The sequence below is a fragment of the Streptomyces sp. NPDC033180 genome, assembly GCF_055577645.1.
The window spans coordinates 278689-334090 of the sequence record NZ_JBVIPU010000001.1 but is presented as its reverse complement, the minus strand read 5'-3'; the positions used below and the strand labels follow the sequence as shown (position 1 = coordinate 334090).

Below are 55402 nucleotides of genomic sequence, written 5' to 3'. Positions count from 1 at the left end.
CGCCGCCGGGATCCTCCCCTCCACGAAGGGCGCGCTGTAAAGCCATGACCGGTCTCAACACCATCCTCATCGTCGTGGGTCTCTTCCTGATCGGCGGCATCATCTCCTTCGTCAAGCAGGGGATGCCCAAGAGCCTGATCACGCTGCTCTCCATCGGCGCGGCCATGTGCATCGTCGCGGGTGTCATGCGGCTCGACTACTGGAACTGAGGGGAGCTGATCCACGTATGACCGCTCCCAAGAAGGTCGTCGTCTTCGACTACGGCTTCGGGAACGTCCGTTCCGCCGAGCGTGCACTCGCGCGCGCGGGCGCGGACGTCGAGATAACCCGTGACTACGACACGGCCATGAACGCCGATGGTCTCCTCGTCCCCGGTGTGGGCGCCTTCGCCGCCTGCATGCAGGGGCTCAAGGAGGCGCGCGGCGACTGGATCGTGGGCCGCAGGCTCGCGGGCGGCCGTCCCGTGATGGGCATCTGCGTCGGCATGCAGATCCTCTTCGCGCGCGGCATCGAGCACGACGTGGAGGCCGAGGGCCTCGACGAGTGGCCCGGCACCGTCGAGCCGCTCAAGGCCGACATCGTCCCGCACATGGGCTGGAACACGGTTGATGCGCCCGAGGGCTCCCAGCTGTTCGCGGGCCTGGACGCCGAGGCCCGCTACTACTTCGTGCACTCGTACGCCGTGCACCACTGGGACTTCGAGGCGGGCAACCCCGCCTTCCGGGCGCCCAAGGTCGCCTGGACCACGCACGGCGAGCCGTTCGTGGCCGCTGTCGAGAACGGCGCGCTGTGGGCCACGCAGTTCCACCCCGAGAAGTCCGGCGACGCCGGCGCCCAGCTCCTCACCAACTGGATCGGAACCCTCTAGGAATGTCAGGGACCTCTGTGAGCAAGCTCGAACTCCTCCCCGCCGTCGACGTCCGCGACGGCCAGGCCGTACGCCTCGTCCACGGCGAGTCCGGCTCGGAGACCTCCTACGGCTCCCCCCTCGAGGCCGCCCTGTCCTGGCAGCGGTCGGGCGCCGAGTGGCTGCACCTGGTCGACCTGGACGCCGCGTTCGGCACCGGCGACAACCGCGCGCTCATCGCCGAGGTCGCGGGCGCCATGGACATCAAGGTCGAGCTGTCCGGCGGCATCCGCGACGACGCGTCCCTGGAGGCCGCGCTCGCCACCGGCTGCAGGCGCGTGAACCTCGGTACGGCCGCCCTGGAGACCCCGGAGTGGGTCGCCAAGGTCATCGCGTCGCACGGCGACAAGATCGCGGTGGGCCTCGACGTACGCGGCACGACCCTGCGCGGCCGCGGCTGGACCCGCGACGGCGGCGACCTCTACGAGACCCTGGAGCGCCTCGACTCCGAGGGCTGCGCCCGCTATGTCGTCACCGACATCGCCAAGGACGGCACGCTGCAGGGCCCGAACCTGGAGCTCCTGCGCAACGTCTGCGCGGCGACGGACCGCCCGGTGGTCGCGTCGGGCGGCGTCTCGTCCCTGGACGACCTGCGCGCGATCGCCGAACTGGTCCCGCTGGGCGTCGAGGGCTCGATCGTCGGCAAGGCGCTGTACGCGAAGGCCTTCACGCTCGAAGAGGCCCTCGCGGCGGTGGCGTCGTGAGTGACATCGTCCGCAGGGTGAGCTCGGGCGGTCCGTGGGAGGAGGCCATCGGCTACTCCCGCGCGGTCGAGCTGCCCAACGGGCTCGTCCTGGTGTCGGGCTGCACCTCGGTGGTGAACGGCGCCATAGAAGCCGGTACCCCCTACGAGCAGGCGGCCAACGCCTTCCACGTCGCCGTCGAGTCCCTGAAGCAGCTGGGCCTCGGCCGGGAGCACGTCGTACGGACCCGCATGTATCTGACCCACGCACGGGACGTGGAGGAGGTCGGCCGGGCCCACAAGGAGCTCTTCGACGACGTCCGCCCCGCCGCGTCGATGATCATCGTCTCCGGTTTCGTCGACCCGAGTCTGGTCGTCGAGGTCGAGGTGGAGGCCTACCGGCCCGCGGCAGGTGCGGAATGACGCTCTCCGTGCGAGTCATCCCTTGCCTGGACGTGGACAACGGCCGGGTCGTCAAGGGCGTCAACTTCCAGAACCTGCGCGACGCGGGCGACCCCGTCGAGATGGCCAAGGTCTACGACGCCGAAGGCGCCGACGAACTGACGTTCCTGGACATCACGGCGTCGTCGGGCAACCGCGAGACGACGTACGACGTGGTCCGCCGCACCGCCGAGCAGGTCTTCATCCCCCTCACGGTGGGCGGCGGCGTCCGTACCGCCGAGGACGTCGACAAGCTTCTGCGGGCCGGCGCGGACAAGGTGGGCGTGAACACGGCCGCCATCGCACGCCCGGAGCTGATCCGCGAGATCGCGGAGCGGTTCGGGCGGCAGGTGCTCGTCCTGTCGGTGGACGCGAGGCGGACCGCCTCCGGGAGCTTCGAGGTGACGACCCACGGCGGCCGCAGGTCCGCCGGGATCGACGCCGTCGAGTGGGCGCACCGGGCGGCGGAGCTCGGCGCGGGGGAGATCCTCCTCAACTCGATGGACGCGGACGGCACCAAGGACGGCTACGACATCGAGATGATCGCGGCGGTACGGCGCCACGTCACCGTCCCGGTCATCGCGTCCGGCGGCGCGGGCCGCCTGGACCACTTCCCGCCGGCGATCGAGGCGGGCGCGGACGCGGTGCTCGCCGCGTCGGTCTTCCACTTCGGGGATCTGCGGATCGGCGAGGTGAAGGACACGCTGCGGGGGGCGGGGCAGCCGGTTCGCTGAGGGGTTCCTTCGTGCGTTGAGCCCCGGTCACCTGGTGGCCGGGGCTTCTCGCCGCCCAGATGGGAAGGAAAAATTGCGCAGTTTATATTGCGCAACTTTTCTTTCGTACCTACGGTCGAGGCATGGACGACCAGCAGAAGTCAGACGACCAGCAGAAGTCGGGCGACCATCAGCAGTCAGGCGAGACCCGCCGGATCACCGACCTCGGCACGCTCAAGGCCCTGGGGCATCCGTTGCGCCTGAGGGTCTACGGCGCTCTGCGGGTGTCGGGCCCCTCGACGGCATCCCAGCTCGCCTCCCAGGTCGACGAGGCGGTCTCGCTGGTCAGCTACCACCTGCGCAAGCTCGCCGAGCACGGCCTCATCCAGGAGGCCGACGTGCAGAGCGAGGACGCGCGGGAGCGGTGGTGGCAGGCGGCGCAGGCGACCCTGAGCTTCCGGCACGAGGACTTCAAGGACTCACCGGAGGGGGCAGCCACGCATGCGGCCGTCGTGCGGAGCCTGATCTCGTATCGCCGGGAGCAGTACGAGACCTACCTCGCCCAACAGGCCGCGTGGGGCGCCGAGTGGCGCATGGCCGCGGACCAGTCGGACTTCCTCGCCCGCCTGAACCCCGCCGAACTCACCCGCCTCAACGCCCAGATCCACGCCCTGGTCAAGACGTACGAGAAGCAGGGCAAGGCCGCGGAGGCGGCGGGCGACACCGAGGGGCGCGAGAACGTCGCCGTGCACCTGGCCAGCTTTCCTTTCCGGCTCTGAGAGGCCTGCTCCCATGACCACCACCGGCATACGTACGGCTCCGGCTCCCACCTCCGAGAAGCCCGCGCACCGGGACGGCAACGTCCTGCGCTGGCTCGGTGCGTACAGCGCGTCCGCGGTCGGCGACAACGTCTACTTCCTCGCCCTGTCCTGGGCCGCCGTCCGGGCCGGGGGCCCCGCGCAGGCAGGCCTGGTGATGGCCGTGAGCGCGGTGCCGCGCGCGCTTCTGATGCTGGGCGGGGGAGTCGTCGCCGACCGCTTCGGCCCGCGCAGGGTGGTCATCGGCGGCGACGCGGTGCGGTGCGCGGCGGTGTTCGCGGTGGCGGGGCTGCTGGTCGTGATGAGCCCCGGGGTGTGGCTGCTCGCCGTGCTCGGGCTGGTCTTCGGGACGGTCGACGCGCTGTTCATGCCTGCCGTCGGCGCGCTGCCCGCCCGCATCACGGGCCGCGGTCAGCTGGCGAGGGTGCAGGGGATGCGGGGTCTGGTGGTCCGGCTCGCCAACGTCGTGGGTGCCCCGCTGGGGGGTCTTGGGGTCGCGCTCGGCGGCTCCGCGGCCGCCTTCGGCATCGCGGGGGCGCTGTTCGCGGTGTCGCTGCCGCTGCTGATCTCCCTGCGGGTGAGGGAGCTGCCGGCCGACGACACCGCGGGCGGGCGGACCGCGTGGGGCGACCTCGGCGACGGGCTGCGCTACATCCGCGGGCACCGCGTGCTCGCGCCCCTGACGCTGGTCGTCGCTCTGGCGGACCTGGGATTCGTCGGGCCCCTCAACATCGGGCTCACCATGCTGGCCGACGAGCGGGGGTGGGGCGCGTCGGGGGTGGGCCTGGTGCTTGCCGGGTTCGGGACGGGCGCCGGGGTGTCGGCGCTGTTCCTGACGGTGCGGGGGCGGGTGCCGAGGGCCGGCCTCGTGCTGTCGGTGACGTGCCTCGTCGGAGCGGTGGGCGTGGGCGCCATCGCGTACGTGCCCGGCCTCTGGGCCGCCATGGGGGTGGCGTTACTGGTGGGGTTGCTGATCGGCCTGACGGGAGCGCTGACTGCGGCGCTGGCACAGACGGAGGCCGCCCCGGCGTACGTGGGCCGGGTGACCTCGGCGTTCAGCGTCTTCAGCCTGGGTGTGGCCCCGCTGACGTATCCGCTGACGGGCGTGGCGGTGGGGGCGTGGGGGACGGCACCGGTGTTCACCGCAAGCGCGACGACATGCGCCCTGGCCGGCGCCTACGGCCTCAGCTCCCGCGGACTCCGAGCAGCGGAACTACCCCACTGACCCGCCCGCACCCGACTGGCGGGACCCTGGACCCCAGCTCCCGCGCCCGCCCGGAGGGAGGTCGCCGCTAGTTCGCGGACGCGTCCTGCATCAGCTGGACCAGATTCCCCACCGTGTCGTCCAGCACCGCGGTGATCACCGGCCCCTGCTTCTCAGGGCCGTGGGCGAACCGAACTCCCAGGGCGAGGAGCCGCTCGTGCTCTGCTCGGATGTCGTCCACCCCGAGCACGATGCACGGGATGCCCGCCTCGTGCAGGGCCTTGTGATAGGGCTCCGCGATGGGGCCCTCGCCCGGTTCGAGGAGCAGCTCCACGTCTCCGTGACCGCCCGCCGCCCCGACCGTGACGAAGGGCGTCCCGCCGGTCGGCACCACGTGATGCCGGGTCTCGAAGCCCAGTACGTCCGTGTAGAAGGCGTGTGCCTTGGCCACATCGTCCACGTACACCCCGGTCATCGAGACCCTGATCATCAGATGCCCAGTTGCTTCGTCTCGTGCAGTCGGGCGATCGCGTCCTTGTCACCGTCCAGTTCGACGTTGGCCGCGTCCTGCCGGCCGTGCGCGAACATCACCAGTTCGGACGGCTCTCCGGTCACCGTCACCACGGGCGTGCCGCGATGGGCGACCGCCGTCTGGCCGTCCGGGCGGCGCAGGACCACGCCCACCGGAGCCTTGCGGCCCACCAGGCGGGCCATCCGCTCCAGGCGCGACCACAGGGTGTCCGAGAAGACCGGGTCGAGCTCGCGCGGCGTCCAGTCGGGCCGGGCACGGCGCACGTCCTCGGTGTGGACGTAGAACTCGACGGCGTTCGACGCCTCGTCGATCTGCTTGAGGGAGAAGGGGGAGAAGCGCGGCGGACCGGTCCTGATCAGCTGGATCAGTTCCTCGTACGGCTTCGCGGCGAACTCGGCCTGCACACGCTCCAGGCGCGAGGCCAGCTGCTTGATCAGCAGCCCGCCCGCGGCGTCCGCCCGGCGCTCGCGGACCACCACATGGGCCGCGAGATCACGGGTGTTCCAGCCCTCGCAGAGAGTGGGGGCGTCAGGGCCCTCCGCCTCCAACAGATCGGCGAGGAGAAGTCGTTCACGCTTGGCATGGGTCGACATGCCACCCAGCCTACGACTCGGTACGGAGTCCGCCCAGTGGACGCGGCCCGCCGAGGCTCCGGAGCGCGGCACAATGGCCCCATGACCGCCACGCCCCCGCCCAGCAGCCTGGACCCCGACATCGCCGCCCGCCTCAAGCGCGGCGCGGACGGCCTCGTCCCCGCGATCGCCCAGCAGTACGACACCGGCGAGGTGCTGATGATGGGCTGGATGGACGACGAGGCCCTGCACCGCACGCTCACCACGGGGCGCTGCACGTACTGGTCGCGCAGCCGTCAGGAGTACTGGGTCAAGGGCGACACGTCAGGCCACTTCCAGTACGTGAAGTCCGTGGCACTCGACTGCGACGCGGACACCGTCCTGGTCCAGGTCGACCAGATCGGCGCCGCCTGTCACACCGGCACCCGCACGTGCTTCGACTCCGACTCGCTCCCGGTCACCTTCACCGGCACCGAAGCGTGATCGTCTCGCCGTCCCGCAGCACGATGCGGGTCGGATCGGCCCAGCGTCGCCCGGCCACGTCGGCGTCGCACTTCTCCCGTACGCCGCTCACACCCCACTCGGTCATGAACTGACCCAGGGTGAAGTCCCGCCACTCCTCCGACTCCACATGCAGGGTGCCGGTGGTGTCGTGGGTGTGCAGCGGGCTGTAGCGGGGCTTCGGACCCGAGCGGTCGATGCCGATGTCCGCCGGGACCGTGACGGGGCTGCCCCCGGAAGTCACCTTCAGGGTGGTGTGGATGTGCATGTCCATCGCCTCGGAGTCGAGCATCTCCAGGCCCGCGGCCCGGACCCGCTCGGGCACGTCCTTGGGCGCGGGCCACACGACGGGCTCGGGGGCGGCCGCCGCGAACGCGGTCGAAGCGAGGAGGAGGGCGAAGGCGGGCAGCATACGGCGGTTGGTCATCCTCCCGTTCTAGCCGCAGAGGTTCCCGCTGCCGTCCCGCGACACCGTCCGCCACCCGCACGGCCGTAAGCTCCTCCCATGGATCTCGAGACCTTCCGCAAGCTCGCGAGCGACCGCCGAGTGATCCCCGTCAGCCGCAGGCTCCTCGCGGACGGCGACACTCCCGTCGGGCTCTACCGCAAGCTCGCCGCAGAGCGGCCCGGCACGTTCCTCCTGGAGTCCGCGGAGAACGGCCGCTCCTGGTCTCGCTACTCCTTCGTGGGCGTCCGCAGCGCAGGCACCCTCACCACCCGCGACGGCGAGGCCCACTGGCTGGGCACCCCGCCCGTCGGCGTCCCCACGTCCGGTGACCCGCTCGCAGCACTGCGCGCCACGGTCGAGGCCCTGCACACCCCGCGCGACCTCGCCTCCGGGATGCCGCCCTTCACCGGCGGCATGGTCGGATACCTCGGCTACGACATCGTGCGGCGCCTGGAGAAGATCGGCCCCGGCGAGCGGGACGACCTCAAGCTGCCCGAGCTGACCATGCTGCTCACCAGCGACCTCGCCGTCCTCGATCACTGGGACGGTTCCGTGCTGCTCATCGCCAACGCGATCAATCACAACGACCTTGAGACGGGCGTGGACGAGGCGTACGCCGACGCGGTCGCCCGGCTCGACGCCATGGAGGCCGACCTGTCGCGGGCCGTCTCCCAGCCCCCGGCCGCCCTCCCGCCGTCCGAGCTGCCCGAGTACACCGCGCTGTGGGGCGGCGAGCAGTACCAGGAAGCCGTCGAGGACATCAAGGAGCGCATCCGCGCGGGCGAGGCCTTCCAGGTCGTCCCCTCGCAGCGCTTCGAAACCCCGTGTGAAGCAAGCGCGTTGGACGTCTACCGCGTCCTGCGGGCCACCAACCCGTCGCCGTACATGTACCTCTTCCGCTTCGACGGCTTCGACGTGGTCGGCTCGTCCCCCGAAGCCCTCGTCAAGGTCGAGGACGGGCGTGCCATGGTGCACCCCATCGCGGGCACCCGGCCGCGCGGCGCCACCCCGCAGGAGGACCAGGCGCTCGCCGACGAGCTGCTCGCCGACCCCAAGGAGCGGGCCGAGCACCTGATGCTCGTCGACCTGGGCCGCAACGACCTGGGACGGGTCTGCGAGCCCGGCTCGGTCGAGGTCGTCGACTTCATGTCCATCGAGCGCTACTCCCACGTCATGCACATCGTGTCGACGGTCACCGGACAGGTCGCCGACGGCCGCACCGCCTACGACGTCCTCACCGCCTGCTTCCCCGCGGGCACCCTCTCCGGCGCCCCCAAGCCCCGCGCGATGCAGATCATCGACGAGCTCGAGCCCTCCCGGCGCGGCCTGTACGGCGGATGTGTCGGATATCTCGACTTCGCGGGCGACTCCGACACCGCCATCGCCATCCGCACCGCGCTGCTGCGCGAGGGCACGGCATACGTCCAGGCCGGAGCGGGGGTCGTCGCCGACTCCGATCCGGTGGCCGAGGACACCGAGTGCCGCAACAAGGCGGCGGCGGTCCTGCGGGCCATCCACACGGCGAACCGGCTGCGGGGCCCCGATGGACGTGAGGGATAGTGGAGGGGTGACTTCTGCCGTACCTCCGCCCCGCACCCAGGCCGCCGACGCCGCCGATGCCGACGCCGAGCCCGAGACCCGGGCCCAGCGCAGCGGCCGGCGCAGCATCGCCGTCGCTCTGCTGTTCGGCGCGGTCGGCGCGGCCCTCGCGCTGCTCGCCTCCCGCCAGACCTGGGCGAAGGGCACTGCTTCGGTGGCGGGCGGCGAACTGCCGCTCAGCGCCACGGGCAGCGATGTCACGGGCGTGCCCGCGGCCCTGGCGATAGTGGGGCTCGCCGCGCTCGTCGCCGTCTTCGCCGTCCGCAGGGCCGGGCGGATGCTCGTCTCGCTGCTGCTCGCGCTGAGCGGCGCGGGCACGGTGGCCTCCGCCCTCCTCGCCGCGAACGACAGCGGCGCCCTCGACGAGAAGGCCGCAGAGGCCTCCGGCGACACCGCCGCCACAATCGGTGATCTCAGCCACACGGCCTGGCCGTACGCCGCGGCGGCCGCGGGCGCGCTGATCCTGATCGCCGGTCTTCTCGCCCTGACGTACGGCAGGTCCTGGCCCGCGATGTCGGGACGCTACGAACGCGACGGCGCCCCGCGCCCGCGCAAGGCGCCGCCCAAGGTCGACCCGGACCGGCCCGAAGACCTCTGGAAGGCCCTCGACCGCGGCGAGGACCCGACGCGCGAGGCATGACCCCGCGCTCAGGGCACCCGCCCGCGTACGGGACAATGGAGCGGTGAGCGTTCGGCTCACCCCACGCATCACCACCACGCATACAGCAACGAGGAGCAAGTCATGGCGGGCAGCAGCCACGGACACACCCCGGCCGCCTGGACCGGTGTCACCATCGCCTTCATCGGTTTCTGCGTATCGGGTGCCTTCATGGTGTTGGCCAACCCGCTGGGCTTCTGGGCCGGCATGGTCATCATCGCCGTCGGCGGCGTCGTGGGCATGGCCATGCGTGCCGCGGGTCTCGGCGCGAAGCCCCGGCAGTCGCAGCCGCAGGGCCGGCTCGCGCACTCCGAGGGCTGAGCCTCACCGACGTACGTGGGAGGCGGTCCCGGCAGGTGCCGGGGCGGCCTCCTTTCGCGTTTCCCTGCCGGGCACGGGCCGCCGCCGAAGGGCAGAATGCATCGGGTGAACGCTGAATCCGAGAGCGCGGAACCGGCCGTCGGCCCCGCACTGCGGCGCCTGGCCGTGCCCGTCGGCGTACTCGCCTCGGTGATCGCCGCCTTCGCCTACGTGGGGACGGTCGACCCGAACGAGCCCGGCCACTACCCCGCCTGTCCGCTGCTGCAGCTCACCGGCGTGTTCTGCCCCGGCTGCGGCGGACTGCGCAGCGCCCACGCCGTCGTCCACGGCGACTTCACGACGGCACTCGGCGCCAACGCCCTCGCCGTCGTCGGGTTCGGTGTCTTCGCGCTCCTGTGGACCCTCTGGGCGGTCCGCGCGGCTCGCGGACGACGGCTGCGGATCGAGTTGGGACCCGCACAGCTGTACGGGACCGGGGTGCTGATCGCGGTTTTCACCCTCGTACGCAATCTGCCGTTCGGGGCATGGCTGCATCCCTGAATGCCGAGAAAGCCCAGGCAGCGGGCCCACAGGGTGTCCAGGTCGTGGGACTGGCGTCAACCGGATGCGGGGCCTTCGCCCTCCTGCGGATACCATCGCAGTGACCATCGGAAATGCCTGATGAGGCAGCCGAACAGCTTGAGGTTCAAACAGCAGCTTCACCGTCAGGGAAGGGGGCCGCTCGCGTGAGTGTGCTCGACGAGATCATCGACGGAGTCCGTGCCGACCTCGCGGAACGGCAGGCGCGCGTCAGCCTCGACGAGCTCAAGGAGCGCGCGGCGAAGGCTCCTGCGGCCAAGGACGGGGTCGCCGCGCTGCGTGGCGACGGCGTCAAGGTCATCTGCGAGGTCAAGCGCTCAAGCCCGTCCAAGGGCGCGCTCGCCGCGATCGCCGACCCGGCCGGGCTCGCCGCCGACTACGAGGCGGGCGGCGCGGCCGTCATCTCCGTGCTCACCGAGGAGCGCCGCTTCGGCGGTTCGCTCGCCGACCTGGAGGCCGTCCGGGCCAAGGTCGACATCCCGGTGCTCCGCAAGGACTTCATCGTCACCTCGTACCAGCTGTGGGAGGCCAGGGCGTACGGCGCCGACCTCGTCCTGCTGATCGTGGCCGCCCTGGAGCAGCCCGCCCTGGAATCACTCATCGAGCGCGCCCATTCGATCGGCCTCACGCCGATCGTCGAGGTGCACGACGAGGACGAGGCCGAGCGGGCCGTGGACGCGGGCGCGCGGGTCATCGGCGTCAACAACCGCGACCTCAAGACCCTGAAGGTCGACCGCTCCACCTTCGAGCGCGTCGCGCCCGAGCTGCCGGACAGCGTCGTCAAGATCGCCGAGTCCGGAGTGCGCGGGCCGCACGACCTCATCGCGTTCGCCAACGCCGGCGCCGACGCGGTGCTCGTGGGCGAGTCCCTGGTGACCGGCCGCGACCCGAAGGGCGCGGTCTCCGACCTGGTCGCCGCGGGCGCGCACCCCGCCCTCCGCCACGGGCGGAGCTGACCCCTCCCGATGACCGCCTTCGCCCGCCTCGCACCCGGCTGCCGCCCCCGCGGCTGCCGGGCGCCTGCGCGGCGTGTGCGGGGTCGCCGAGTGCGGTACCACATCGGGGCGGAGCCGGGGCAGATCCCTGGGATGCGATGGCAGGGCGGCGCCTGAGCGCCGCCGAGCTGAGAGGTGCCCCGTAAGGGGCGCGGGGAACTGCGCGATCAGCCCAGGACGGGCCGCAGTCGCGACGGAACCTGACCAGCAACGGCGCTACGCGTACTCATGTCCAACGCCAACGCCAGCCATAGCGAGGTATCGCCATGCCCAGCCAGTTCTTCATCCCCGACCCGGAGGGTCAAGTCCCCAGCGCCGAAGGCTACTTCGGCGCCTTCGGCGGCAAATTCATCCCGGAGGCCCTCGTCGCCGCCGTCGACGAGGTCGCCGTCGAGTACGACAAGGCCAAGAACGACCCCGAGTTCGCCCGCGAGCTCGACGACCTCCTGGTCAACTACACCGGCCGCCCCAGCAGCCTCACCGAAGTGCCACGGTTCGCCGAACACGCCGGTGGCGCGCGCGTCTTCCTCAAGCGCGAGGACCTGAACCACACCGGCTCGCACAAGATCAACAACGTGCTCGGCCAGGCCCTGCTCACCAAGCGCATGGGCAAGACCCGTGTCATCGCGGAGACCGGCGCCGGACAGCACGGCGTCGCCACCGCCACCGCCTGCGCGCTCTTCGGCCTCGAATGCACCATCTACATGGGCGAGATCGACACCGAGCGCCAGGCCCTGAACGTGGCCCGCATGCGCATGCTCGGCGCCGAGGTCATCGCCGTGAAGTCCGGCAGCAGGACCCTGAAGGACGCCATCAACGAGGCGTTCCGCGACTGGGTCGCCAACGTCGACCGCACGCACTACCTCTTCGGGACCGTGGCGGGCCCGCACCCCTTCCCCGCCATGGTGCGCGACTTCCACCGCGTCATCGGGGTGGAGGCACGGCGCCAGATCATCGAGCGCGCGGGACGGCTGCCCGACGCCGCCGTCGCGTGCGTGGGCGGCGGCTCGAACGCCATCGGCCTCTTCCACGCCTTCATCCCGGACGCCGGGGTCCGGCTCATCGGGTGCGAGCCCGCGGGCCACGGCGTCGAGACCGGCGAGCACGCGGCCACGCTGACCGCCGGGGAGCCGGGCATCCTGCACGGCTCGCGGTCGTACGTCCTCCAGGACGAGGAAGGGCAGATCACCGAGCCCTACTCGATCTCCGCCGGACTCGACTACCCGGGCATCGGCCCCGAGCACGCCTACCTCAAGGACAGCGGTCGCGGCGAGTACCGCGCCGTCACCGACGACGCGGCCATGCAGGCCCTGCGCCTCCTGTCGCGCACCGAGGGCATCATCCCGGCCATCGAGAGCGCCCACGCGCTCGCCGGGGCCCTCGAGATCGGCAAGGAGCTGGGCAAGGACGGGCTGTTGATCATCAACCTGTCCGGCCGCGGCGACAAGGACATGGACACGGCCGCCCGCTACTTCGGCCTGTACGACACGGACGCCGCCGTCGCGGCGGACGCGGCCGGCGACGCCGCGGAGATCGAGGGGGACGCCAAGTGAGCGGCAACATCAGTCTGCTGGACGACACCCTCGCGGCCGCCAGGGCCGAGGGACGCTCAGCCCTCATCGCCTACCTCCCGGCCGGGTTCCCGACCGTCGACGGCGGCATCGCCGCCATCAAGGCCGTCTTCGACGGCGGCGCCGACGTCGTGGAGGTCGGCCTTCCGCACAGTGACCCGGTCCTCGACGGCCCCGTCATCCAGACCGCCGACGACATCGCGCTCAAGGCGGGCCTGAAGATCGCCGACGTGATGCGCACGGTCCGCGAGGCCCACGCGGCCACGGGCAAGCCGGTGCTCGTCATGACGTACTGGAACCCCATCGACCGCTACGGCGTCGAGCGTTTCACCGCCGAGCTCGCCGAGGCGGGCGGCGCAGGCTGCATCCTGCCCGACCTGCCCGTCCAGGAGTCGGGCCTGTGGAGGGAGCACGCCGAGAAGCACGGCCTCGCGACGGTCTTCGTCGTCGCGCCGAGCAGCAAGGACGAGCGGCTCGCCACCATCACGGCGGCCGGTTCCGGCTTCGTGTACGCGGCGTCCCTGATGGGCGTCACGGGCACCCGGGAGTCCGTGGGCGAGCAGGCGCAGGAGCTGGTGCGGCGCACCAAGGCCACCACCGACCTGCCGGTCTGCGTCGGCCTCGGCGTCTCCAACGCCCGCCAGGCCGCCGAGGTCGCCGGCTTCGCCGACGGCGTGATCGTCGGCTCGGCGTTCGTGCAGCGGATGCTGGACGCCGAGGACGAGGCGGCAGGACTGGACGCCGTACGCACGCTCGCGAGTGATCTCGCCCAGGGAGTTCGCGGCAACGCGTAACTCGTACGGGTGGACCTGGGACCGGGGAGGCATGCTCGTGCCTCCCCGGTTCGTTGGCGGGGTGTGAGCGAGAAGAACCGTGAGGGAAAGCGCGCGGCCCGCGACCGGCTGGCGGAAGAGCGAGAGCGGCAGAAGGGGCGGGACAAGCGGCGCAGGGTGTTGATCGTGAGCGCCGCCGTCGTGGGCGTGCTCGCGCTCGCCGCCGTGGCCGGTCTGGTCGCCGCCAACTCGGGTGACGACAAGGACACTTCGGGTCCCCTGTCCGCCCCCAAGGGGGCGACCGGCGAGGACCAGCTCGCCATCCCCGTCGGCAAGGACAGCGCCAAGTCCACCCTCACGATCTGGGAGGACTTCCGCTGCCCCGCCTGCAAGCAGTTCGAGGACATGTACCGCAAGACGATCCATGAGCTCACCGGCAAGGGCCAGCTCAAGGTCGAGTATCACCTGGCGACGATCATCGACGGGAACATGGGCGGCAGCGGCTCCCTGCGCGCGGCCAACGCCGCGGCCTGCGCCCAGGATGCCGGGAAGTTCACGCCGTACCACGACGTGCTGTTCATGAACCAGCCCGCGGAGGAGGACGACGCGTTCAGCAAGAACAGCAAGCTCATCGAGCTCGCCGGCAAGGTGGACGGGCTCGTCAACGGCTCCTTCAAGAAGTGCGTGGACGACGGCAAGCACGACAGCTGGGCCCAGAAGTCGAACAAGGCCTTCCAGGACGCGGGTCTGCGGGGGACACCGAGCGTGCTGCTCGACGGCAAGAACATCTTCGGCGACGAGAAGAACCCGCTGACCCCGGCGAAGCTGAAAGCGAAGGTCGAGGAAGCCGCCAGGGGCTAGCGAGGGGCGCCCGCGTCTCGGAGCGGGGCTCTAGCCGGGCCCCGCTCACACGGCCCTGTTATGGAGACGTAGCCGGGCTGGTTGCCCTGGGCACCACCCGGCACGGTAGCGTCGGACCTGCCATGGACCTTGCCTTCATTCCCAGCCCGTCGCGCGGTGTGGTCGAACTCGGACCCATTCCGCTGCGCGGCTACGCGTTCTGCATCATCATCGGCGTCTTCGTCGCCGTCTGGCTCGGCAACAAGCGGTGGATCGCTCGCGGAGGCCGCCCAGGCACCGTGGCCGACATCTCCGTCTGGGCCGTGCCGTTCGGCCTCGTCGGCGGGCGTCTCTACCACGTGATCACGGACTACCAGCTGTACTTCAGCGATGGCCGTGACTGGGTGGACGCCTTCAAGATCTGGGAAGGCGGCCTCGGTATCTGGGGCGCGATCGCGTTCGGCGCGGTCGGTGCCTGGATCGGCTGCCGCCGGCGCGGCATCCCGCTGCCGGCCTGGGCCGACGCCCTCGCTCCCGGCATCGCCTTCGCCCAGGCGATCGGCCGCTGGGGCAACTGGTTCAACCAGGAGCTGTACGGCAAGGCCACGGATCTGCCGTGGGCGCTGAAGATCACCTCGGCGGAGGACGGCCGGGTACCCGGCACGTACCACCCGACGTTCCTCTACGAGTCCCTCTGGTGCATCGGCGTCGGCTTCCTGGTCATCTGGGCCGACCGCCGCTTCAAGCTGGGCCACGGCCGGGCGTTCGCCCTGTACGTCGCTTCGTACTGCGCCGGGCGCGGCTGGATCGAGTACATGCGGGTCGACGACGCGCACCACGTGCTCGGACTGCGCCTCAACGTCTGGACCGCCATCGCGGTGTTCGTGCTCGCTGTCGTGTACTTCGTGCTCTCCGCGAAGAAGCGCCCCGGGCGCGAGGAGATCGTCGAGCCCGCGCCGGACGGCGAGGATGACTCGCCGGGCGAGTCGCCCAAGGACGAGGACAAGGCGAAGGCCGACCTGTCCAAGGACGCTGACACGGTCACGGACACGGGCAGGGACGAAGACGGCGACAAGGGCAAGGACGGAGCCGGAGCCGAGTCCGCCAAGAAGGGCTGACGCGCTCTCTGCTGTTTCGTACGTCGATGGGGCCACCGGATCACCGATCGGGTGGCCCCATCGCTATGGGCGCCGCCGCGCCAGGTCGAGCACCCGCCGCGCGCCCTCCACCACGGCCTTGTCCACGAAGGTGCCGTCCGGGAGAGCCAGGGCACCCTCCTCCGTCGTGGACGCCTTGACGATCTGCTCGGCGCGGTCGATCTCCTCCGGGGTGGGGAGGTAGGCGCGTTCGATGGCCGGGAGCTGGCGGGGGTGGATCGCCGCGCGGCCGAGGAAGCCCAGGGAACGGCCGTGCGCGCAGGACGCCGTCAGGCCCTCGATGTCACGGATGTCGGCGTACACCGACTGCGCGGGCGGTGCCAGGCCCGCGGCTCGGGCGGCCACCACCACGCGCGCACGGGACCAGTCGAGGCCCGCGTCGTCACGTACGCCCAGGTCCGCCCGGAGGTCCGCCTCGCCGATGGAGACGCCGCGCAGGGCCGGGTGCGCGGTGGCGATGGCGAAGGCGTGCTCCAGGCCGACGGCCGACTCGATCAGGGCGTGCAGGGCGGGGGCGCCGCCGTCCGCGGGAGCGGAGCGCTCCGCGACGCGTACGACGTCGGCGGGGCAGGTCACCTTGGGCAGGCGAAGTCCGGAGACCCCGGGGAGGTGCGCGATCGCCCCGAGGTCGGCCTCGGCCAGCGGGCTGTCCAGGGCGTTCACACGGACATGGACCGGGACGGCGGGGGCGTCGGTGAGCAACTCGGCGGTCGCCGCGCGCGCGTACGCCTTGCGGTCGGGCCCGACCGCGTCCTCCAGGTCGACGATGACGGCGTCGGCGCCCGCGAGCAGCGCCTTCGCCACGACGGACGGCCGGTCTCCGGGCGCGTACAGCCAGGTCAGAGGCGTCTCCTTCACAGGGCGCCCTCCTTGCGCAGCCCCGCGATCTCCCCTTCCGTCAGGCCGAGTCCGGTCAGGACCTCCTCCGTGTCCGCTCCATGAGGGCGTCCCGCCCAGCCGATCGAACCCGGTGTCTCGGAGAGGCGGAAAAGGACGTTCTGCATGCGCAGCGGGCCCAGCTCCGGGTCGTCGACCGTGGTGACGGTGTCCAGCGCCGCGTACTGGGGATCGGTCATCACATCGCGTACGTCCTGGATGGGAGCGACCGCCGCCTCCGCCTTCTCGAAGGCCTCGATCACCTCGGCGCGGGTGTGCAGGGCGATCCAGGCGCCGACCGCCCCGTCGAGCTCGTCCGCGTGGGCCGCGCGGTCCGCGCCCGTCGCGAACCAGGGCTCGGAGATCAGCTCCGGGCGGCCCACCAGACGCATCACGCGCTCCGCGATCGACTGGGCCGATGTGGAGACCGCAACCCAACTGCCGTCCGCCGTACGGTAGGTGTTGCGGGGCGCGTTGTTGGTGGAGCGGTTGCCGGTGCGGGGCTGGACGTGGCCCAGTTGGTCGTACCAGAGCGGCTGCGGGCCGAGGACCGTGAGGATCGGCTCGATGATCGCCATGTCCACCACCTGGCCCCTGCCCGTCCGGTCGCGCGCCGCGAGCGCCGTCATCACCGCGTACGCCGTCGCAAGTCCCGCGATCGAGTCGGCGAGCCCGAAGGGCGGCAGGGTCGGCGGCCCGTCCGGCTCGCCGGTGATCGCGGCGAAACCGCTCATGGCCTCCGCGAGGGTGCCGAAGCCGGGGCGGCGGGAGTACGGGCCGAACTGGCCGAAGCCCGTGACACGGGTCAGGACGAGGCGGGGGTTGGCCGCGCTCAGCTCCTCCCAGCCCAGGTCCCACTTCTCCAGGGTTCCCGGACGGAAGTTCTCGACGATCACGTCCGCGGTGGCGGCCAGGCGCAGGAGGGTCGCGCGACCGCCGGGTGTGGAGAGATCGAGGGTCATCGTGCGCTTGTTGCGGCCCAGGATCTTCCACCACAGGCCGACGCCGTCCTTCGAGGGGCCGTGCCCGCGGGACGGGTCGGGCTTTCGCGGATGCTCGACCTTGATGACCTCCGCGCCGAAGTCGCCGAGCATCGTGGCGGCGAGCGGGCCCGCGAAGAGCGTCGCCAGATCGAGGACGCGCAGACCGGTGAGGGGGGCCGGTGCGCCGGTGCGGGGTTCCGTCATGACGCGCCGCCGTTCGCCTGGGTGTCGATCTCGGAGCGGAACGGCATGGACGCCGACGCCCCCGGACGCTGGACGGAGAGTGCGGCGGCGGACGACGCCCACGCGAGGGCGTCCGGCACGGGTCCGCCTTCGGCCAGCGCCACCGCGAGGGTGCCGACGAAAGTGTCGCCCGCGCCGGTCGTGTCCACGGCGGTCACCTGCGGGGCCGCCACCATGACGGGCTCGGCGCCCCTGGTCGCGTACAGGCTGCCGCGCGAGCCGAGCGTGATGACGACCTCGGGGACCTGGGAGAGGAGCGACCTGGCGGCGTCGTGCGCGTCGGTCAGGCCGGTGAGGGTGGCCGCCTCGTGCTCGTTCGGCACCAACAGGTCGATGGAGGAGAGGAGTTCGGGCGGCAGGGGCTGGGCGGGAGCCGGAGTGAGGATGGTGCGCACGCCGTGCCTGCGGGCGGCCCGCGCGGCGGCGATGACCCCGTCGACGGGGATCTCCAGCTGGAGCAGGAGGGTGTCGGCGGAGGTGATCAGGCCCTCGTCGCCGGGGGCGAGGGCGGTGAGGGTCCCGTTGGCGCCGGGGATGACGACGATCGCGTTGCCGCCCTCGTCGTCGACCACGATGTGCGCGGTGCCGGTGGCCGCGGTGTCGACGGTGCGCAGCAGGTCGGTGTCGACACCGGAGTGTTCGAGCGCGGCGCGCAGCTGGGTGCCGAAGGCGTCGGCGCCGACCGCGCCGATCATCGAGACGGCGTCGGCGCCCGCGCGGGCCGCGGCGACGGCCTGGTTCGCGCCTTTGCCGCCGGGGAGCGTACGGAACTCGCGCCCGGTGACGGTCTCCCCGCGCTGCGGTGCCTTGGCGACGTACGCGACGAGGTCCATGTTCGTGCTGCCGAGCACGGCGATGTGGGTCATGGGCGGGGTCTCTCCTGGGCGGGTTCGGTGAGGGCGGGGAGTTCGGCGAGGTCGGTGGTGAGGTCCGCGAGGGTGTCGAAGCCGGTGCCGTCGAAGCCCGGGACGGAGCTGGCGAGGCGGTTCTTGAGCGGCGAGGTCCAGCGGTCGGGCAGCGCGTCGGGGTGGCCCGCGAGCAGGCCCGCGATCGAGCCCGCGGTCGCGCCGTTCGAGTCGGTGTCCCAGCCGCCGGAGACCGCGCGCGTGATGGAGCCGGTGAAGTCGCCGTCGGCGTGGGTGAGGGCGGCGGACAGGAGGGCGGCGTTGGGGATGACGTGTACCCAGTGGTGGTGGCCGTAGGCGGCGTGCAGGTCGTCCACGATGTGGTCGAAGTCCGCCTGTTCGTGGGCGAGTTGAATGCCGTGGCGGATCGCGTGGGCCAGGCGTGAGTCCTGCGGTACGACGGTCAGGCCCGCGCGTAGGCAGTGGTGGACGTCTGTGGTGCCTGCCGCCGCCTCGGCGATGGTGGCCGCCGCGAACATCGCGCCGTACACGCCGTTGGCGGTGTGGCTGAGGCTCGCGTCGCGGCGGGCCTGGTCGGCGGCGGCCGCGGGTGCGCCCGGGTTCGTCCAGCCGTGGACGTCGGCGCGGATCAGTGCGCCGATCCATTCGCGGAACGGGTTGTGGTGGGTGGCGGTGTGCGGGGGCTCGATGCCGGCGAGGAGGTTGCGGTAGGCGATGCGTTCGGCGGTGAAGGTGCGGGCCGCGGGGAGCTCGTCCAGCCAGAGCCTTGCCACGTCCGTGGTGGTGAAGTTCCTGCCGTGGCGTTGGAGGAGGCGGAGGTTCAGGAGGGGGTAGTTGAGGTCGTCGTCCTCCGGCATGCCGTCGATGTTCTCGGCGAGGGAGGTCTGCGCGGAGCGTTTGTTCCAGGGGTGGGCCTCCCGGAGCTCCGGGGGGAGTCCCTTTTCCGTGAACCAGGTGGTGAGGGGCCAGTTGCCTGTTGCCTGGGCGAGGCTGCGGATGGCTTCCAGGGGGAGTTTCTCCACTGGCTTGCCCAGTAGGCAGCCTGCTGCTCTGCCCAGCCAGGCGGCGTGCAGGCGGTGACGTAGGGCGTTCTTTTCCCCTGGCCCGCCCCTTCCCGAAACCGCCTGCAGCGGGGCCTTGTTCTTGGGTGCGGGGCGGTGGGTGGTGTTTCGAGCGGGGGGACCCCCATCGCCCTGCGGAACGCCTGCCCACAACGGCGCGGCCAGTTCGTCTATGAGCTGCACAGCCATGGCTCGTAGCTGGGGGGAAGGTGGCGTTGGGGATGCGCCTGCTCTGCTGGGGGCCAGGTGGCCGCCCGCTGCCAGCCAGCGGGTGCGTACGGCTGAGACGTCCTTGCCCTCCTCCTCCGCCTGGCGCAGCTCGTGGCCCACCAAGTCCTCCGGCTGGACCCAGGTGAGGCGGATCATGGGGCGGCCGTCAGGGCCGCGTACGCCGACTCGTGGGCGCGGCGGCGCCGTACGTCGCGGGTGAAGATCTCCTGGGTGACCTCCGTGAGTGTCGCCGCGGGGGCGTGCAGGTCCAGGCGGCTCGCCTCCGCGACCGTCTTCGACCACTCGGGCGGGACGGCCGAGCCGAGGGCGCCGGCGATCGCGCCGCTCATGGTCGCGATGGAGTCGCAGTCACGGCCGTAGTTGACCGAGCCGAGCACCGTGTGGCGGTAGTCGCCGTCGCTCACCAGGAGCATGCCGAGCGCGATCGGGAGTTCCTCGATGGAGTGCAGCCGGGAGGGACGACGGGCCCCGAGGGACGGGGCGCGGTAGTCCGGGCCGACCGTGTCGAAGGGGGTGACGGCGGTGCGGAGTGGGACGAGCGCCGACTCGAAGTCCCGGTAGTGGGCTGCGACTTCGGCCGCCGACTCGATCGCGGCCCGCGTCCCGTCCTTCGCGAGGGAGAGGGCGGTGTCGATCACCGAGGTCGGTGTCGCGCCCGGTGCGCAGGCCGCCGCCACCGCCGCCGCGAAGACCGCGGCCGCCTCACGTCCGTACGAGGACTGGTGCGCGCCCGCGATGTCGAGGGCCTCGGCGTACGCGCCCTCCGGGTTCGCCGCGTTGACCAGGCCGACGGGTGCCATGTACATCGCGGCACCGCAGTTGACGATGTTTCCGGTGCCCGCCTCGCGCGGGTCGACGTGGCCGTAGTGGATGCGGGCGACGATCCACTTCTCGGCGAGGAAGATCCGGTGGAGGGGAATCGCCTCCGCTTCGAGTTCCGGGATCCAGCGGGGGGTCGTCATGAGGTCGGGGACCAGGTGGTCGGCGACCGCGTAGGCGTCCAAGTGGTCGCGGACGGCGGCGTACACGCGGATGAGCGCGTGCGTCATCAGGGTGTCGTCGGTGACGTTCCCGTCGCCCTTGTGGTAAGGCGCGACGGGGCGGGCGGTGCGCCAATGGTCACCGTTCCAGGGGCCGACGATGCCGTGTACGCGACCGCCGTGCCGTTCGACGATCTGCTCCGGGGAGTAGCCCTCGACGGGGCCGCCGATGGCGTCGCCGACGGCTGCTCCGGCCAGACAGGCGGTGATGCGGTCAGGGAGATCCGGGCCTGTTGGGTCCATTGATGGCTTCATGTCGGAATTGTCCTCCCGGGTTGGTCAGTTCCGTGGCTGCCAGGTGCCCGGCGAGTTCCACCAGGTCGGTGCCCGCGAGACGGGGGAGTGCGCAGCCGGAGAGGGTGCGGCAGGCGTCGCGCCAGGCTTCGGGGATGGCGGTGGCCGTGCCGAGCGCTCCGGTCAGCGCGCCGGCCAGGGCGGGGGCGGAGTCGGCGACGCGGGAGAGGCAGGCGGCGGATGGCACCGCGTCACGGATGCGGCCGCGGGCCGCGGTGGTCAGCGCCAGGGCGACCGGGACGGTCTCGGCGGCGGCGATGCCGTAGCTGTAGACGTGGTCGACGATCTGATGCTCCAGGAGCGGGACGAGACCGAAGGCTCCGTCCTCGGTTGTCTGGGTGCGGGCGAGCTTCACGGCATGCCACGCGTTGCGGCCGATCTCGGTGTGCTCCGGGAGCTGGGCGAGGGCGGTGTCCACGGTCGCGTCGACGTCCGCGCCGCCGAGCGCCGCCGCGATCGCCGCGGCCATGGCGCGGGCCCCGTGCACACCGTCGCCGTCCTGGGTGTAGCGGGCGTCGAACTCGGCGAGGGCGGCGGCCTGTTCGGGGTCGCCCGGGTGGACGAGGGCGAGGACGCAGGCGCGTACGCAGGCGGCGTCGTCGAAGAAGTGGGGGTTGTCGTGGCCGGTGGCGGGCGGGCGCAGGCCGGTGGCGAGATTGCCGAGGCCCGCGCGTACGGAGATGCGGGCGCGGAGGGGGAGTACCGCGGACTCGACCTCGGGGGCGCGGGCCGCTGCCGCGGCGATTTCGCCGGCGAGGGTGTTCCAGGCGAGGTCCAGTGCTGCGCGCGTGCGGTGATCGGGGCTCAGCTTGCCGCTGAGGGTGCCGTCCGCTGCGCGGAGCACGGCCTCCGCGGTGAAGGCCGCCCATTCGGCATCGTCGGAGGGGCCGAGGCGGAGGGGTTCCGGGGGTTGGTTGAGTGCGATGGGGACGGGGAGGGTGGTGGTGGCGTTCTGCTCGGCGAAGGTGTCGAGCTCGCGGGTGAGTCGTCGTGTCCACTCGGGCATGCGGGCCGCGCGGTGCCTGGCCGCGGGCCAACCGGCGGCGTCGCCTGCCGCGAGGCCTAGCAGCAGGCCCTCGATGCGGGCACCGGACGCCTCGTTTCCCTGTACGCCTTGTCGATGGGCACCCAGCGGTGTGGGCTGTGCCCACCCTCCCCCACTCTCAACTCCGTTCGAGCGGGGGGACCCCCATCGCCCTGCGGAACGCCTGCCCACAGCAGGGGCAGCTGCGGGGGGAACGGTTGGGTGGGTGGGGGAGATCCGCCGCGAACCGGCGGGCTTGTCCGCGGTCATGACAACTCCGGGGCCGGAGTGAGCAACTCCGCGATGTCCAGCACGTGGTGGCCCCGCATGGAAGGGAGACAGCTACCCCGCACGGGGCCGACCGCCGCCGCCCACGGCGGTGGAATCGCCGAAGCCCCGCAGGACGCGCCGGACAATGCCCCAGCCACAGCGGCAGTCGTATCCGCGTCCCGCCCCATGTTGACGGCAGTCAACACCGCGTCCGGGAAGTGGCCCGAGGCCGCCGCGTACGCCCCGAAGGCGAGGCCCACCGCCTCGGGGGCCAGGTCGGTCCAGGGGTAGCCGCCGATCACCACCGCGGAGCGGACCGCGCGTTCGCCGCGGGGGGCCGCCGCCACGGCACGCCGCAGCGAGCGGGACGTCCAGCAGTCCTCGGGGATGACGGACAGGGCCGCGCCCACCACGGAATCCACCGGCGCCCCCTCCATCGCCGCCGCGACCCCCGCGGCCACCGCCTGCCCGCCGTAGATGCCCTCGCCGTCATGGCTGACCGAGCCGTCGATGGCGACGAGCCGGGCCGCTTCGGCGGGCCGGCCCGCGGCGAAGACCCCGAACGGGGCGGCCCGCATCGCGAGGCCGTCGCTCCACGCGTGCCGGTGCTGCGCCGAGATGGGCGCAGCGAGGCCGCGGCGCAGGTTCTCCAGCGTGCCGCGTTCGCTGAAGCCCGCGCCCCGGAAAGGGCCCTCGTCGAGGTCCGCGATCCACTCGTGCCAGGCCGCCTCGACATGCGCGACGGTGAGCGCCGAGCCGTGCCGGGCCAGAAGGAGCCCGGAGAAGATCGCGTACTCGGTGTCGTCCGTGCCCGATGGATGCTCGGCGACGTATCCGGTGATGCGTCCCCAACGGCGGCGGATCTCCGACGGCTTCATGTTCTCGGCGGGCGCACCCAGCGCGTCGCCGACCGCGAGGCCGAGAAGCGCGCCGCGCGCCCGCTCTCTCAGGCCGATCACTCCGGTCGCCCGTGTCACACCGGTCGTCATGCTGTGCCTCCCTGGTGCCGAGACGTGTCCTGTATCCCTGCCACGCGGCACCCCTCACGCGAGCATCCGGACCGTCGACGTCACCCCTCCGACGCATGCGGTCACCGGTTCGAGGAACCTGGGTTCCCCGCTCGTTCACCTGCGCGCAAGCGCAGGTAAGTACGGCCTTCCTTGCTGGCGAGAGCGATTTTTCGCGCGTACTTTCGAGATCGTCCAAGCAATGAGGGGGCCCATCATGGCGATCATCGAGACCGAAGCGGCACTGCACGAGGCGCACCGCGACAACCACACCCACCGCGACGTCAACGGCGGCTGGCTGCGCCCCGCCGTCTTCGGCGCGATGGACGGCCTGGTGTCCAACCTGGCCCTGATGACCGGTGTCGCCGGCGGGGCCGTCTCGCAGCAGACCATCGTCGTCACCGGTCTGGTCGGCCTCGCCGCGGGTGCCTTCTCCATGGCGGCCGGCGAGTACACCTCCGTCGCCTCGCAGCGCGAGCTCGTCCAGGCCGAACTCGACGTGGAGCGGCGGGAGTTGCGCAAGCACCCGGCTGACGAGGAGCGGGAGCTCGCCGCGCTGTACGTGTCGCGCGGCGTCGAGCCGGGCCTGGCCCATGAGGTCGCCAAGCAGCTGTCCAAGGACCCCGAGCAGGCCCTGGAGATCCACGCGCGCGAGGAGCTGGGCATCGATCCCGGCGATCTGCCCTCGCCGACCGTCGCCGCGGTCTCCTCCTTCGGTGCCTTCGCGCTCGGCGCCCTGCTTCCCGTGCTGCCGTATCTGCTCGGCGCCGACACGTTCTGGCCCGCACTGCTGCTCGCGCTGATCGGGCTCTTCGCCTGCGGTGCCGTTGTGGCGAAGGTGACCGCGCGGTCCTGGTGGTTCAGCGGTCTGAGGCAGCTCGCGCTCGGCGGAGCCGCGGCGGGTGTGACGTACGCCCTGGGCAGTCTGTTCGGTACCGCCGTAGGATGAACCCTTGCAGTCCTATGCGGGTCTCTGCATAACTAGCCGTTACTCGGCGGTTTCGATCCCTTAACCACTGGGCATGAGCCGTAAGCGCTGCGGGCAATGAGGCCTGTGCCGCCGTCGGGCCCTCGGCCATCGATCTGTCCGCATGGGTCCCCTTCTGATCGCTCTCCACACGTATGAGCGGTGTCCACATGGTGGAATGAAGTATCCGCTTTTCGAGAAGCGTTCCATCATGTAACCTGCACGAAATTTCGCCAGGGCCAACGTCGTCCCTCGCTTATTGCATATGCCACGACGACGACGGGAGAGCCAATGCGTACGCACGCCTGGTCGCCCATGGACGGTCGCCCCGCCCCTCAGGGCATGTACGACCCCCGTAACGAGCACGACGCCTGTGGTGTCGGGTTCGTGGCCACCCTCACCGGTGTAGCCAGCCATGAGCTGGTCGAACAGGCGCTGACCGTACTGCGCAATCTCGAACACCGTGGTGCCACCGGTTCCGAGCCGGACTCCGGCGACGGCGCCGGCATCCTGCTTCAGGTCCCGGACGCCTTCCTGCGCGAGGTCGCGGGTTTCGCCCTCCCCGAGGCCGGTGCGTACGCCGTCGGCATCGCCTTCCTGCCGGTCGACACCGCGGGCACGACCGACGGCGCCGTCTCACAGATCGAGACGATCGCTTCCGAGGAAGGCCTGACGGTCCTCGGCTGGCGCGACGTTCCCGTCGCCCCCGAGCTGCTCGGCTCCACCGCCCGCTCGACGATGCCGGTCTTCCGGCAGATCTTCGTGGCCGACGGCGAGAGCTCCGGCGTCGCGCTCGACCGCAAGGCCTTCGTGCTGCGCAAGCGCGCCGAGCGCGAGGCCGCGACGTACTTCCCCTCGCTCTCCGCCCGGACCATCGTCTACAAGGGCATGCTGACCACCGGCCAGCTGGAGCCCTTCTTCCCCGACCTGTCCGACCGCCGTTTCGCCACGGCCGTCGCGCTCGTCCACTCGCGCTTCTCCACGAACACGTTCCCGAGCTGGCCGCTCGCGCACCCGTACCGCTTCGTCGCGCACAACGGCGAGATCAACACGGTCAAGGGCAACCGGAACTGGATGCGGGCGCGTGAGTCGCAGCTCGCCTCCGGCCTCTTCGGCTCCGCCACCGAGCACAGCACCGACAAGCTCGACCGCGTGTTCCCCATCTGCACGCCGGACGCGTCCGACTCGGCGTCCTTCGACGAGGTGCTCGAACTCCTCCACCTCGGTGGACGTTCGCTTCCGCACTCCGTCCTGATGATGATCCCCGAGGCGTGGGAGAACCACGGCTCGATGGACCCGGCCCGCCGCGCCTTCTACCAGTACCACTCCACGATGATGGAGCCCTGGGACGGACCGGCCTGTGTCACCTTCACCGACGGTACCCAGGTCGGCGCCGTTCTCGACCGCAACGGCCTGCGTCCCGGCCGCTACTGGGTCACCGACGACGGCCTCGTCGTCCTCGGCTCCGAGGTCGGCGTCCTCGACATCGACCCCGCGAAGGTCGTCCGCAAGGGCCGCCTGCAGCCGGGCCGGATGTTCCTCGTCGACACCGCCGAGCACCGCATCGTCGAGGACGACGAGATCAAGGCCGCCCTCGCCGCCGAGAACCCGTACCAGGAGTGGCTCGAGGCCGGCGAGATCGAGCTGTCCGACCTGCCCGAGCGCGAGCACATCGTGCACACGCACGCCTCCGTCACGCGCCGCCAGCAGACCTTCGGCTACACCGAGGAAGAGCTGCGCATCATCCTCGCGCCGATGGCCAAGACCGGCGGCGAGCCGCTCGGCTCCATGGGCACGGACACCCCGATCGCGGCACTCTCCGAGCGCCCGCGGCTGATCTTCGACTACTTCACGCAGCTGTTCGCGCAGGTCACCAACCCGCCGCTCGACGCCATCCGTGAAGAGCTCGTCACCTCGCTGCACTCCTCGCTCGGCCCGCAGGGCAACATCCTGGAGCCGACCGCCGCGACCTGTCGCAGCGTCACGCTGCCCTTCCCGGTGATCGACAACGACGAGCTCGCCAAGCTCATCCACATCAACGCCGACGGCGACATGCCCGGCATGACCGCCGCGACCCTCTCCGGTCTCTACCGCGTCAGCGGCGGCGGCGACGCGCTCGCCGCCCGCATCGAGGAGATCTGCACCGAGGCCGACGCCGCCATAGAGGCCGGCGCCCGCCTGATCGTGCTCTCCGACCGGCACTCCGACGCCGAGCACGCGCCGATCCCCTCGCTGCTGCTCACCGCGGCCGTGCACCACCACCTCATCCGCACGAAGCAGCGCACCCAGGTGGGCCTGCTCGTCGAGGCGGGCGACGTCCGCGAGGTCCACCACGTGGCCCTCCTCATCGGCTACGGCGCCGCGGCCGTCAACCCGTACCTCGCCATGGAGTCGGTGGAGGACCTGGTCCGTGCCGGGACCTTCCTGCCCGGCATGGACGCCGAGCAGGCCATCCGGAATCTGATCTACGCGCTCGGCAAGGGCGTCCTGAAGGTCATGTCCAAGATGGGCATCTCGACCGTCGCCTCCTACCGCGGCGCCCAGGTCTTCGAGGCTGTCGGCCTCCAGGAGAACTTCGTCGCGAAGTACTTCGTCGGCACGACCTCCAAGATCGGCGGAGTCGGCATCGACGTCGTCGCCCAGGAGGTCGCCGCCCGGCACGCCAAGGCGTACCCGGTCTCCGGCATCGCATCGGCGCACCGCGCGCTCGACATAGGCGGTGAGTACCAGTGGCGCCGCGAGGGCGAGCCGCACCTCTTCGACCCGGAGACGGTCTTCCGCCTGCAGCACTCCACGCGGGGCCGCCGCTACGACATCTTCAAGCAGTACACGGAACGCGTGAACGAGCAGTCCGAGCGCCTCATGACGCTGCGCGGCCTGTTCAACCTGCAGTCGGACCGCCCCTCGATCTCCATCGACGAGGTCGAGTCGGCCGCCGACATCGTCAAGCGGTTCTCGACCGGCGCCATGTCGTACGGCTCGATCTCCCGCGAGGCGCACGAGACCCTCGCCATCGCCATGAACCAGCTGGGCGGCAAGTCCAACACCGGTGAGGGCGGCGAGGACGCGGACCGCCTGTACGACCCGGCCCGCCGCTCGTCCATCAAGCAGGTTGCCTCCGGCCGTTTCGGTGTGACCTCCGAGTACCTGGTCAACGCGGACGACATCCAGATCAAGATGGCCCAGGGCGCCAAGCCCGGCGAGGGCGGCCAGCTGCCAGGACACAAGGTCTACCCGTGGGTCGCCAAGACGCGTCACTCGACGCCGGGCGTGGGTCTGATCTCGCCGCCGCCGCACCACGACATCTACTCCATCGAGGACCTGGCCCAGCTGATCCACGACCTGAAGAACGCGAACCCGCAGGCGCGGATTCACGTGAAGCTGGTCTCCGAGGTCGGCGTCGGTACGGTCGCCGCGGGTGTCTCCAAGGCACACGCGGACGTCGTCCTGATCTCCGGCCACGACGGCGGTACGGGCGCGTCCCCGCTCACCTCGCTCAAGCACGCGGGCGGCCCCTGGGAGCTCGGCCTCGCCGAGACCCAGCAGACGCTCCTTCTCAACGGTCTGCGCGACCGCATCGTGGTCCAGACGGACGGCCAGCTCAAGACCGGCCGTGACGTGGTCATCGCCGCGCTGCTCGGCGCCGAGGAGTTCGGTTTCGCGACCGCGCCGCTCGTCGTCTCCGGCTGCGTCATGATGCGCGTCTGCCACCTGGACACCTGCCCGGTCGGCATCGCCACACAGAACCCGGCGCTGCGCGAGCGCTTCTCCGGCAAGGCCGAGTACATCGTCAACTTCTTCGAGTTCATCGCCGAAGAGGTCCGCGAGATCCTCGCCGAGCTCGGCTTCCGCACCATCGAGGAGGCCGTCGGCCACGCCGAACTCCTCGACACCGAGCGCGCCGTGAAGCACTGGAAGGCGCAGGGCCTCGACCTGGAGCCCCTCTTCCACGTGCCGTCGCTGCCCGGCGGCGCCGTGCGCCACCAGATCGCCGCCCAGGACCACGGCCTGGAGAAGGCACTCGACAACGAGCTCATCAAGCTCGCCGCCGACGCGCTCTCCGCCTCCAGTGCGACCGACGCCCAGCCGGTCCGCGCGCAGGTCGCGATCCGCAACATCAACCGCACGGTCGGCACCATGCTCGGCCACGAGGTGACGAAGAAGTTCGGTGGCGCGGGCCTGCCCGACGACACCATCGACATCACCTTCACCGGCTCGGCGGGCCAGTCGTTCGGCGCGTTCGTGCCGCGCGGCGTGACCCTGCGCCTGGAGGGCGACGCCAACGACTACGTCGGCAAGGGCCTCTCCGGCGGCCGCGTCATCGTCCGCCCGGACCGCGGCGCCGACCACCTCGCCGAGTACTCGACGATCGCGGGCAACACCATCGCGTACGGCGCGACCGGTGGCGAGCTGTTCCTCCGTGGCCGCACGGGCGAGCGGTTCTGCGTCCGCAACTCCGGCGCGACGGTCGTCTCCGAGGGCGTGGGCGACCACGGCTGCGAGTACATGACCGGCGGCCACGCGGTGGTCATCGGCGAGACGGGCCGCAACTTCGCGGCCGGTATGTCCGGCGGCATCGCGTACGTCATCGACCTCGACCGGGACAACGTCAACCCCGGCAACCTGGGCGCGGTCGAACCCCTGGACGACTCCGACAAGAAGTGGCTGCACGACGTCGTGCGCCGCCACCAGGAGGAGACCGGCTCGACCGTCGCCGAGAAGCTGCTCGCCGAGTGGGACACCGCCGTGGAGCGCTTCAGCAGGATCATCCCCAGCACGTACAAGGCAGTGCTCGCCGCCAAGGACGCCGCCGAGCGAGCCGGTCTCTCCGAGACCGAGATCACCGAGAAGATGATGGAGGCGGCGACCAATGGCTGATCCCAAGGGCTTTTTGAACCATGGCCGCGAGGTCGCGCAGACCCGCCCGGTCGGCGAGCGCGTCCAGGACTGGAACGAGGTCTACGTTCCCGGCTCCCTCCTCCCGATCATCTCCAAGCAGGCCTCGCGCTGCATGGACTGCGGTATCCCGTTCTGCCACCAGGGCTGTCCGCTGGGCAACCTGATCCCCGAGTGGAACGACTTCGCGTACCGCGAGGACTGGTCGGCGGCATCCGAGCGGCTGCACGCCACGAACAACTTCCCGGAGTTCACCGGGCGCCTGTGCCCGGCGCCGTGTGAGTCGGCGTGCGTGCTCGGCATCAACCAGCCCGCCGTCACCATCAAGAACGTCGAAGTCTCCATCATCGACAAGGCGTGGGACGCGAACGACGTCAAGCCGCAGGCGCCCGACCGGCTCTCCGGCAAGACCGTCGCGGTGATCGGCTCGGGCCCGGCGGGCCTCGCCGCCGCCCAGCAGCTGACGCGGGCCGGCCACACGGTCGCCGTGTACGAGCGCGCCGACCGCATCGGCGGCCTCCTGCGCTACGGCATCCCCGAGTTCAAGATGGAGAAGCGCCACATCAACCGCCGCATCGAGCAGATGCGCGCGGAGGGCACCAAGTTCCGTACGGGCGTGGAGATCGGCCGCGACATCGACGCGGTGAAGCTGCGCAAGCGCTACGACGCGGTGGTCATCGCCGCGGGCGCCACGACGTCACGCGATCTCCCGGTCCCCGGCCGTGAGCTCAAGGGTGTCTACCAGGCGATGGAGTACCTGCCCCTGGCCAACAAGGTCCAGGAGGGCGACTACGTCACGACCCCGGTCTCGGCCGAGGGCAAGCACGTGGTCGTGATCGGCGGCGGCGACACCGGCGCGGACTGCGTGGGCACGGCGCACCGCCAGGGCGCGGCGTCCGTGACGCAGCTGGAGATCATGCCGAAGCCGGGCGAGGAGCGGGCGCCGCACCAGCCGTGGCCGACCTTCCCCATGCTCTACAAGGTCACCTCCGCGCACGAGGAGGGCGGCGAGCGGGTCTACGCCGTCTCGACCACGCACTTCGAGGGCGACGAGGACGGGAACGTGCAGTTCCTGCACCTCATCGAGGTCGAGTTCATCGACGGCAAGCTGACCCAGAAGCCGGGCACGGAGCGCAGGATCCCCGCCCAGCTGGTCACTCTGGCGATGGGCTTCACGGGTACGGACCGCGAGAACGGCCTGGTGGACCAGTTCTCCCTGGACCTCGACGAGCGGGGCAATGTCGCCCGCGACGCCGAGTTCCAGACGAATGTCCCCGGCGTCTTCGTGGCCGGTGACGCGGGCCGCGGCCAGTCGCTCATCGTCTGGGCGATCGCCGAGGGGCGTTCCGCCGCGAAGGGCGTGGACCGCTTCCTCACCGGTGCGAGTGACCTGCCGTCACCCATCCGCCCGACGGACCGTTCCCTGATGGTCTAGCCCCTGCGGCACAACCCCATATACGTCCCGTACAACGGCGTACGGAACTGAGCGACGCCCGCCTTGTCCCCGACCGGACTTGGGCGGGCGTCGTGGCGTTCCCAGCCCGCCGCTCAGCGCCGAATCTCGCCCACCCGCCCGTTTGGCCCCGCCGGGTAACGGGTGGGCGGGCGGGAAGGATCGCCGCGAAGCGGCGGCTTGTCCTGCAAGGTCAACGCGCGCACGCACGCAGGCCGGAGCTCAGCCCGCCGCAGGCGATCCGCACGCAGGCCGGAGCTCAGCCCGCCGCAGGCGATCCGCACGCAGGCCGGAGCTCAGCCCGCCGCAGGCGAAGCGCGCCCCCACCCCCGCCCAGCGACACCGCTCAAGCGCACGACGCAACGCAAATCACGTTTCGGCCCCGCTAGCCGAATGGGTCTAGACCGCGCCATGAGCCTGAGACCACAATCGCTCCCACAACGGATCGGCGCAGTTACAGCACGTACCCATGAGGGGGCCGGTATGAAGCGACGGGTCATCGCGGCAGGTATCGCCATGACGCTCGGACTGACCGCGACGGCATGCGGCAGCGATGACGGGGGCGACAGCGGAGACAAGGCGACCGACGGCAAGGGCAAGACCCTCACCGTATGGATCATGGAGGGGACGAACCCCGACGCCAGGCCCTTCTTCAAGGAGGCCGGGAAGGCGTTCCAGAAGAAGACCGGCGCCAAGATCCACGTCGAGTACCAGCAGTGGGCCACCGCGCAGAAGAAGTTCACCACCGCCATCGAGGGCGGCGAGGGCCAGGTCCCCGACGTCGCCGAGGTCGGCACGACCTGGGTGCCGCAGTTCGCCGAGACCGACGCGCTCGTCGACGTGACGGACGACGTCAAGAAGTCGGGCCTTGGCAACGACCTGGTCGAGGGCCTCAAGGACGCGGGCACGCTCGACGGCAAGCAGTACGGCATGCCCTGGTACGCGGGCGTCCGCAGCATCGTCTACCGCAAGGACATCTTCGAGAAGCACAAGCTCAAGGCGCCGACCACCTGGAAGGAGCTCCAGTCCACGGCCAAGACGCTGAAGGACAAGGAGCCCGGAATGATCCCCTTCCCGGTAGCCGGTGGCGCCGAGATGTTCGCCGCCCCCTTCATCTGGGGCGCCGGCGGCGAACTCGCCACGGAGCAGGACGGCAAGTGGAAGTCCGGCATCAACTCGCCCGAAGCCGTGAAGGGCATCGAGTTCTACACAGGCCTCGCCACCAAGGGCAAGGTCTCCCCGGCCAAGGTGAACACCTGGACGGAGAAGGAGGTCGGCGACGCCTGGGGCAAGGGCCAGGTCGCGATGTCCGTCAACGGCAACTGGACCCCGAAGGCCATCGTCGAGGCCAACCCGGACCTCAAGGGCAAGCTGGGCGCCGTGCCGATCCCCGGCCAGAACGGCGGCATGAGCAAGTCCTTCCTCGGCGGCTCCTACCTGTCCACGTTCAACACGGACAAGAAGGACCTCGCCTGGGAGTTCGTGAAGATGCTGACCACAGGTGACTTCGCCGCCAAGTGGGCCGCCGAGACCAACTACTTCCCCGGTCAGAACTCCGAACTGAAGAAGATCGAGGCGAAGAAGGACCCGCTGGTCGAGCCGTTCGCCAAGCAGATGCTGGAGGCGGGCGCGACCGTCCCCAAGACCAAGGCGTACGGCGAGATCCAGGCGTCTCAGGTGGTCACCGGCATGGTCCAGTCCATCCTGAACGGTAAGGCGACTGTTCAGGAGGCCGCCGACAAGGCCGCCAAGGACATGGACGCCATCTTCGCCAAGAGCGAGTAACGGCGGTGAAGGACACACTCGTTGGTGGCGAACCGCAGACAGAGACCGTGGTCGGCCACCCGTCGCCCGAAGGCCCCTCCTCCGAGAACCTGGCCGCTCTGCGCCGCAAACGCCTGGCGAGTGTCGCCCGCCCGTGGCTGCTGCTCGCCCCCGCCCTCCTGGTCCTCGCAGGTCTGTTGCTCTGGCCGCTGGTTCAAGTCGGAAAGCTGTCCCTGCAGGACTACGAGGTCAAGTTCGGCGGCGGCGTCGGCACGTTCACCGGACTCGACCACTACACGGAGCTGCTGACCAGCTCGCTGCTGTGGAAGACGGTCCTTCCGAACACACTGTTCTTCGCCGTCGCCTGCGTCGGTCTGACTGTCGTGCTCGGTACGCTCGTCGCCCTGCTGCTCAACCGGCTCGGGCCCGTCTGGCGGCTGATCTGCTCCATCTCGATCCTGTCCGCCTGGGCCATGCCGGCCGTCACCGGCACCTATGTGTGGATCTGGCTGTTCCAGCCGCAGGACGGCATGGTCAGCCAGGTTGCGGGCTCGCTCGGTCTGATCGACCCGGAGACCACCAACTGGTTCACCGAGCGGATCCCGTTCTATGCGATCGCCACGGTGAACGTGGTGCACCACGGCTTCCCGTTCGTCGCCATCACCATCTTCGCGGGCCTCCTGACGATTCCCAAGGAGCTCTACGAGGCGGGCATGATCGACGGAGCCAACGCCTGGGAGCGGTTCTGGAAGATCACCGTGCCGACCATCAAGCCCGTCTTCCTGGTGGTGACGATTCTGTCGACCATCTGGGACTTCAAGGTCTTCACCCAGATCTTCCTCATGCCGGGCGGTAACGGCGCCAACCCTGACGTCTACAACCTGGGCGTCTACTCATACATCCAGGCCTTCGCCAAGAACGACTACGCCAAGGGAGCCGCGGCAGCTGTCCTGCTCACCCTGCTGCTCCTGGCGATCACCGTCTTCTACGTCCGTACGCTGTTCAAGCAGGGTGAGGAGGACCTGTGACCACGCTCAAGCTCTCGGCTCCACGGCGCCGGGGGGATGCTCGTCGCCGCGGGGCGGGAGGCCGTATCGGACTCCCGCTCGCGGTCGCGGCGCTGCTCCTGTTCACCCTGTTCCCGGTGTACTGGATGGTCTCGACGGCCCTCGATCCGACAGCGAACACCCGGGGAGCGGACGTCCTGCCGAGCGGCCTCACCTTCGAGCACTTCACCGTCGTGTTCGAGAAGGGGAACTTCGGCACCTTCCTGCTGAATTCGGCCATCGTCGGCTTCGGCACGATCCTGGCCGCGGCAGTGCTGTCGCTGTTCGCCGCCATCGCGGTGGCCCGCTTCAAGTTCCGGTTCCGCACCTTGGTGTTGATCATGGTCCTCATCGTCCAGATGGTCCCGCTCGAGGCCCTGGTCATTCCGCTGTTCCTGCAAATGCGCGACTACGATCTGCTCAACTCGCTGCTCGGCCTGACCATCGTGTACATCGCGCTCTCACTGCCCTTCGCCATCTGGACGCTGCGCGGCTTTGTCGTGACGGTGCCCAAGGAAGTGGAGGAGGCCGCGTACATCGACGGCTGCGGCTGGGGCCGCATGTTCTGGTCCGTTTTGCTGCCCCTTGTCGCTCCGGGTCTGGTGGCGACCAGTATCTTCGCTTTCATTACGGCGTGGAACGAATTCATCTTTGCCTACGTTTTCATGCAGGACAGCGCGAAATACACGGCGGCCGTGGGAATCTTCCAGTTCGCGGGCGAGAATTCGACGGCGTGGGGCCCTGTGATGGCGGCTTCGACGCTGATCACACTGCCGGTCCTGCTGTTCTTCGTCGTCGTGCAGCGGCGCTTGGCGTCGGGTCTGGCCGCGGGAGCCGTGAAGGGCTGACACCTCATCTCGTGGGTACTGATTTCATTGGGCACCGATAGTTCTGTTGAAGGGTTGACCGCTATGCGGCGGCGCCCCTAGCCTTTCCTTGATCGCGGCGATTGACCAGTGCTGCGGCGACACGTTTTAACGTGAGGGGGAAGGTTGAGAACGTCGATTCTCAAAGTTTCCGTGTCCATGGGTGCGGTCTTTCTGGCGTCGTCAGCGATGTCGGGTGTCGCACAGGCACAGGATTCGGAAGTCGATGCGGTGCGGGCAGCGGGTCCGCCGGTCGGAGCGATCTGTTCCGAGACCACGGGAACACATGCCTGCTTCGAAAAGAGTGGCGACAAATTCTGGGTCAAAGACACGAAGGCGGACGGACATTATTCCGCGATGCTGGCTTCATGGGGGCCGATCTTCCAGGGCGACATGATCTGTCGAAACAAATCGGGCAGTGATGCCGGCTGGACATACTGTGATTTCTCCAGCGAGATTCCCGAGCACAATAAGGTCTGGTTCCGCGCCGACACCATGGAAGGCGACGGAATCGTCTCGTCAGGTGGCGTCGTGTGGTCCTGGAGCAGCGACTGACAGGCCCGACGTCCCCTGAAGTGAAGGATATTGCTCATGAAGTGGAAAAGTGTCGCTGGGACCGCTTTCGGCTTCGCTGTCAGTGCCGTGTTCTGCCTGAGCGGAACGGCAGCCGCAAGTGATGACACGGCCGAGCAGGGTGCCAGGGTCGGACCTCCGGTAGGCGCTCCGTGCTCCCAGGGCAGAGGCACGCACGCATGTTTCGAGAAGTCCGGTGACAAGTTCTGGGTAAAGGACACGGGGAAGGATGGCTGGTTCCCCAGGGTGTACTGGACCTATAAGGGCTCAGAACTGGTGTGGAAGGGAAGTTGCAGTGACCATCTGGGTTCCGACGCCGGATGGACCTCCTGCAGTTTCGCCGATGAAATCGCAGAGAACAAAACCATCTACTTCCAAGCGTTCAACATGGTGAGCGACAACGTCGAGGCGCCTGAGATGCAGGGGCCCGGCGTCTACGCCAAGTCGAGCTGAACGCGTACGCCGGTGTGGCACGGCCCCGCCCGGGGCCGTGCCACACCGGCGTCGTATCTCCTACTTGTACTTGGGGACCTTGAACGTCTCCCCGTACACCTTCCACGTCAGTGGCGTCTTCAGGCCCAGATTGCCGTCGTAGAGGAACTGGCGCTGGGCCGTCTCGACGCGGCTCGTGTCGCGGTGGGCCTTCTTCTCCTTCATCGCCTGGGTGCGGATGTCGAGGAAGATGTCCAGGTACGCCTTCTCCTTGCCGCCCTGCGCGGGCGTGTTCGCCTCCTTCAGCGCCGCCTCGCGCAGGCCGTAGAAACCGCGGGCGCCCGTGCCGGGGCCGTGCAGGACCATCGCGTCGTAATAGATGAACTGGCCCAGCGTGCCGAGCCCGTCGAGCTTGGCCAGGCGCACCGCCGGGTCGAAGTAGACGCGGTCGCGCGTCCCGTCCTGGGCCTTCCGGAACGCGGGCTTCGCCGCCTCCGCCTTCCACGCCTCGGTGAAACCGGGGTCCAGGCCCTCGTGCGAGTCGCTGCCGTCGACCTTGCGCAGGGCGGGCAGATAGCGGGCGAGGCCGTTGTCCGGGTGGTCCTTCGTGTAGCGCTCGACGAGGGTCAGCAGGTCATTGGTGCCGGTGCAGAAGCCGATGATGCCCGCGGTGTAGCCGTTCCCGTCGCCGATGTCCTCGATGTAGCCGTACTGGCCGCGCCAGTTCAGCGTGGAGTTCTCCGCGCTGGTCACGAGCTTCTGGGCCAGCTCCTTCTTGGCGGGCGTCGCGAGACCCGGGGGAAGCTGCGCGATCAGCTTGTCGTCCGCCTTGATCTCGTCCGCCGACTTGTCCTTGTCGTACGGACGCTGGGTGCCGGAAGGCATCCCGTCGGCTCCCGAGGCATCGCTGTCCGAGTCCCCGCCCAGGAGGTAGACGGCGACCGTGGCGACCGGGGCGACGGCGAGAAGAAGGAGGCCTGCGCGTTTCATTCGCACAAGAGTACGTGCGGTTGCGCGGTAGCGCGCCTTCCGGATCCGACTCTATTGACTAATAGTCAATTTCACTCCAGTCTCGGGAGCCGTACGGAGCCGTACCCGGCCATGGGAGGCCCGATGAGCACCGAAGCACGGGAGCAGCTGAGCAAGGAGCTGCGGGACGAACCACCGGAATCCTTCGAGCAGTTGGCACCCGAGCAGGCCGCTCTGCTGGCGGACGCCCTGAAGCGGGAACGTGAGCGCCGCGCGTCGGGCCTGAACGAGGCCGCCGAGGAGGCACTGAAACTGGTGCCCGCGCTGGCCAGGGGCCCCGTACGCCGAATTCTGTTCCGTTAGGGAGGGGCAGGCCATGGACAAGCTGCGGAGCAGGGCGGAGACCCTGAAGATCGCGCGTCTCCTCGATGTGGACGCGGACGGACTCGCCTTCCTCCAGGAGCTCCCCGTCGAGGACGTGCGCCGCTTCCGCGAGAGCTGTGTCGCGGCGCTCTTCGACCGTACGCCCGAGATGCTGGACCGGATCGCGTCCGCGACGAAGCTCGTGCCGGCCGGGGTGGCGGCCGCCATCTCGCAGAAGGCACTCGGACCGCGGCTCGCCGCCGCGGTCGCGGGGCGCCTCGAACCGACGCGGGCCGCGGACATCATCGAGAAGCTGCCGGTGCCGTTCACCGCGGAGTCGTGCGGGCATCTCGACCCGCGCAGGATCAAGGGCATCGTCGACCGGCTCGACGAGGATCTGGTGGTGCGGATCGCGGTGGCACTGGCCGAGCGCGGCGACCACCTGACGATGGGCCGCTTCGTCGGCTACCTCCGGGACTCCTCCCTGAGCCGGATCCTGCCGCAGGTGGACGACGCGGCTGTCCTGCGGACGGGCTTCATGATCGACGTGCCCGAACGGCTGGGCCAGATCATCGACCTGATGGGCGCGGAACGCCTGGCGTCGGTCATCGCCTCGGCCCCGGGGGAGGGGCTGTGGCCCCAGGCGCTTGCCGTGGCCGGGATGGTGACGGGGGAGCAGCGGTCCCGCATCGCCTCGCTGGCCGCGGCACGCCCGCCGGAGCAGCTGGACTCCCTGGTCGTGACGGTGAGCGAGCAGGACCTCTGGGAGTCCCTGCTGCCGCTGGTCGCGCTTCTCGGCGAGGAGGAGCTGCGGGCGGTCGCGGTGCTTCCCTCGCTGCGGGACGCGGGGGTGCTGGGTGGGGTGGTGCGGACCGTCGTGGGGACGGGGCTTTGGGCGGAGTTCTTGCCGTTGGTGGAGTTGCTGCCGGATGCAGGGCGGCAGGTGGTGGCGAATGAGGCGGCCGCTCTGACGGATGTGGAACTGGACGCGCTCGCCCGCGAAGTCAGCAAGCGGGACCTCTGGGAACTGGTCCTGCCGCTCGTGGAGCTGATGGACGACGGTGCGAAGCGGCGGATCTTCGCGCTGCCGGCGTTTCAGGAGCAGGTGGGGTAGGACGGTCTTTTCCCCAACCCCGCCCCTTCCCGAAAACTCGCTCTGGCGCGAGAGCCTTGGTGGGCGTCGTCACCGGCTCCGCCGAGTTCGTCCTCGAACGCCGGCCGGGCTGAGTGGTTCAGCCCCTGGGGGTCCCCCGGACGAAGTCTGGGGGAGTTCGAGGAGCGGGGTCCGGGGCGGAGCCCCGGTTTCGGTCAGGGGTGGGGTTGGGGAAGGCCCCGCAGGGACCGCACCTACCCCGTCGTCGACCCCCCGTCCACCGCGAACTCGGCCCCCGTGATGTACGACGACGCCTCCGACGCGAGGAAGAGGACCAGCTCCCCGACCTCCTCGGGGCGGCCCATCCGGCCCAGCGGCAGATGGGACCAGTCACGGCCGGCGGAGGCCGAGGAGATCATCGGGGTGTCGATCGCCCCCGGGTGAACGGAGTTGACCCGCACCCCGTACTCCGCGAGGTCCAGCGCCGAGGACCGCGTCAGCCCCCGCAACCCGAACTTCGTCGAGCCGTACGCCGCGTGCCCCCGAATCCCCACCAGACCCGCCGTCGACGAAACGTTCACGATCGAGCCGCCCCCGGCCTCCCGCAGCGCGGGCAGAACCGCCTGGATGCCCAGGAACGGGCCGAGGAGATTGACCCGGACCAGGGTCTCGAAGTTCTCGTACGTCTCCTTCTCCACGGACGCCGTCCGCCACAGCGCGGCGTTGTTCACGAGCGCGTCCAGGCGGCCGAAGGCCTCCACCCCGGCCGCCACGGCCGACGCCCAGCTCTCCGCGTCCGTGACGTCATGACGTACGAAGAGGCCCTGCTCACCGAGGGACTTGGCGACCTCCCGCCCCTCCTCCCGCCGGACATCCGTCACCACCACCCGCGCCCCCGCCTCCGCGAAGAGCCGTGCCTCGGCGGCCCCCTGCCCCCGGCCCGCACCGGTGATCAGTACTGTCTTGCCCTCAAGCCCGTAAGAGATCACGTCACCGCCAAGAAGGGACAGGGGTCAGGAGAATGGGGCCGCACATGGGACCGGCGATCAGCCTGAGCAAGGTGGAAGAGGCGGCGCCCGCCCTCGTGAGCCTCTACAAGACCGCGGGGGTCAGCCTGCGCAAGCACGGCCTGGACGGCCAACGCGCCGCGGTCTACCTCGTCGTCGACTACTCCGGCTCCATGAAGCCGTACTACACGGACGGCACCGTCCAGGCCCTGGCCGACCGCGTCCTTGGTCTGTCCGCGCACTTCGACGACGACGGCACCGTGCCCACGGTCTTCTTCTCCACGGACGTGGACGCCGTCACGGAGATCGCCCTCGACCGCCACCACGGGCGGATCGACGAGATCGTCGCTGGGCTCGGCCACATGGGCAAGACCAGCTACCACCTGGCGATGGACGCGGTGATCGACCACTACGTGGACAGCGGTTCCACGGCGCCCGCCCTGGTCGTCTTCCAGACCGACGGCGGTCCCATCAACAAGCTCGCCGCCGAGCGGTACCTGTGCAAGGCGTCGAAGCTGCCGCTGTTCTGGCAGTTCATCGGCTTCGGCGACGCGAAGAGCAAGCAGTTCGACTACCTCCGCAAGCTCGACGAGCTCGCCGTCCCCGCCAAGCGCGCCGTCGACAACGCGGGCTTCTTCCACGCGGGCCACGACCCCCGGACCGTCCCGGACGACCGTCTGTACGACCAACTGGTGGGGGAGTTCCCGACCTGGCTCGCGGCGGCGCGGGCACAGGGGATCGTGGCCGCCTGACCCCCGCGGCCCGCGCACGCCGAGCGCCTCAGTCGACCATCCGCTCCCGCAGCGCGAGAGTCGTCCGCGTATCAAGCCCGAGTCCCTTCCTCAGATAGCCGCTGAGGCTTCCGTACCGCTTCTCCACCTCGGTCAGCGCCGCCTCCAGATAGCCGGTGCGGACCTCCTGGAGCGGGATCAGCAGATCCGGGTTCTGCATCAGGCCGCTCTGCCTCAAGCCCTCGCGCACCTTCGCGTCGTACGCGGCCCGGTAGGTGTTGGACGCCAGGAAGTCGCGTACGGCGGTGTGCTCGGGGACGCCGACGGCGCGCAGCAGCAGATAGCTGGTCCAGCCGGTACGGTCCTTGCCGGCCGTGCAGTGGTAGAGCAGCGGTGACGCCTTGCCGCCCTGCGCGACATCGCGCAGGGTCGCCGCGAACTGCGCGCGGTTCGGTCCGTCGGTGACGAAGGTGCGGTAGACGTCGCGCATGAAGGCGTCCGCCTTGCCGTTGCCCAGCATCTCCTCCTGCTTGACCGGGTCCCGGGAGCCGATCACGGTCATCAGCGTCGTGAAGAGGCCGTTGTCGCTGATGGGGCGGGACGTCGGGGCGAGCCCGGCGGGCAGCCGGTCGGGCCCGTCGTACTGGACCTCGGCGGGCACCCGGAAGTCGACGACCTTCTTCAGGCGGAGCCCGGAGAGGGTCGCGACGTCGGCGTCGGTGAGCTTCGCGAGGGCGTCGGCGCGGAAGACCTGGCCGTAGCGCACGCGCTCGCCGTCGTAGGTGCGGTAGCCGCCCAGGTCCCTTACGTTGACGGCGCCTTGGAGGGGTATCTGGCGTACGCCGTCGGACGCGGGGCGGGGGTGGTGCGGGGCGTGCCGGGCCGTGCCGCGCTCGGGTGCGGTGGGTTCGGCGTGGGCCGCCCAGGCGGGCAGGGTGCCCAGGGCGAGGGCGGAGACCGCGACTCCGACTGCCGTACGGGTTCGGGTGATGCGCATTGGGCCGCCTTCCTCGGTAGCGGTCGCCATGGCCACTCGTCGCTCAACCAAGCGATTGTTTGGTTGAAGGTAGCGGGGTGCCCTGACATGAGGAAGGTGCGCGCGGCAGGTATCTCGCCGCCCGTGGGTGCTGTGGGTGCCGTGGGATGCCGTGGGTGCTGCTCCGGGGGCCTCATGGCAGCCCCTAAGCGGGCGGGCCCCTCGTCCGTGTTAGGCTTATGCGTCGCAGTTTTGGTACCCATGAACTTTATGTGCGCCTGACGGGAATGCTCCGAGGGCGCATTATTGTTTTTTTCCGGTCTCTCCGGGATGGGGGTCATTGCAGCGCTTGGAATCCACAATTCCGTGGTTTTCCTTACTCTGCCCCTGTTGAGGAGATTGACATGGCAACTGGCACCGTTAAGTGGTTTAACTCGGAAAAGGGCTTCGGCTTCATCGAGCAGGACGGCGGCGGCCCCGACGTCTTCGCCCACTACTCGAACATCGCGTCCTCGGGCTTCCGTGAGCTCCTCGAGGGCCAGAAGGTTTCCTTCGACGTCACGCAGGGCCAGAAGGGCCTGCAGGCCGAGAACATCGTTCCCGCCTGATCGTCGTAGCACGCGAACCTCTTAGCCGGGGCCCGCACCGGAAAGGTGCGGGTCCCGGCTTGTGCTGTCACCAGGTCCAGGAAGGCATTTCCGTATGAATCGCTCCGAACGCCCTGCGCGTCCTGCCCGCAGGCGCTCCACGAACGCACGCGGAAAGGCCCCGGTGGCCGGCGGCGGCCAGGCGAAGGGCGCCGCGAAGAAGCCGGGCCGCGCCAAGCCGAGGCCCGTCGGCGGCGAATTCGCGCTGCCCGAGAGCATCACGCCCGCGCTGCCCGCGGTCGAGGCGTTCGCCGACCTGGACATGCCCGAGGCGCTCCTGAAGACGCTGGCCGCGCAGGGCGTGACCGAGCCCTTCCCGATCCAGGCCGCCACGCTTCCCAACTCACTCGCCGGCCGCGACATCCTCGGCCGTGGCCGCACCGGTTCCGGCAAGACCCTCGCCTTCGGCCTCGCGCTCCTGGCCCGCACCGCGGGCCGCCGCGCCGAGCCGCGCTCTCCCCTCGCCCTGGTCCTGGTCCCGACGCGTGAGCTCGCGCAGCAGGTGACGGACGCGCTGACGCCGTACGCGACCTCCGTGAACCTCCGTATGTCGACGGTCGTCGGCGGCCTGTCCATCACCAAGCAGGCGGGTACGCTCCGCCGCGGCGCCGAGATCATGGTGGCCACGCCCGGCCGCCTCAAGGACCTGATCGAGCGCGGCGACGCGGACCTCTCGCAGGTGCGCACGACGGTCCTCGACGAGGCCGACCAGATGGCCGACATGGGCTTCATGCCGCAGGTCACCGCGCTCCTGAAGCAGGTCGAGCAGGGCGGCCAGACGATGCTCTTCTCCGCCACGCTCGACAAGAACATCGACCGCCTGGTCCGGATGTTCCTCACCGACCCGGTGGTGCACTCGGTCGACCCGTCCGCGGGCGCCGTCACGACGATGGAACACCACGTCCTGTACGTGCAGGACGAGACCGACAAGAAGGCCGTCGCCCTGCGCATCGCCGCCCGTGAGGGCCGGGTGATCATGTTCCTGGACACCAAGCGCGCCGTGGACCGCTTCACCAAGCGGCTGCTCGCCAACGGTGTGCGCGCCTCCGGTCTGCACGGCGGCCGTTCGCAGCCGCAGCGCAACCGGACCCTGGACCAGTTCAAGACCGGGCAGGTCACCGCGCTTGTCGCCACCAACGTCGCGGCACGCGGCATCCACGTCGACGACCTCGACCTCGTGGTGAACGTCGACCCGCCCACCGACCACAAGGACTACCTCCACCGCGGTGGGCGCACGGCGCGTGCCGGTGAGTCCGGCAGTGTCGTCACGCTCGTTCTGCCCGACGAGAAGCGGGAGATGACGCGTCTGATGTCCGACGCGGAGATCAACCCGAAGACGGCGCGAGTGAAGTCCACGGACGATGAGCTGTCCCGCATCACCGGCGCGCGCGAGCCGTCCGGGGTGCCGGTGGTGATCGAGGTCCCGCAGCAGCAGCAGGCTTCGCCGCAGCGGGGACGGCGGCGCCCTGCCGGGCAGGGTGGCGGCCAGCGGCGTTCGCGCCCCCAGGGCCAGTCGCAGTCCCAGGGCGGCGGCCAGGGTCAGCCCCGGTCCCAGTCGCAGGGCGGCAGGCCCTCCGGGGGCGGCAGCACCGGCACCGGCGGTGGCCGCGCGAGGCGTGGCAACGGTCGCCCCAGCGGGGGCGCGGGGCGCAGGGCGGCGTAGTGCGTGGCCCCGGCGGGGGCTTGTACCCCCTGCCGGGGCAAGCGCCCCGTACCCGACCCTGACCGAACAAGCCTTCCCGCCCACCCGCCCGATCGCCCCGCAGGGGAGGATCTGATGACCGAGAACGAGATGCGGCCCCAGCGTCAGCTCCTGCCCGTCGTGGAGGGCGACGACCGGCAGGATCTGCGTGCGGACTGCGGCAGTTGCTTCGGGCTCTGCTGCGTCGCCCTCACCTTCTCCAAGTCCTCGGACTTCCCCGTCGACAAGGCCGCCGGCACCCCCTGCACCAACCTCCAGCAGGACTTCCGCTGCGGCATCCACCAGAAGCTGCGCCAGAAGGGCTTCGCCGGCTGCACGGTCTACGACTGCTTCGGCGCCGGTCAGAGGGTCTCGCGCTCCACGTACGGCGGCGTCGACTGGCGCCAGGACCCCGACACCGCCCGCCAGATGTTCGACGTCTTCCCGGTGATGCGCCAACTGCACGAACTGCTCTGGTACTTGACCGAGGCCCTCGCCCTGCCCCGGACCCAGCCGATCCAAGCGGAGCTCCGGCGCGCGCTGGACAAGACCGAGCACCTCGCCCAGGGCGCCCCCGCCGCCGTGGCCGAGACGGACGTGGCCGCACACCGTGAGGACATCAACGTCCTCCTCCTGCGCACCAGCGACCTCGTGCGCGCGGACATCCGCCGGAAGAAGAAGGACCGCCGGGGAGCCGACCTCTTCGGCGCACGCCTGCGCGGCGCCGACCTCCGAGGCGTCACCCTCCGCGGCGCCTACCTCATCGCCGCCGACCTCCGCGGCGCGGACCTGCGCCAAGCCGACCTGATCGGCGCGGACTTCCGGGACGCGGACCTGCGGGGCGCGGACCTCACCGGCAGCATCTTCCTGACGCAGTCGCAGGTGAACGCGGCGAAGGGCGACGACGGGACGAAACTGCCACCGGCCCTGACGCGCCCGGCGCACTGGGGCTAGCCGGGCCGCTGGTTGCCCCGTCCGCCCACCGTCACGTGTCGCACTCCAGCACCGTCCGGCACAACGTGCACCGCGCCCGCATCCGCCCCCGAGCGGGCAGCCGGATCCGCTGCTGACAGGTAGGGCAGGGGAACGAGACCCGCAGCGGCTCGGCCCCGCCCGCGTCACGGGAGAAGGAGTACGCCCCGCGGGGGGACGCGCCCCCACCCGCCCCCGCTCCACCGGAGCCGAGCGCGTGCCGCCGGTCCTTCGCGTACCGCCGCCGGCCCGCCCACCCCGCTGCGGTCAGGGGAGGCTGCTGCTCGTCGCGGCGGGCCTGCGCGAGCCCCTTCGTGTAGGCGGTGTACGCCTGCGCGCTGGTGAACCACGTCTCGGGTGCCTCACCGAAGGCGATGGCCCGCTTGGCCAGCACGTACCCGAACTCCTCCGGCGTGAGATACCCGAGCTTCTGCGACGAGGCGCCGTCCTCGCGGTAGGCGTCCAGGAGGAGCCACCCCGCACCCAGATACGTGGTCGCGGTGTCCGTGAGGATCTCGTTGTCGCGGGTCCCGGGGAACGCCAGATCAAGCCGGTGCAGATACACGTGCATGACCTCGTGGGCCAGCGCCGCGCCGATGTCCCTGCGGTGCGTACGGAACCGGTCGTTGAGTTCGATGAAGTACTCGGGCCCCGCGGCGAGTTCGACGTTCGCCGCGTGTTCCATCTCGCGGAAGCTGACGATCATGCGGGCGTCCGGGAGGCGGAGGTGGCGGACCATCTCGCGGGCCACGCGCTGCACGCCCAGATGCAGGTCGTCCTGGTCGCAGAACGCGACGTCGGCGGGGGCGATGCTGGTGTCGAAGGTGTGGACGCCGTCGTACGACAGGCGTTTGTACAGCGCGGTGATCGCCGAGCGCACCGTCTCCAGGTGGGGGTAGCCGTGCACCACCGGCCCGCCGTCCGCCATGCCGGCACCCCCTGAAGACGTTCCTGACCCGACTCCACTGTAAGGCGGCCTCCGTCGGCAGAACCGGGCCACACGGCAGGTGTTGGCCGAAAACCGCCCCTTGCTCTATGCGGACACCGATCTCCATAATCCGACCCAACGCTTTGGCGGGCTCATGCCATTCTCGCGTTCGTCGTGGGGAGGGGAGCGGTCCGCCGTCGCGTGCAACCCCCCACGAACCCCCCACGAAGGGAAGCCCGTTGAACACCAAGCTGCGTGGAGTCAAGAGAGCCGCCACCCTCGGCGCCATCGCCCTCGCCGCCGTCAGTCTCCAGCCCGTCGCCGCGTCCGCGGCCCCGCACCCCGGCCCCACCCCGGGTGAGCGCGTGGTCGGCGGCACCCCCGCCGAGCAGGGTGAATTCCCGTTCATGGTCCGTCTGTCCATGGGCTGTGGCGGTTCGCTGTACGCCAAGGACATCGTGCTGACCGCCGCCCACTGTGTGGACGGCTCGGGCGACAACACGAGCATCACCGCCACCGGTGGTGTCGTGGACCTGGAGAGCCCGGACGCGATCAAGGTGAAGTCCACGAAGGTCCTGCAGGCGCCGGGCTACAACGGCAAGGGCAAGGACTGGGCGCTCATCAAGCTGGCGAAGCCGATCGACCAGCCCACGCTGAAGATCGCCAAGGACACCAAGTTCAACGAGGGCGAGTTCGACATCGCCGGCTGGGGTGCCGACAAGGAGGGTGGCGCGCAGCAGCGTTATCTCCTCAAGGCGAAGGTGCCCTTCGTGAGCGACGCGGACTGCGAGGCCGCGTACGGCGGCGACCTCACGCCCGGCGAGGAGCTCTGCGCCGGGAAGCTGGCGGAGGGCGGCGTGGACACCTGCCAGGGTGACTCCGGCGGCCCCATGTTCCGCAAGGACGAGGCCGGTGAGTACATCCAGGTGGGCATCGTCAGCTGGGGCAACGGCTGCGCGCAGCCCAAGTTCCCCGGGGTCTACACCGAGGTGTCGACGTTCGCCGGTGACATAGAGAAGGCGGCATCGGAACTCTGAGGTTCCGCTGGACGCGGGGTCTGACCAGTGCTGGTCGGGCCCCGCGTTCTTGCTGTGCGGGCGGCTGACAGCTGCGGAGCTGGTCCGTCCTGGGGTGCGGGGCCGCGCCGGTATGTCCGTCCTCGCTATCGTCCGGTGGCCGTTGGGCTGCTGCGGCTCCGGAGTGCCGCGAGCCGTGCTCCGGGCAGACATACCGGCACGTCCCCTCGCGAGCGTCGCCGACTGCGGCCGATCGGTGGCTGATCGATGGTGCTGCGGGGCAATCGGTTGGGTGGGTGGGAAAGGCTTGTTCGTCCAGGGGTGGATGCGGGGTCTCGTTAGTCCAAGTCCTGGCTCCCCTTTGTCCATGGGCCCGCACGCCCCTCCCGGCGCAGGGTGACCGCACCGAGATCCGTCCCACGGAGGGGTGCCATGCAGCCGTCAGACACGTCCGGCCCAAGCCGCAGAGCCGTAGTCGCCACGGGCGCGCTCGCCGGGGTCGGCGCCGCCGTCGGCCTCGGGGGCGTCGCGACCGCCGCGCCGGGCGAAGCCGTCCTCCGCTCGGCCGAGCTCGAAGTGCGGGTCGCCACCGACTTCCCCCGCATCGTCTCGTACACGGACCGTGCCTCCGAAGCGGTCCTGCACGCACAACCGGAGGCCGTCACCACGCTTCTGGTGGACGACGTCACGCACACCCCGACGGTGACCACCAAGAGGCGCGGGGGTCATCGGATCGAGTACGTGCTCGGGCTCGGCGGCGGCAAGACCACCCTCACCGTCGAGATCGCCGTCGAAGGGCGCCAAGTCCGGTGGCGGGTAAGCGAGATCGACGATTCCGACGCCCTGCGCGTCGGCACGCTCCGCATCCCCGGCCTCGCCCTCCTCGCCGTACGCAGCGATCAGCCCGGAGCCACCCTCCTCGCCGCCAAGGTCCAGCTCGACAAGGCCAAGAGCGGCGACACCGAGGTCAAGCCGGCCCCGGACACCGCCGCGGAAGCGGCCATCGGATGCGCCTACGCCGTCGTCGCGCACGACACGCTGGGCGGCGCCGTCGAGACCAACACCGTCTACGACAAGCCCACCACCGAGGCCGGGACCACCTGGGACAACGGCCGGTTGTGGCGGGAGACCGTCAGGAGGGATGGGCACGTCGAGGCTCGGCTGACCCCGGGGGAGTGGACCTACCGCGCGGCCACCGCCGCCGTCGCCGACACCGAGCCTCTCCCGTACGCCACCGTCGTCATCACCGGCGACCGCAACGGCGACGGCAAGGTCGACTGGCAGGACGCCGCCATCGCGTTCCGCGACATCATGGTGAAGCCGCTCGGCGCGGACGAGCAGCATCTGCGCGTCGTCCCGCACATCCCGTTCAACTTCGCGTCGCAGGCGACCAATCCGTTCCTGGCGACGCTCGACAACGTCAAGCGGATCCACCTGGCCACGGACGGACTGCGGCAGTACACGCTGCTCAAGGGCTATCAGTCCGAGGGGCACGACTCCGCACATCCCGACTACGCGGGCAACCACAACACGCGCGCGGGAGGCCTTGACGACCTCAACACCCTGGTCAGGGAAGGCAAGAAGTGGAACAGCGACTTCAGTGTGCATGTGAACGCGACGGAGTCCTATCCCGTCGCGAACGCGTTCTCCGAGAAGCTCGTCGACAAGGCCAATGAGCAGTGGGACTGGCTCGATCAGAGCTACCGCATCGATCAGCGGCGTGACCTGGTGTCGGGTGACATCGTCAAGCGGTTCGCCGATCTGCGGGACGAGGCCGACGGCGCGCTCAACGCTCTCTACATCGACGTGTTCCGTGAGTCCGGGTGGACCTCCGACCGGCTGCAGCGCGCCCTGCGCGAGCAGGGCTGGATCGTCACCAGCGAGTGGGGGCACGGCTTCGAGCGCTCGTCCGTCTGGTCGCACTGGGCGACGGAACCGGATTACGGCCCTGATACGTCCCGGGGTATCAACTCCCGGCTGATCCGCTTCATCCGGAACCATCAGAAGGACGTGTTCGCCGACAAGTGGCCCACGCTGCTCGGTATCGCCCGCATGGGCAATTTCGAAGGATGGGTCGGAAAGACCGACTGGGCGTACTTCTACGATCTGATCTGGACCGACTCGCTGCCCGCCAAGTATCTCCAGGCCTACCCCATCAAATCCTGGGGCGAGCACGAGATCACTTTCTTCGGGGGGACTGAAACCACGGTCTCCGACGCCGGCGGCAGCCGTCGCATCGTCACCGATGGCCGAGTCGTCTACGACAAGGGGAGCTATCTGCTTCCGTGGGAGCCCCGTAAGGCCACTGACCCCGCCAAGCTCTATCACTACAACCCGGAGGGCGGAAAAGGGACGTGGGCGCTGCCGCGCGGCTGGTCCGGGCTCTCCAAGGTGGCGTTGTACCGGCTCACCGACCAAGGACGGGTCCTCGTCGCCGACGTTCCGGTGCGCGGCGGCAAGGTGACCATCGACGCCAAGGCCAAGCAGCCCTACGTCCTCTACCGTCGGCGTGCCGCCGCGCTGCCCGACCCCGGCTGGGGGCAGGCCAGCCCACTGCACGACCCCGGATTCAACTCCGGGTCCCTGCGCGGGTGGAAGGCCTCCGGGCCCACCTCCGTTGAGCTCAGCAAGCTCGGCGACCACGAACTCGTCATCGGGTCGGGCGGCAAGGCCGCCGTCGGCCAGCGGTTGCGCCGCCTGAAGGCAGGAGCGTACGTCGCCTCCGTCCAGGTCGAGGTCGGGGAGAAGGCCGGCGACGAGCGCAAGGCCACCCTGGAGGTGCGCACCGCCGACGGCGTCACCGCAGCCAACTGGACGCGGACCTCCACGGCGGGCAACTACGTGGCGGCCGACCGCAAGCACGGCACCCGCTTCCAGCGGATCTTCGTGCCCTTCACCGTCCCCGCGGGCGGCGGTCCGGCCGAGCTGACGCTACGGGCCGAAGCGGGCCACGCGCGCGTGCGCTTCGACAACGTACGCATCGTGTCGACCACCCGGGACAGCGCCCCTGAAGAGGGCAGGCTCGTCTCCGAGGACTTCGAGCATGTGCCGCAGGGCTGGGGGCCGTTCGTGAAGGGTGACGCGGGAGATGTCACCGACCCGCGCACCCACATCGCGCAACGGCACGCCCCATACACGCAGCGCGGCTGGAACGGCAAGGCCATCGACGACGTCATCGACGGCTCACAGTCCCTCAAGTCCCGCGGCGAGAACGCCGGGCTCGTCTACCGCACCGTCCCGCACACCGCCCGCTTCGAGGCGGGCAAGCGCTACCGCGTCACCTTCCGGTACGAGAACGAGAAGGCGGGGCAGTACGCGTGGATCACCGCCGTGGACGAGCCCGCGGCCCGTGAGATCGACCGCAAGGAGCTGCCCGTCGCGACCGAACCCACGGACCTGACCTACGAGTTCACGGCCCCCGCCAAGGGCGAGGCGTGGGTCGGGCTGCGCAAGAGCGGGGACGACGGAACCGCCGAGTTCGCGCTGGATGCCTTCGAGGTGCGAGAGGTCTGAGGCGACCAGAGGAAGCCGGGGAGGCCGCTCGCGGCTCCCCGGCCTCCTCACACCCTCGGCTCCGGCTCCCCGGCTTCCTCACACCTTCGGCTACCGGCTTCCCACACTCTCTACAGCGTTCGCGGGACCGGGGACAGGGAGAGCTCCCCGGCTCCCGCCGCCCCCTCCAGCTCCAGCACCCACACCTCGTTCGCGCCCTCCCGCAGCACCGGCCCGGGAACGTACAGCGAGGTCTGCGGGCCCACCGACCAGTAGCGGCCCACATTGAAGCCGTTCACCCAAGCGAACCCCCTTGTCCAGGACGGCAGTTCGAGGGACGCGTCACCGGGGGCCGCCACCTCGACCGTGCCGCGGTACAGGCCGCCACGGCCCGAAGGTGTCTCTCGGGCCGCCGGAACTCCCCGCACCGCCGACGGCACGTCGAACGCGGCCAGGCGCAGCCCCCTGGCCCCCACCCCATGCAGGTACTGCCGCTCATGCAGCACCCCGCCCGTGATGCCCTTCGCCTCGCCGGTCCGCGGCCCGTAGTTGACCCTCCCCAGGGACTCCACCCACAGCTCCACGCGCGTGTGCCCCGCGACGGGCTCGGCGAGAGCCGGTTCCTCCTCGGTCAGGACACCGGCCCGCACCCCGTCCACGTACACCACGGCCAGATCCCGCAGCCCGCGAACCCTCAGCGGGTACGGCTGCCGCGGACCCGGCACCGTCAGCGTGTACTGGACCAGGCCGCGGTCGACGTCGAGCTCTTCGAAGGTGGGCGGTACGGCGTACTCCGCCACGGGACCGCCGAGCGACTCCATGACGGCGGACAGCGGGGACCACTGCGTGAGACCGACCGCAGCGCGCTCGCCGAGCGAGGGCAGCGGCGCGGGCGGCTCCGGGAGCGGGCCCCGCGCGTACGGGGCGAGCACCTCACGAAAGCGCCAGAACTTCTCCGTGGGGCGCCCGAACTCGTCGATCGGCGCGTCATAGTCGTACGAGGTGACGTCCGGCTCCAGGACGCCGTCATGCAGGGCCCCGCCACCCCGGTTCGCCCCCGCCCACCCGCCGAAGTTCGTGCCGCCGTGCGCCATGTAGAGGTTCACCGAGGCCCCGCACTCCAGGATCTCGCGCAACGCGTCCGCCGCGTCGGCGGCATCCCGCGTCACATGCTCCGCGCCCCAGTGGTCGAACCAGCCGCACCAGAACTCCATGCACATCAACGGCCCCTTGGGGCGGTGCCCCCGCAGCGTCCCGAAACCCGCGCGGGCCTGCGAGCCGAAGTTGACGGTCGCCAGCACACCGGGGACGGACCCGCCGGTCAGCATGTGGTCCTCGGGCCCGTCGGACGTGAACAGCGGCACGCTCACGCCCTCGGCGCGCAGCAGCTCGGCGAGATGACGGAGGTAGACCTGGTCCGAGCCGTAGCTGCCGTACTCGTTCTCCACCTGCACCATGATCACGGCGCCGCCCCGGTCGTGCTGGCGCGGGACGACCTCCGCCAGAACACGGCCGAACCACCGGTCCACGTGCCCCAGATACTCCTCGTCGCGGGTCCGCGCGCGCGGACCCACCGCGCCCGTCAGCCAGTGCGGAAGGCCGCCGTTCTCCCACTCGGCGCAGATGTACGGACCGGGCCGGACGATCGCCCACAGGCCCGCGTCCCGGGCGGCGTCCAGGAAACGGCCGAGCGCCCCGACGTCGCTGAACTCCCCGGGGCGCGGCTCGTGCAGGTTCCACGGGACGTACGTCTCCACACAGTTGAGCCCCATCGCGCGCAACATCGCGAGGCGGTGGCCCCACTGCGCCTCGTGCACCCGGAAGTAGTGCAGCGCACCGGAGAGCAGCCGTACGGGCCGCCCGTCCAGTTCGAAATCGTCCTCGCCCACCCTGAAGCCGTTCATCGTGTCCTCTCGCTCACATGACGCTTCACCACGATCACCTCTGGCGGGCGGCAGGGTCCATGGACAAAGATCTAGGTGGGTTGGACGCAGCGAGCGGGCCGCGGCCCGAAGGGAAGGGGCACCAGCGGATGTACCACACGTGGATGCGGTATTTCACGCCGAGCCCGGCCCACCACCGCCTCGGCCTCGCCTGCCTCGGGGTGGGCCTGCAGCACGGCCTCCTGCCGACCGTGGGCCCACGCACCCTCGACCACCACGTCGCCGTCGTCGTGAGCGCGGGCGGCGGCTGGTTCCAGGGACCCGACGGCCCGCGTACGAGGGTGACGGCGCCCGCCCTGATCTGGCTCACCCCCGGCGTGCGCCACCACTACGGGCCCGACCCGGAGACCGGCTGGGACGAGTGCTTCGTCGACTTCACCGGGCCCGCCACGACGACGTACACCGAACTCGGCTACATAGAACCCACCCGGCCCGTCGTGCCGCTCTCCGACGCCACCGGGGCACGGGCCGCCGTCGGGCGCATCGCGCGCGCCGCACGCCGCGGCAACCCGCTCCTGGAAGTCGAGACGGGCGCCGCCGTCCACGAACTCCTCGTCGCGCTGCGCAGGGCCCGCGCCGACATCGCCCCCGACGGCGACCCTGTCCTCCAGGCACTGGCCCGCGACGCCTTCCAGCCACTGTCCGTCGCCGAGCACGCGGCACGGCACGGCATGACACCCGCGGAACTGCGCACGGCGGTGCGCAGGGGCGCGGGCTGCAGCCCCAAGGACTACCTCCTCGGCATCCGCCTCGGCCGCGCCAAGGAGCTGCTCGCCGCCACGGAGCTCCCGGTCGCCGCCATCGCGCGCCGCGTCGGCTACGACGACCCCGCGTACTTCTCGCGTCTTTTCACGCGCCGCGTGGGCATGGCACCCGTCCGCTTCCGTGAGCAGCAGGGACGCACGGTCCCCGGCGGCTGGTCGCAGCAGATCCCCGACCCGGACCACCCGCCGATCCTGCGGTCTTCCGCCGTCGGCGGCGAAGGAACAGCAACGTAGGCTCGTGGACCATGACCACCAGCCACACAAGTGACGCGAACGGAGCCGGGGCCGCGGACGAGGCCGTGCGCGCCGAGCTGTCCCGCCTGCGCGACAGCATCGACAACATCGACGCCGCCGTCGTCCACATGCTCGCCGAGCGCTTCAAGTGCACCCAGCAGGTCGGCCATCTCAAGGCCAACCACCACCTCCCGCCCGCCGACCCGGACCGCGAGGCCCGTCAGATCGCCAGGCTGCGCGAGCTCGCCGAGAGCGCGAAGCTGGACCCGGCGTTCGCCGAGAAGCTCCTGAACTTCATCATCGCGGAGGTCATCCGCCACCACGAGACGATCGCCAAGTCGTCGTGACGGGGCGCAGCGGGACCGCTTGTCAGTGACATCAGGCAGCATGGACGCATGCCCGTACTGACGCGCGACGAAGCGCAGACCCGAGCCCGGCTCATCGACGTCCAGCGGTACAGGGTCGAGCTCGACCTGACCCGCGGAGCCGAGACCTTCGACTCCCGTACCGACATCCGGTTCACGGTGCTCGGTCAGCCCGCGGACGCTCTCGCGGCCACGGTCGACACCTTCGTCGAGCTCAAGCCCGCCGAGCTGCGCTCCGTCACCCTCGACGGGCAGCCGCTCGACCCGGCGGGCCTCGTCGAGAACCGGCTCGCGCTCACCGGGCTCACCGCGGGCGAGCACGAACTGCGCGTCGACGCGGCCATGCGCTACTCGCACACCGGCGAGGGCATGCACCGCTTCACCGACCCCACGGACGGCGAGACGTACACGTACACACAGCTGTTCATGGAGGACGTGCAGCGCGTCTTCGCCGCCTTCGACCAGCCCGACCTGAAGTCCGTGTTCGAGCTGACCGTCACCGCCCCCGAGGGCTGGACGGTCCTCGCGAACGGCGTCACCGAGCCCGTCGGCGGCGGCACATGGCGGGCCGCCGCCACCCCGCCGATCTCCACGTACCTCGTCGCCGTCGCCGCGGGACCCTGGCACTCGGTCCGCACCGAACACCGCGGCCTTCCCTTCGGCATCCACTGCCGCCGCTCGCTGGCCCCCTTCCTGGACGCCGACGCCGACGAGATCCTCGACGTCACGCGCGCGTGCTACGACCGGTACCACGAGAAGTTCGACGAGCCCTACCCCTTCGACTCCTACGACCAGGCGTTCGTCCCGGAGTTCAACGCCGGCGCGATGGAGAACCCCGGCCTCGTCACCTTCCGCGACGAGTTCGTCTACCGCTCCGCCGTCACCGAGACCGAGCGGCAGACCCGCGCCATGGTCATCGCCCACGAGATGGCCCACATGTGGTTCGGCGACCTCGTCACGCTGCGGTGGTGGGACGACATCTGGCTGAACGAATCCTTCGCCGAGTACATGGGCTTCCAGACCACCGCCGAGGCCACCCGCTTCACCGACACCTGGACGGACTTCGGCGTCGCCCGCAAGGCCTGGGGATACGACGCCGACCAGCGCCCCTCCACCCACCCCGTCGCCCCCGACCCCGAGGCCGTGCCCGACACCGCGTCCGCGATGCTCAACTTCGACGGCATCTCGTACGCCAAGGGCGCATCCGCCCTGCGCCAACTCGTCGCCTGGCTCGGCGAGAAGGACTTCCTCGCCGGCATCAACACCCACATCGCCCGGCACAGGTTCGCCAACGCCACCCTCGCCGACTTCATCGAATCCCTCGCCCACGCCACCGACCGCGACGTACACGGATGGGCCGACGCCTGGCTGCGCACCACCGGCGTCGACACGCTCACCTCGACGGTCACGCACGACGCCCGCGAGTGGACGCTCGAAGTCGACCGCGACGGCAGCCGCCCCCACCGCGTCGCCGTCGGGGTGTACGACCGCGACCTCACCGACACCCAGGGCCTGGTCCTGCGCGAGCGGTACGAGAGGGACGTCCCCCGCTCCGGGGCCGCTGAGCCGCCGCGCGACGGCGGCCGCCCCGCCCTGATCGTCCCGAACGACCAGGACCTCACGTACGCCAAGATCCGCCTCGACGAGGACTCCATGGAGACGGCCCTGCGCAGCCTCTCCCGCGTCCCCGACGCGCTCACCCGCGCCGTCCTGTGGAACAGCCTGCGCGACATGGTCCGCGACGGCGAACTCGACAGCATGACCTACCTGGAGACGGCCCGCGCGCATCTGCCCGACGAGACCGACCTCGCCCTCGTCCAGGGCGTCCTCGCCTTCGCCACCACCTATATCGCGGACCGCTTCCTGCCCCCGGCGCTGCGGACCGTCGCCCTCACCACCCTCACCGAGCTGTGCCGCGACCTGATCCGGCGCACGGAGGACGGCTCCCACGCAGGTCTGCGGCTCACCGCCGTACGCGGCCTCATCGACGTGGCGACGCGCCCCGACCCGCTCCAGGAGTGGCTCACCGAGGGCACGGTCCCCGGCGGCCCCGAGCTCGACCCCGAGCTGCGCTGGCGCGTCCTGATCCGCCTCGCCGTCCTCGGCGCCGCCGACGAGTCCGCGATCTCCGCCGAGCTGGAGCGCGACCCGAGCGCCGCCGGGCAGGAGGGCGCGGCCCGCTGCCGTGCCGCGCTGCCCGACCCGGAGGCCAAGCGCCGCGCGTGGGAGGCGATGTTCGCCTCCGACGACCTCTCCAACTACCTCCTGACCGCCACCGCCCAGGGCTTCTGGCAGCCCGAACAGGCCGATCTCGTACGGGAGTACATCCCCCGTTACTACGAGGACGCGGTCGCCGTCGCGGCCCGGCGCGGCCCCGCCATCGCCGACGTCGCCGGACGGTGGGCCTTCCCGGCCTCCTCGGTGGACACCGAGACGCTCCGCCTGGGCGAGGAATGCCTGCGCGACGCCGCCCCCATCCCCGCCCTGCGCCGCAAACTGACCGACCAACTGGACGACCTGGCACGGGCGTTGCGGGTACGGGAGGCGAGGGGGGCCTAGCTGAATCAACGGCCCCGTAGGGGGCGCGGGGAACGGCGCGAGCAACGACAACGGACCCGCAGGGATCCCGCGGCGGGGGGCGCCCCGTAGGGGGCGTGGGGAACGGCGCGAGCAACCACAACGGACCCGCAGGATTTCCGCGGCGGGGGGCGCCCCGAAGGGGGCGCGGGGAACGGCGCGAGCAACCACAACGGACCCGCAGGATTTCCGCGGCGGGGGGCGCCCCGCAGCCACGGCGGGCCCGCAGCCGAATTCCGCCCAGCCCGCGGCCAGCGCCCGCGCCCGCGCCTAGCAGGCCCCGCCGCACCCCGCGCCCTCTCCCCACGGCAGTACCACTTTCGGGTTCGGATCGTTGAGCTCTCCGGGCGTGCCGTCCGCTCGGCGGACAGGCTGGATGTCCCCGCCCGCGCGCACCCGAAGGACGTCGCCCATGAGCACTCCGCCGCCCCTCGCCGGAGG

Annotated in this window: 54 protein-coding genes (2 of these 54 running past the window's edge); 39 read left to right on the top strand and 15 right to left on the bottom strand. The window is 70.5% G+C overall.

The features are described from left to right. From hisB to ACZ5WE_RS01555, 8 genes are all read left to right on the top strand, one after another. Nucleotides 1-40, top strand: the 3' end of a protein-coding gene (gene hisB / locus ACZ5WE_RS01590) for an imidazoleglycerol-phosphate dehydratase HisB (protein WP_135330188.1). It extends 554 nt beyond the left edge of the window; the window shows 40 of its 594 coding nt (coding positions 555-594); the start codon falls outside the window, past its left edge; its stop codon occupies nucleotides 38-40. 4 nt (nucleotides 41-44) lie between these two features. Beyond that, complete coding sequence (locus ACZ5WE_RS01585; protein ID WP_202121127.1) at nucleotides 45-209, top strand: hypothetical protein; 165 nt, start codon at nucleotides 45-47, stop codon at nucleotides 207-209. Between the two features lie 17 nt (nucleotides 210-226). Then, nucleotides 227-868 (top strand): imidazole glycerol phosphate synthase subunit HisH, encoded by a 642-nt coding sequence (gene hisH / locus ACZ5WE_RS01580; protein WP_467689910.1) that lies wholly within the window; start codon nucleotides 227-229, stop codon nucleotides 866-868. A 17-nt stretch (nucleotides 869-885) separates the two neighbouring features. After that, nucleotides 886-1611 (top strand): bifunctional 1-(5-phosphoribosyl)-5-((5-phosphoribosylamino)methylideneamino)imidazole-4-carboxamide isomerase/phosphoribosylanthranilate isomerase PriA, encoded by a 726-nt coding sequence (gene priA, locus ACZ5WE_RS01575; RefSeq protein ID WP_467690361.1) that lies wholly within the window; start codon nucleotides 886-888, stop codon nucleotides 1609-1611. Further along, nucleotides 1608-2012, top strand: a complete 405-nt coding sequence (locus tag ACZ5WE_RS01570; protein ID WP_467689912.1) for a RidA family protein — start codon at nucleotides 1608-1610, stop codon at nucleotides 2010-2012. The genes priA and ACZ5WE_RS01570 overlap by 4 nt, the downstream gene beginning before the upstream one ends. Further along, the gene (gene hisF, locus ACZ5WE_RS01565; RefSeq protein WP_467689913.1) at nucleotides 2009-2764 is read left to right on the top strand and encodes an imidazole glycerol phosphate synthase subunit HisF; all 756 of its coding nucleotides are present in this window, start codon (nucleotides 2009-2011) and stop codon (nucleotides 2762-2764) included. The genes ACZ5WE_RS01570 and hisF overlap by 4 nt, the downstream gene beginning before the upstream one ends. A 122-nt stretch (nucleotides 2765-2886) precedes the next feature. Continuing rightward, nucleotides 2887-3522 carry a helix-turn-helix domain-containing protein gene (locus ACZ5WE_RS01560; RefSeq protein WP_467689915.1) on the top strand — a complete coding sequence of 212 codons (636 nt, stop codon included), beginning with the start codon at nucleotides 2887-2889 and terminating at the stop codon, nucleotides 3520-3522. Nucleotides 3523-3535: 13 nt separating this feature from the next. Next, on the top strand, nucleotides 3536-4786 hold the full coding sequence (locus tag ACZ5WE_RS01555; RefSeq protein WP_467689917.1) for an MFS transporter: 1251 nt from the start codon (nucleotides 3536-3538) through the stop codon (nucleotides 4784-4786). A gap of 67 nt (nucleotides 4787-4853) precedes the next feature. On the opposite strand, the gene ACZ5WE_RS01550 is transcribed toward ACZ5WE_RS01555, so the two are convergent. Beyond that, entirely contained in the window at nucleotides 4854-5255 is a 402-nt protein-coding gene (locus ACZ5WE_RS01550) for a VOC family protein (protein ID WP_467689919.1), read from the bottom strand. Next, nucleotides 5255-5890 carry a TIGR03085 family metal-binding protein gene (locus ACZ5WE_RS01545; RefSeq protein ID WP_399386066.1) on the bottom strand — a complete coding sequence of 212 codons (636 nt, stop codon included), beginning with the start codon at nucleotides 5888-5890 and terminating at the stop codon, nucleotides 5255-5257. The genes ACZ5WE_RS01550 and ACZ5WE_RS01545 overlap by 1 nt, the downstream gene beginning before the upstream one ends. A gap of 81 nt (nucleotides 5891-5971) precedes the next feature. Between ACZ5WE_RS01545 and hisI the strand changes: the two genes are divergently transcribed. Beyond that, nucleotides 5972-6352 (top strand): phosphoribosyl-AMP cyclohydrolase, encoded by a 381-nt coding sequence (hisI, locus tag ACZ5WE_RS01540; RefSeq protein ID WP_467689920.1) that lies wholly within the window; start codon nucleotides 5972-5974, stop codon nucleotides 6350-6352. Here hisI and ACZ5WE_RS01535 read toward each other — a convergent pair. Next, nucleotides 6333-6797: a hypothetical protein gene (locus ACZ5WE_RS01535; protein ID WP_467689922.1), complete on the bottom strand. Its 465-nt coding sequence runs from the start codon at nucleotides 6795-6797 to the stop codon at nucleotides 6333-6335. The genes hisI and ACZ5WE_RS01535 overlap by 20 nt on opposite strands. A gap of 78 nt (nucleotides 6798-6875) precedes the next feature. Between ACZ5WE_RS01535 and ACZ5WE_RS01530 the strand changes: the two genes are divergently transcribed. The 10 genes from ACZ5WE_RS01530 to lgt all read left to right on the top strand — a co-directional run bounded on the left by ACZ5WE_RS01530 (nucleotide 6876) and on the right by lgt (nucleotide 15272). Further along, on the top strand, nucleotides 6876-8378 hold the full coding sequence (locus ACZ5WE_RS01530; RefSeq protein WP_467689924.1) for an anthranilate synthase component I: 1503 nt from the start codon (nucleotides 6876-6878) through the stop codon (nucleotides 8376-8378). Then, nucleotides 8362-9057 carry a TIGR02234 family membrane protein gene (locus tag ACZ5WE_RS01525; protein WP_467689925.1) on the top strand — a complete coding sequence of 232 codons (696 nt, stop codon included), beginning with the start codon at nucleotides 8362-8364 and terminating at the stop codon, nucleotides 9055-9057. The genes ACZ5WE_RS01530 and ACZ5WE_RS01525 overlap by 17 nt, the downstream gene beginning before the upstream one ends. Nucleotides 9058-9159: 102 nt before the next feature. Next, entirely contained in the window at nucleotides 9160-9396 is a 237-nt protein-coding gene (locus ACZ5WE_RS01520) for an HGxxPAAW family protein (RefSeq protein WP_467689926.1), read from the top strand. Between the two features lie 96 nt (nucleotides 9397-9492). Beyond that, entirely contained in the window at nucleotides 9493-9936 is a 444-nt protein-coding gene (locus ACZ5WE_RS01515; RefSeq protein ID WP_467689928.1) for a DUF2752 domain-containing protein, read from the top strand. 185 nt (nucleotides 9937-10121) lie between these two features. Next, complete coding sequence (gene trpC / locus ACZ5WE_RS01510) at nucleotides 10122-10931, top strand: indole-3-glycerol phosphate synthase TrpC (protein ID WP_467689929.1); 810 nt, start codon at nucleotides 10122-10124, stop codon at nucleotides 10929-10931. Nucleotides 10932-10940: 9 nt separating this feature from the next. After that, nucleotides 10941-11087 (top strand): tryptophan biosynthesis modulator TrpM, encoded by a 147-nt coding sequence (gene trpM / locus ACZ5WE_RS01505; protein ID WP_199843006.1) that lies wholly within the window; start codon nucleotides 10941-10943, stop codon nucleotides 11085-11087. Between the two features lie 149 nt (nucleotides 11088-11236). Beyond that, on the top strand, nucleotides 11237-12523 hold the full coding sequence (trpB, locus tag ACZ5WE_RS01500; protein WP_467689931.1) for a tryptophan synthase subunit beta: 1287 nt from the start codon (nucleotides 11237-11239) through the stop codon (nucleotides 12521-12523). Beyond that, nucleotides 12520-13335 carry a tryptophan synthase subunit alpha gene (trpA, locus tag ACZ5WE_RS01495; protein WP_467689933.1) on the top strand — a complete coding sequence of 272 codons (816 nt, stop codon included), beginning with the start codon at nucleotides 12520-12522 and terminating at the stop codon, nucleotides 13333-13335. The genes trpB and trpA overlap by 4 nt, the downstream gene beginning before the upstream one ends. Nucleotides 13336-13398: 63 nt before the next feature. Continuing rightward, the gene (locus ACZ5WE_RS01490; RefSeq protein WP_467689934.1) at nucleotides 13399-14175 is read left to right on the top strand and encodes a DsbA family protein; all 777 of its coding nucleotides are present in this window, start codon (nucleotides 13399-13401) and stop codon (nucleotides 14173-14175) included. 122 nt (nucleotides 14176-14297) lie between these two features. Continuing rightward, complete coding sequence (gene lgt, locus ACZ5WE_RS01485) at nucleotides 14298-15272, top strand: prolipoprotein diacylglyceryl transferase (RefSeq protein ID WP_467689936.1); 975 nt, start codon at nucleotides 14298-14300, stop codon at nucleotides 15270-15272. Nucleotides 15273-15335: 63 nt separating this feature from the next. Here lgt and ACZ5WE_RS01480 read toward each other — a convergent pair whose 3' ends face one another. From ACZ5WE_RS01480 to ACZ5WE_RS01450, 7 genes are read right to left on the bottom strand one after another with little or no spacing between them, the layout of a single operon-like run. Further along, a complete protein-coding gene (locus ACZ5WE_RS01480) occupies nucleotides 15336-16169 on the bottom strand; it encodes an HpcH/HpaI aldolase/citrate lyase family protein (RefSeq protein ID WP_467689937.1) in 834 nt (277 codons plus the stop codon). Further along, nucleotides 16166-17374, bottom strand: a complete 1209-nt coding sequence (locus tag ACZ5WE_RS01475; protein WP_467689938.1) for a CaiB/BaiF CoA transferase family protein — start codon at nucleotides 17372-17374, stop codon at nucleotides 16166-16168. The genes ACZ5WE_RS01480 and ACZ5WE_RS01475 overlap by 4 nt, the downstream gene beginning before the upstream one ends. Then, a complete protein-coding gene (gene rbsK / locus ACZ5WE_RS01470) occupies nucleotides 17371-18279 on the bottom strand; it encodes a ribokinase (protein ID WP_467689939.1) in 909 nt (302 codons plus the stop codon). Before rbsK ends, ACZ5WE_RS01475 begins: the two co-directional genes overlap by 4 nt. Further along, nucleotides 18276-19706, bottom strand: coding sequence for an ADP-ribosylglycohydrolase family protein (locus ACZ5WE_RS01465; RefSeq protein WP_467689940.1), 1431 nt, complete (start codon nucleotides 19704-19706; stop codon nucleotides 18276-18278). The genes rbsK and ACZ5WE_RS01465 overlap by 4 nt, the downstream gene beginning before the upstream one ends. Next, the gene (locus ACZ5WE_RS01460; RefSeq protein ID WP_467689941.1) at nucleotides 19703-20866 is read right to left on the bottom strand and encodes an ADP-ribosylglycohydrolase family protein; all 1164 of its coding nucleotides are present in this window, start codon (nucleotides 20864-20866) and stop codon (nucleotides 19703-19705) included. Before ACZ5WE_RS01460 ends, ACZ5WE_RS01465 begins: the two co-directional genes overlap by 4 nt. Next, on the bottom strand, nucleotides 20826-22199 hold the full coding sequence (locus tag ACZ5WE_RS01455) for an ADP-ribosylglycohydrolase family protein (RefSeq protein ID WP_467689942.1): 1374 nt from the start codon (nucleotides 22197-22199) through the stop codon (nucleotides 20826-20828). Before ACZ5WE_RS01455 ends, ACZ5WE_RS01460 begins: the two co-directional genes overlap by 41 nt. Continuing rightward, nucleotides 22196-23188, bottom strand: a complete 993-nt coding sequence (locus tag ACZ5WE_RS01450; protein WP_467689943.1) for an ADP-ribosylglycohydrolase family protein — start codon at nucleotides 23186-23188, stop codon at nucleotides 22196-22198. Before ACZ5WE_RS01450 ends, ACZ5WE_RS01455 begins: the two co-directional genes overlap by 4 nt. Nucleotides 23189-23423: 235 nt before the next feature. Between ACZ5WE_RS01450 and ACZ5WE_RS01445 the strand changes: the two genes are divergently transcribed. From ACZ5WE_RS01445 to ACZ5WE_RS01410, 8 genes are all read left to right on the top strand, one after another. Next, nucleotides 23424-24155, top strand: coding sequence for a VIT1/CCC1 transporter family protein (locus tag ACZ5WE_RS01445; protein WP_467689944.1), 732 nt, complete (start codon nucleotides 23424-23426; stop codon nucleotides 24153-24155). Between the two features lie 309 nt (nucleotides 24156-24464). Next, nucleotides 24465-29051, top strand: coding sequence for a glutamate synthase large subunit (gene gltB, locus ACZ5WE_RS01440; RefSeq protein WP_467689945.1), 4587 nt, complete (start codon nucleotides 24465-24467; stop codon nucleotides 29049-29051). Beyond that, nucleotides 29044-30504 carry a glutamate synthase subunit beta gene (locus ACZ5WE_RS01435; protein ID WP_467689947.1) on the top strand — a complete coding sequence of 487 codons (1461 nt, stop codon included), beginning with the start codon at nucleotides 29044-29046 and terminating at the stop codon, nucleotides 30502-30504. The genes gltB and ACZ5WE_RS01435 overlap by 8 nt, the downstream gene beginning before the upstream one ends. 501 nt (nucleotides 30505-31005) lie before the next feature. After that, nucleotides 31006-32307 (top strand): sugar ABC transporter substrate-binding protein, encoded by a 1302-nt coding sequence (locus ACZ5WE_RS01430; RefSeq protein ID WP_467689948.1) that lies wholly within the window; start codon nucleotides 31006-31008, stop codon nucleotides 32305-32307. A 47-nt stretch (nucleotides 32308-32354) separates the two neighbouring features. Next, nucleotides 32355-33314 carry a carbohydrate ABC transporter permease gene (locus ACZ5WE_RS01425; RefSeq protein WP_467690363.1) on the top strand — a complete coding sequence of 320 codons (960 nt, stop codon included), beginning with the start codon at nucleotides 32355-32357 and terminating at the stop codon, nucleotides 33312-33314. Then, complete coding sequence (locus ACZ5WE_RS01420) at nucleotides 33311-34180, top strand: carbohydrate ABC transporter permease (protein ID WP_467689949.1); 870 nt, start codon at nucleotides 33311-33313, stop codon at nucleotides 34178-34180. Before ACZ5WE_RS01425 ends, ACZ5WE_RS01420 begins: the two co-directional genes overlap by 4 nt. A 177-nt stretch (nucleotides 34181-34357) precedes the next feature. Continuing rightward, nucleotides 34358-34753, top strand: coding sequence for a hypothetical protein (locus tag ACZ5WE_RS01415; protein ID WP_467689950.1), 396 nt, complete (start codon nucleotides 34358-34360; stop codon nucleotides 34751-34753). A 36-nt stretch (nucleotides 34754-34789) separates the two neighbouring features. Further along, entirely contained in the window at nucleotides 34790-35224 is a 435-nt protein-coding gene (locus ACZ5WE_RS01410; RefSeq protein WP_467689951.1) for a hypothetical protein, read from the top strand. Between the two features lie 60 nt (nucleotides 35225-35284). Here ACZ5WE_RS01410 and ACZ5WE_RS01405 read toward each other — a convergent pair whose 3' ends face one another. Continuing rightward, nucleotides 35285-36193, bottom strand: a complete 909-nt coding sequence (locus ACZ5WE_RS01405) for a chitosanase (RefSeq protein WP_467689952.1) — start codon at nucleotides 36191-36193, stop codon at nucleotides 35285-35287. A 123-nt stretch (nucleotides 36194-36316) separates the two neighbouring features. Between ACZ5WE_RS01405 and ACZ5WE_RS01400 the strand changes: the two genes are divergently transcribed. Both ACZ5WE_RS01400 and ACZ5WE_RS01395 read left to right on the top strand, forming a co-directional pair. Further along, nucleotides 36317-36535, top strand: a complete 219-nt coding sequence (locus ACZ5WE_RS01400; protein WP_467689953.1) for a hypothetical protein — start codon at nucleotides 36317-36319, stop codon at nucleotides 36533-36535. A gap of 13 nt (nucleotides 36536-36548) precedes the next feature. Continuing rightward, complete coding sequence (locus ACZ5WE_RS01395; RefSeq protein WP_467689954.1) at nucleotides 36549-37649, top strand: hypothetical protein; 1101 nt, start codon at nucleotides 36549-36551, stop codon at nucleotides 37647-37649. A gap of 233 nt (nucleotides 37650-37882) precedes the next feature. Here ACZ5WE_RS01395 and ACZ5WE_RS01390 read toward each other — a convergent pair whose 3' ends face one another. After that, nucleotides 37883-38614 (bottom strand): SDR family NAD(P)-dependent oxidoreductase, encoded by a 732-nt coding sequence (locus ACZ5WE_RS01390; protein ID WP_467690364.1) that lies wholly within the window; start codon nucleotides 38612-38614, stop codon nucleotides 37883-37885. Nucleotides 38615-38661: 47 nt separating this feature from the next. Between ACZ5WE_RS01390 and ACZ5WE_RS01385 the strand changes: the two genes are divergently transcribed. Next, the gene (locus ACZ5WE_RS01385) at nucleotides 38662-39387 is read left to right on the top strand and encodes a vWA domain-containing protein (RefSeq protein WP_467689955.1); all 726 of its coding nucleotides are present in this window, start codon (nucleotides 38662-38664) and stop codon (nucleotides 39385-39387) included. Between the two features lie 28 nt (nucleotides 39388-39415). Here the strand turns inward: ACZ5WE_RS01385 and ACZ5WE_RS01380 are convergent, their stop codons facing one another. Further along, on the bottom strand, nucleotides 39416-40363 hold the full coding sequence (locus ACZ5WE_RS01380) for a tyrosine-protein phosphatase (RefSeq protein WP_467689957.1): 948 nt from the start codon (nucleotides 40361-40363) through the stop codon (nucleotides 39416-39418). Nucleotides 40364-40746: 383 nt separating this feature from the next. Here ACZ5WE_RS01380 and ACZ5WE_RS01375 point away from each other — a divergent pair, with 383 nt between their 5' ends. From ACZ5WE_RS01375 to ACZ5WE_RS01365, 3 genes are all read left to right on the top strand, one after another. Then, nucleotides 40747-40950, top strand: coding sequence for a cold-shock protein (locus ACZ5WE_RS01375; RefSeq protein ID WP_037661310.1), 204 nt, complete (start codon nucleotides 40747-40749; stop codon nucleotides 40948-40950). A 94-nt stretch (nucleotides 40951-41044) separates the two neighbouring features. After that, complete coding sequence (locus ACZ5WE_RS01370) at nucleotides 41045-42652, top strand: DEAD/DEAH box helicase (RefSeq protein ID WP_467689958.1); 1608 nt, start codon at nucleotides 41045-41047, stop codon at nucleotides 42650-42652. A gap of 114 nt (nucleotides 42653-42766) precedes the next feature. Continuing rightward, the gene (locus tag ACZ5WE_RS01365; protein WP_467689959.1) at nucleotides 42767-43624 is read left to right on the top strand and encodes a pentapeptide repeat-containing protein; all 858 of its coding nucleotides are present in this window, start codon (nucleotides 42767-42769) and stop codon (nucleotides 43622-43624) included. Nucleotides 43625-43655: 31 nt separating this feature from the next. Here the strand turns inward: ACZ5WE_RS01365 and ACZ5WE_RS01360 are convergent, their stop codons facing one another. After that, entirely contained in the window at nucleotides 43656-44570 is a 915-nt protein-coding gene (locus ACZ5WE_RS01360) for a hypothetical protein (RefSeq protein ID WP_467689960.1), read from the bottom strand. A gap of 239 nt (nucleotides 44571-44809) precedes the next feature. Here ACZ5WE_RS01360 and ACZ5WE_RS01355 point away from each other — a divergent pair, with 239 nt between their 5' ends. Beyond that, nucleotides 44810-45607: a S1 family peptidase gene (locus tag ACZ5WE_RS01355; protein WP_467689961.1), complete on the top strand. Its 798-nt coding sequence runs from the start codon at nucleotides 44810-44812 to the stop codon at nucleotides 45605-45607. 411 nt (nucleotides 45608-46018) lie between these two features. Further along, entirely contained in the window at nucleotides 46019-49099 is a 3081-nt protein-coding gene (locus ACZ5WE_RS01350; protein ID WP_467689963.1) for an endo-alpha-N-acetylgalactosaminidase family protein, read from the top strand. A gap of 110 nt (nucleotides 49100-49209) precedes the next feature. Here the strand turns inward: ACZ5WE_RS01350 and ACZ5WE_RS01345 are convergent, their stop codons facing one another. After that, nucleotides 49210-50982 carry a glycoside hydrolase family 35 protein gene (locus tag ACZ5WE_RS01345; RefSeq protein WP_467689965.1) on the bottom strand — a complete coding sequence of 591 codons (1773 nt, stop codon included), beginning with the start codon at nucleotides 50980-50982 and terminating at the stop codon, nucleotides 49210-49212. A 128-nt stretch (nucleotides 50983-51110) separates the two neighbouring features. Here ACZ5WE_RS01345 and ACZ5WE_RS01340 point away from each other — a divergent pair, with 128 nt between their 5' ends. The 4 genes from ACZ5WE_RS01340 to ACZ5WE_RS01325 all read left to right on the top strand — a co-directional run. Beyond that, nucleotides 51111-52019, top strand: coding sequence for a helix-turn-helix domain-containing protein (locus ACZ5WE_RS01340; RefSeq protein WP_467689967.1), 909 nt, complete (start codon nucleotides 51111-51113; stop codon nucleotides 52017-52019). Nucleotides 52020-52030: 11 nt separating this feature from the next. Beyond that, nucleotides 52031-52366: a chorismate mutase gene (locus tag ACZ5WE_RS01335; RefSeq protein WP_351162242.1), complete on the top strand. Its 336-nt coding sequence runs from the start codon at nucleotides 52031-52033 to the stop codon at nucleotides 52364-52366. Between the two features lie 48 nt (nucleotides 52367-52414). Beyond that, nucleotides 52415-54943: an aminopeptidase N gene (gene pepN / locus ACZ5WE_RS01330; RefSeq protein ID WP_467689970.1), complete on the top strand. Its 2529-nt coding sequence runs from the start codon at nucleotides 52415-52417 to the stop codon at nucleotides 54941-54943. Nucleotides 54944-55373: 430 nt separating this feature from the next. Next, nucleotides 55374-55402 carry the start of a pyridoxal phosphate-dependent decarboxylase family protein gene (locus ACZ5WE_RS01325; RefSeq protein WP_467689971.1) on the top strand. 1363 nt of this gene lie beyond the right edge of the window, so only the first 29 of its 1392 coding nucleotides appear in the window; the start codon lies at nucleotides 55374-55376; its stop codon lies off the right edge, out of view.

What these genes read in the sequence shown, in the direction of transcription:
- ACZ5WE_RS01585 (WP_202121127.1), top strand. Translation starts at nt 45, where the DNA reads ATGACCGGTCTCAACACCATCCTCATCGTCGTGGGTCTCTTCCTGATC.
- hisH (WP_467689910.1), top strand. Translation starts at nt 227, where the DNA reads ATGACCGCTCCCAAGAAGGTCGTCGTCTTCGACTACGGCTTCGGGAAC.
- hisF (WP_467689913.1), top strand. Translation starts at nt 2,009, where the DNA reads ATGACGCTCTCCGTGCGAGTCATCCCTTGCCTGGACGTGGACAACGGC.
- ACZ5WE_RS01560 (WP_467689915.1), top strand. Translation starts at nt 2,887, where the DNA reads ATGGACGACCAGCAGAAGTCAGACGACCAGCAGAAGTCGGGCGACCAT.
- ACZ5WE_RS01555 (WP_467689917.1), top strand. Translation starts at nt 3,536, where the DNA reads ATGACCACCACCGGCATACGTACGGCTCCGGCTCCCACCTCCGAGAAG.
- ACZ5WE_RS01550 (WP_467689919.1), bottom strand. Translation starts at nt 5,255, where the DNA reads ATGATCAGGGTCTCGATGACCGGGGTGTACGTGGACGATGTGGCCAAG.
- ACZ5WE_RS01545 (WP_399386066.1), bottom strand. Translation starts at nt 5,890, where the DNA reads ATGTCGACCCATGCCAAGCGTGAACGACTTCTCCTCGCCGATCTGTTG.
- hisI (WP_467689920.1), top strand. Translation starts at nt 5,972, where the DNA reads ATGACCGCCACGCCCCCGCCCAGCAGCCTGGACCCCGACATCGCCGCC.
- ACZ5WE_RS01535 (WP_467689922.1), bottom strand. Translation starts at nt 6,797, where the DNA reads ATGACCAACCGCCGTATGCTGCCCGCCTTCGCCCTCCTCCTCGCTTCG.
- ACZ5WE_RS01530 (WP_467689924.1), top strand. Translation starts at nt 6,876, where the DNA reads ATGGATCTCGAGACCTTCCGCAAGCTCGCGAGCGACCGCCGAGTGATC.
- ACZ5WE_RS01525 (WP_467689925.1), top strand. Translation starts at nt 8,362, where the DNA reads ATGGACGTGAGGGATAGTGGAGGGGTGACTTCTGCCGTACCTCCGCCC.
- ACZ5WE_RS01520 (WP_467689926.1), top strand. Translation starts at nt 9,160, where the DNA reads ATGGCGGGCAGCAGCCACGGACACACCCCGGCCGCCTGGACCGGTGTC.
- ACZ5WE_RS01515 (WP_467689928.1), top strand. Translation starts at nt 9,493, where the DNA reads ATGCATCGGGTGAACGCTGAATCCGAGAGCGCGGAACCGGCCGTCGGC.
- trpM (WP_199843006.1), top strand. Translation starts at nt 10,941, where the DNA reads ATGACCGCCTTCGCCCGCCTCGCACCCGGCTGCCGCCCCCGCGGCTGC.
- trpB (WP_467689931.1), top strand. Translation starts at nt 11,237, where the DNA reads ATGCCCAGCCAGTTCTTCATCCCCGACCCGGAGGGTCAAGTCCCCAGC.
- lgt (WP_467689936.1), top strand. Translation starts at nt 14,298, where the DNA reads ATGGACCTTGCCTTCATTCCCAGCCCGTCGCGCGGTGTGGTCGAACTC.
- ACZ5WE_RS01475 (WP_467689938.1), bottom strand. Translation starts at nt 17,374, where the DNA reads ATGACGGAACCCCGCACCGGCGCACCGGCCCCCCTCACCGGTCTGCGC.
- rbsK (WP_467689939.1), bottom strand. Translation starts at nt 18,279, where the DNA reads ATGACCCACATCGCCGTGCTCGGCAGCACGAACATGGACCTCGTCGCG.
- ACZ5WE_RS01465 (WP_467689940.1), bottom strand. Translation starts at nt 19,706, where the DNA reads ATGATCCGCCTCACCTGGGTCCAGCCGGAGGACTTGGTGGGCCACGAG.
- ACZ5WE_RS01460 (WP_467689941.1), bottom strand. Translation starts at nt 20,866, where the DNA reads ATGAAGCCATCAATGGACCCAACAGGCCCGGATCTCCCTGACCGCATC.
- ACZ5WE_RS01455 (WP_467689942.1), bottom strand. Translation starts at nt 22,199, where the DNA reads ATGACCGCGGACAAGCCCGCCGGTTCGCGGCGGATCTCCCCCACCCAC.
- ACZ5WE_RS01450 (WP_467689943.1), bottom strand. Translation starts at nt 23,188, where the DNA reads ATGACGACCGGTGTGACACGGGCGACCGGAGTGATCGGCCTGAGAGAG.
- ACZ5WE_RS01445 (WP_467689944.1), top strand. Translation starts at nt 23,424, where the DNA reads ATGGCGATCATCGAGACCGAAGCGGCACTGCACGAGGCGCACCGCGAC.
- gltB (WP_467689945.1), top strand. Translation starts at nt 24,465, where the DNA reads ATGCGTACGCACGCCTGGTCGCCCATGGACGGTCGCCCCGCCCCTCAG.
- ACZ5WE_RS01435 (WP_467689947.1), top strand. Translation starts at nt 29,044, where the DNA reads ATGGCTGATCCCAAGGGCTTTTTGAACCATGGCCGCGAGGTCGCGCAG.
- ACZ5WE_RS01430 (WP_467689948.1), top strand. Translation starts at nt 31,006, where the DNA reads ATGAAGCGACGGGTCATCGCGGCAGGTATCGCCATGACGCTCGGACTG.
- ACZ5WE_RS01415 (WP_467689950.1), top strand. Translation starts at nt 34,358, where the DNA reads ATGGGTGCGGTCTTTCTGGCGTCGTCAGCGATGTCGGGTGTCGCACAG.
- ACZ5WE_RS01410 (WP_467689951.1), top strand. Translation starts at nt 34,790, where the DNA reads ATGAAGTGGAAAAGTGTCGCTGGGACCGCTTTCGGCTTCGCTGTCAGT.
- ACZ5WE_RS01405 (WP_467689952.1), bottom strand. Translation starts at nt 36,193, where the DNA reads ATGAAACGCGCAGGCCTCCTTCTTCTCGCCGTCGCCCCGGTCGCCACG.
- ACZ5WE_RS01400 (WP_467689953.1), top strand. Translation starts at nt 36,317, where the DNA reads ATGAGCACCGAAGCACGGGAGCAGCTGAGCAAGGAGCTGCGGGACGAA.
- ACZ5WE_RS01395 (WP_467689954.1), top strand. Translation starts at nt 36,549, where the DNA reads ATGGACAAGCTGCGGAGCAGGGCGGAGACCCTGAAGATCGCGCGTCTC.
- ACZ5WE_RS01385 (WP_467689955.1), top strand. Translation starts at nt 38,662, where the DNA reads ATGGGACCGGCGATCAGCCTGAGCAAGGTGGAAGAGGCGGCGCCCGCC.
- ACZ5WE_RS01380 (WP_467689957.1), bottom strand. Translation starts at nt 40,363, where the DNA reads ATGCGCATCACCCGAACCCGTACGGCAGTCGGAGTCGCGGTCTCCGCC.
- ACZ5WE_RS01375 (WP_037661310.1), top strand. Translation starts at nt 40,747, where the DNA reads ATGGCAACTGGCACCGTTAAGTGGTTTAACTCGGAAAAGGGCTTCGGC.
- ACZ5WE_RS01370 (WP_467689958.1), top strand. Translation starts at nt 41,045, where the DNA reads ATGAATCGCTCCGAACGCCCTGCGCGTCCTGCCCGCAGGCGCTCCACG.
- ACZ5WE_RS01365 (WP_467689959.1), top strand. Translation starts at nt 42,767, where the DNA reads ATGACCGAGAACGAGATGCGGCCCCAGCGTCAGCTCCTGCCCGTCGTG.
- ACZ5WE_RS01360 (WP_467689960.1), bottom strand. Translation starts at nt 44,570, where the DNA reads ATGGCGGACGGCGGGCCGGTGGTGCACGGCTACCCCCACCTGGAGACG.
- ACZ5WE_RS01350 (WP_467689963.1), top strand. Translation starts at nt 46,019, where the DNA reads ATGCAGCCGTCAGACACGTCCGGCCCAAGCCGCAGAGCCGTAGTCGCC.
- ACZ5WE_RS01345 (WP_467689965.1), bottom strand. Translation starts at nt 50,982, where the DNA reads ATGAACGGCTTCAGGGTGGGCGAGGACGATTTCGAACTGGACGGGCGG.
- ACZ5WE_RS01340 (WP_467689967.1), top strand. Translation starts at nt 51,111, where the DNA reads ATGTACCACACGTGGATGCGGTATTTCACGCCGAGCCCGGCCCACCAC.
- ACZ5WE_RS01335 (WP_351162242.1), top strand. Translation starts at nt 52,031, where the DNA reads ATGACCACCAGCCACACAAGTGACGCGAACGGAGCCGGGGCCGCGGAC.
- pepN (WP_467689970.1), top strand. Translation starts at nt 52,415, where the DNA reads ATGCCCGTACTGACGCGCGACGAAGCGCAGACCCGAGCCCGGCTCATC.